Source organism: Siccirubricoccus phaeus (assembly GCF_008360935.1).
Taxonomy (GTDB): domain Bacteria; phylum Pseudomonadota; class Alphaproteobacteria; order Acetobacterales; family Acetobacteraceae; genus Siccirubricoccus; species Siccirubricoccus phaeus.
On the sequence record NZ_SRXO01000003.1, the window covers coordinates 54,686 to 109,281 of the forward strand.

A 54,596-nucleotide genomic window follows, 5' to 3' on the forward strand; every position below is an offset into this window, starting at 1 on the left:
AGCGGAGCACGACCATGGTCCAGACGATTCGGATCGAGGCCGAGGCGCGCGGGCGGGCCGGTAAGGGGGCGGCACGTGCGACCCGGCGGCAGGGACTCGTCCCTGCGGTGATCTACGGCGCGAAGCAGGAGGCGACGCTCATCGCCCTCGACCCGCGCGACGTGATGAAGGAGCTGCAGAAGGGCGGCTGGCAGTCCCACCTCTATGAGGTGGCGGTGAAGGATGGCACGACCGTGCGCACCCTGATGCGCGACGTGCAGTTCCACCCGGTCACGGACCGCCCGATCCATGTGGATTTCCAGCGCCTGGCGGTGGGCCAGCGCATCCGCGTGCGGGTGCCGGTGCATTTCCTGAACGAGGCGACCTGCCCGGGCATCAAGGCCGGCGGCGTGCTGAACGTGGTGCGGCGCGAGCTGGAAGTGCTGGCCGACCCGGATGCGGTGCCGGAGGGCTTCGAGATCGACCTGGCTGAGGCCGGCATCGGCGACAGCCTGCGCTGGTCCGCGGTGAAGGACCATTTCGGCACGAAGTCGGTGATCGACCGCGACTTCGTGGTGGCGACCATCGCCGCGCCGACGGTGCAGGAGGAGGCGCCCGCCCCCGCCGCCGCGCCGGCCGCGCCGGACGCCACCAAGCAGAAGGCCCCTGCCGCCGCGGCCAAGAAGAAGTAAGGCGGCGGGATGGCGCGCCCCGGTCCTGCGACGGGGACCGCCCTCCCTTCCGGCGGCCCGCTGCCCAAGGGGCCCCTGTTGTGGGTCGGGCTCGGCAACCCCGAGCCCTCCCAGGCGCGGCACCGCCACAATATCGGCTTCATGGCACTGGACGAGATCGCCCGGCGCCATGGCTTCTCCCCCTGGCGGCAGCGCTTCAAGGGGCTGGTGGCGGAAGGCGGCATCGGCGGCGTGAAGATCATCGCGCTGAAGCCGCTCACCTACATGAACGGCTCCGGCGAGGCGGTGCAGCCCGCCGCGGCCTTCCACAAGATTCCGCCCGATTGCATCGCCGCCTTCCATGACGAGCTGGACCTGGTGCCGGGCAAGGTGCGGGTGAAGAAGGGCGGCGGCGCGGCCGGGCATAACGGCTTGCGGGACATGCAGCGGGCGCTGGGGTCGCCGGAATTCTGGCGGGTGCGGCTCGGCATCGGCCATCCCGGGCACAAGGACCGGGTGACGGGCCATGTGCTGGGCAATTTCGCCAAGGTGGATGAGGCTTGGCTGGCCCGGCTGCTGGAGGCGGTGGCCGAGGCGGCGCCCCTGCTGGCGACCGGAAAGCCGGAGGAGTTCATGACGCGCGTCGCGCTGCTGACGCAGGAGGCTGGCTGATGGATATGGGCGAGGACGGCGAGTTCGGCCACGGCTTCGGCGGCCCGGGCGCCGAGGATTTCGCCAACGCCGCCGCGGCGCTGGCGGCGGCGCTGGTGCGCGAGGCAGGGGCGCTCGCTGGCGTCGCGGCCTCGCTGCGGCAGGTGGCGGCGGTGCAGGTGGGCGACCATAGCGGCGGGCCGCTGGCGGATGTGCGGCGGCAGCGCGCGGTGCTGGCGACGGTGGGGGATGCGGCGCTGACGGCCTCCCTGCTGGTGGAGGCGGCGGCCATCATCGGCCCGGGCGGCACGCCGACGGAACAGGCGATGCGCATTGCCACGGCGGCGCGGCGCGCCGGCGCGCTGCCGGCGAGCCTGGTGCCGCCGCTGCGGGCCGCGGCGCTGGCGCTGGGGACGGATGACGGGGCGGCGCGGATTGCGGCGGCGTCCATTGCGGAGGCTTTGGCGGCGGCCCTGGCGGTGGCTTGAGGGGAGCTCTGGTTGCGGCAGTGCCGCAACCCCTCAAACTCTCCCTCGCCAAGGGCCGAAGGGCCCTTGGAACCCTTGAGTTTCGCGGTTGGGTCGTCGGGTTTCAAATTCATGGTTTCCAAAGGCCTTTCGGCCTTTGGCGGGGTGAGCCCGAGAGGGGCAGAGCCCCTCTCGGATGCGGGGCGAAGACAATGGGTTTCAACTGCGGCATCGTGGGCCTGCCCAATGTGGGCAAATCCACCCTGTTCAACGCGCTGACCGAGACCGCCGCGGCGCAGGCGGCCAACTATCCCTTCTGCACCATCGAGCCGAATGTCGGCCGCGTCGGCGTGCCCGATCCGCGGCTGCAGGTGCTGGCGAGGATCGGCAAGAGCCAGAAGGTGGTCCCCACCAGCCTGGAATTCGTCGATATCGCCGGCCTGGTCCGCGGCGCCTCCAAGGGCGAGGGGCTGGGCAACCAATTCCTGGCGAACATCCGGGAGGTGGACGCCATCGTCCATGTCCTCCGCTGCTTCGAGGATTCCGACGTCACCCATGTGGAGGGCAGCGTCGATCCGGTGCGGGATGCGGAGACAGTGGAGACCGAGCTGATGCTCGCCGATCTTGAGGGGCTGGAGAAGCGCGCCATCGGCCTGCAGAAGCGCGCCCGCGGCGGCGACAAGGAGAGCCAGGCGCAGCTGGCGTTGATCGAGCCCATCGTCAAGGCGCTGCAGGAGGGCAAGCCGGCGCGCACCGCCGTCCCCAAGGGCGAAGAGGAAGCGGCGAAGCGTCTGCAATTACTGACGACGAAGCCGGTGCTCTACGTCTGCAACGTGGAGGAAGCCAGCGCCGCCTCCGGCAATGCGCACTCGGAAAAGGTCTTCGCCATGGCCGCGGCGCAGGGCGCCCGCGCCGTGGTGGTCTCCGCCGCCATCGAGGCGGAGATCAGCCAGATGCCGCAGGAGGATCGCGGCGAGTTCCTCGGCTCCCTCGGCCTAGAGGACAGTGGCCTGGATCGCGTCATCCGCGCCGGCTACGCGCTGCTCGGCCTGATCACCTACTTCACCGTGGGGCCGAAGGAAACGCGCGCCTGGACCATCACCAAGGGTACTAAGGCGCCGCAGGCGGCCGGCGTGATCCATGGCGATTTCGAAAGGGGCTTCATCGCCGCCGAGACCATTGCCTATGACGACTACGTCGCCCTGGGCGGCGAGGCCGGCGCCAAGGACGCCGGCAAGATGCGCGTGGAAGGCAAGGAATACGTGGTGAAGGACGGCGACGTCCTGCTCTTCCGCTTCAACGTCTGATTCCTCCCTCCCCCGCTCTGCGGGGGAGGGTTGGGGTGGGGGTGCTGCCGCGCCAGGTGTAGGTGCCGCAGCCGCGTCCCGCTTGACCATCGCCGCCCGGGCCCGCACCCTCCCCGCCCGGGAATACGCCAGGCACGCCGCAGCCACGCCGCGGGAGTGCCTCATGATCATCAGAACCTTACGCCGCGTCCTGCTGGGCGCGCTGCTGCTGGCCGCGCCGGCGGGTGCGCTGCTGCCGGCTGCGCCCGCTTCGGCGGAAACCCTGCGCTGGGCCTATCAGAGCGACGCCCTCTCGCTCGACCCGCATGCGAACAACGAGACGATGACATTGCGCTTCCTGAGCAATGTCTACGACCCGCTGGTGACGCGCAGCCGCGACCACAGCATCGAACCGGCGCTGGCGGTGAGCTGGACGACGGAGGCGCCGGACCGCTGGCGCTTCGTGCTGCGCCAGGGCGTGACATTCCAGGGCGGCGAGAGCTTCGACGCCGACGACGTGGTGTTCAGCCTGGCGCGCGCCGCCTCGCCCAGCTCCAACGTGCAATCCCACACCTCCGGCATCCTGCGCGTCGAGAAGGTGGACAGCCACACCGTCGACATCGTCACCAAGGGCCCGCGCGCCACGCTGCTGAACGAGCTGGCCAATATCCTGATCCTGGACGAGGGCTGGTCGCGGGCGAACAATGCGGTGGAGGTGGCGAACAACAACCAGGGCCGCACCGGCTTCACCACGCTGAACGCCAATGGCAGCGGCGCCTATCGCGTGCAGTCCCGCGCGCCGGACCAGCGCACCGTGCTGCTGCGCAATACCGGCTGGTGGGGGAAGAACGAGGGCAATGTCGATACCGTGGTATTCACCCCGGTGCGCTCCGACCCGACGCGCATGGCGGCGCTGATCTCCGGCGAGCTGGATCTGGTGCATCCGGTGCCGACCCAGGACATCGCCCGGCTGCGCGCGGTGCCGGGCGTGCAGGTGCTGGAGGTGCCGGAGATCCGCACCCTGTATTTCGGCGTCAACCACTCCGGCGAGACGCTGCTGAACGGCCAGCCCAACCCGCTGCGCGACCTGCGGGTGCGGGAGGCGATCTATCGCGCCATCGACATCGAGGCGGTGCGCCGCACCGTGATGCGCGGCGCGGCACGGCCGACCGGGCTGCTGGTGGGGCCCGGCGTCGAGGGCTACAGCCAGGCTGAGGACCGGCGCCTGCCCTACGACCCGGATGGCGCCCGGCGGCTGCTGCGGGAGGCGGGCTATCCGGAGGGATTCGCGCTGCAGCTCCGCTGCCCCAACGACCGCTACGTGAATGACGAGGCGATCTGCGTCGCGGTCAGCGCCATGCTGGCGCGCGTGGGCATCCGTGCCACGCTGCTGTCGCAGACCAAGTCGGTCTATTTCCAGCGCCTGCTGGCCGAGCGGCCGGACATGTACCTGCAGGGCTGGACGCCCAATTCCTTCGATGCGCTGGAGGCCTTCTTCTACAACCTCGCCACCCGCCAGGACGACAATCCGACGGTGGCGATCGGCGAGGGCCAGGGCACCTTCAATGCCGGCCGCTACCGCAACCCGGACGTGGACGCGCTGCTGAAGCGCATCGGCCAGAGCATCGACCGCGACGAGCGGCGCAAGCTGATCAATGAGGTCCATACCATCTTCCGCCGGGACATCGCCTATGTCCCGCTGCACCAGCAGGTCATCGTCTGGGCGGCGCGGCGCGGCGTGACGGCGACGCCGCTGGCGGATGACACGGTCAATCTGCGTTGGATCACGGTGACGAAGTAGGGGAGGAGGAGGCGATGCTGGTCATCGACGGACACGAAGTCTTCACCGAGATGCATGAGCTGGTGGATCCGGCGCATACCGCGGTGGTGGTGATCGATCCACAGAATGATTTCTGCTCGGAGGGCGGGGTCTTCGCCCGCGGGGGCAAGGACATGTCCGCCTTCCCCGCCGCCATCGCCGCGGCGGCGAAGCTGGTGGACCGCGCCCGGGCGGCGGGGTGCAAGGTGATCTTCATCCAGAACCAGAAGCTGCCGGATGGGAAATCCACCTCCCCCGGCTGGCTGCGCTTCATGGCGCTGCACAACAAGCTGGACCCGAACGACGCAGAAATGTGCCTGGTGGGAAGCTGGGGCGCGGAATTCGTGCCCGGGCTGCAGCCGGAGCCTCCCGACATCATCGTGCAGAAGTGGCGCAGCAGCGCCTTTGTCGGCACCAACCTGGACATGATCCTGCGCGTCCACCGCATCCGTACCGTGGTATGCTGCGGCTTCGTGACCCAAGGCTGCGTCGAGAGCACCGCGCGCGATGCCGGCTTCTACGACTACTACCCGGTGGTGGTGGAGGATGCGATCGCCACCCATGACCAGAAGCTGCACGAGGCATCATTGACCGTGCAGCGCACCCGCTACGATGTGGTGCCGAGCGAAGTGGTGTTGGCCGAGTGGGAGAAGAAGACGCCGCAACTGGCCTAGCTCCCCACGAAGTCGCTGCGCGCCTTCGCGGGGGCCCCGAGGCGGCTCTCAGGGCTGCCATCCGGCACAGCCTGCCGCGGCAAAGCCGCGGCAGGTCAACGGGCGGGCCGCTTCATCGGCGCGCGGCGGAGGCCCGGCCACGGTGGACGCAAATCTGCGGCGGCGTCAGCGGCTGAATTCGAAGTCCCACCCGATCCACTCGGCGATCCCGCGCCCCATCACCCATTCCAGATCCTCTCCCTTCAGCCAGGGCAGTTCCTCCGTGAACATCGTCACGCATTGCCGGTAGCTGCACGGCATGCGGGTGATGTCGGTGCCCCAGAAGAAGCGCTTCGGCCCGTAGGCGTCGAAGGTCCGGTGCAGCGCGTCATGCACGTTGCGGAAGGGGTAGGGCTGCGTCGAGTAGCCCGGCGCCCCGGTGGCCTTCACCGCCACGTTGGGCAGCTTCGCCAGCGCCACCAGGTCATCCAGCGTCACGAAGGCCGCCTCGTCCATCGCCTCCCGCATCAGCCCGCAATGGTCGATGATGAGGCGCAGCTTCGGATGCGCCTCGGCGATGCGGCGGAAGCTCGGCAGGAAGCGTCCGGCCAGCAGCGCCACCGGCAGCCCCTCCGCTTCGGCGACGGGCCACAGCCATTCCATGGTGCCGTCGCTGTGCCAGTCCCGCTGTTCCTTGCGCACCAGCGGGAAGCGCAGCCCCTTCTGGCCCGGCCGGTTGCGCCAGCCCCGCAGCGTCTTCCGGCTTTCCTCCGGCGTCGTCAGATCGACCTGGCCCAGCACCGCGAAGCGGTCCGGGTACTTCGCCGCCGCCGCCTCGGCGATGTCGTTGGCGCCCGGGTCCCAGGACATCGGCGGGTGGATCACCGCCGCATCCACCCCGGCCTCGTCCATCTCCCGCAGCAGCTCTTCCGCTGTGAAGACCGGCGTCTTGCGATGCAGGCCGGAGGGCTCGCCGCTGCCCCAGATATGCACCTGCGCGTCGATGATCCTAAACGGCCCGCGCGGCCGATTCAGACCTCCGCGCCCTGCGGCGCTCCGGTCATCGGACGCGCTCATGCCGCCGCCCCCAGATTCAGCCTGGCCGCCTCGGCCATCACCTCGATCGCCTCCGGCTGGCGGGAGCGCACGGTCAGCGCATCCGCCCCGCTTTCCTCCCAGGCCCTGAAGCGTTCCTTGATCCGCGCCGGCGGGCCGACCAGGGACTTCATGTCCACCCACTCATCCGGGACGGCGGCGTTCGCCTCCTCCTTGCGCCCGGCCAGGTACAGCTCCTGGATGCGCGCGGCGGCGTCGCCGAAGCCGCGGCGGATCATCATGTCCTTATGGAAATTCTTGTCCTTGTGGCCCATCCCGCCGACGTACAGCGCCACCTCCGGCTTCAGCCGCGCCAGCGCCGCCTTCACGTCCTCATCGACGATGACGTGGCAGGAGGCCTGGATGGTGAAGTCGGCGCGGGTCTTCTTCTTGCCCGTCGCCTTCTCGTAGCGGCGGAAGCCTTCCTCCAGCATCGGCATGTGGTGGGAGAGCGAGCCGGGGACGAAGCCCAGCGCCAGCCAGCCATCGGCGATCTCGCCGGTCAAGCGGACCATCGCATCCGTCTCGGTGCCGAGATAGATCGGGATGTCCGGGTTCATGTGCAGGATGGATTTCAGCGGCTTGCCGACGCCGAGCGCGCCTTCGCCGGTATAGGGCAGGCTGATCTCCGTCCCCGCATGCGTCAGCGGTTCTTCCCGCTTCCAGATCTTGCGCATGATGGCGGCATAGTCCTTGACCCGGTAATAGGGCCGCCCCCAGGGCTCGCCATACCAGCCCTCCACGATCTGCGGCCCGGACACGCCAAGCCCCGCGATGAACCGCCCGCCGCCCGCCAGCGCATCCACCGTGCCGGCGCACATCGCCGCATTGGCGGGCGAGCGCGCGGCGAGCTGCATCACCGCGGTGCCCAGCTTGATGCGCTTCGTGACGGCCGCGAGATAGGCCAGCGGCGTGACGGCATCCGTGCCATAGGCCTCGGCCGTCCACACCGTGTCGTAGCCCAGCTCCTCCGCCCGCTGCACCAGCTTCACCGGCAAATCGAGCTGCGCCTTCGAATAGCCGATCGACAGGCCGAGCTTCATCGGCGTCCCCTCCCATATCCGGGCGCAGCCTGCCGCAAGCGCCGGGGGATGTCACGCCGGCCAATGTCAGGCTGGGGTGAAGAGCGCCTCGATATCCGCCTCGGTCAGCGCCAGGGCGCCGCCCGCCTCCGCCGCCAGCACCGCATCCACCAAGGCGCGCTTGCGCTCCTTCAGCACCGCCATCTTCTCCTCGACGGTGCCGAGGGCGACCAGGCGATGCACGAACACCGCCTTGTCCTGGCCGATGCGGTGCGCCCGGTCCGTCGCCTGCTCCTCCACCGCCGGGTTCCACCAGGGATCGTAATGGATGACGGTGTCCGCCGCCGTCAGCGTCAGCCCCACCCCGCCGGCCTTCAGGCTGATAAGGAAGACCGGCACCTCTCCGGCCTGGAAGCGGCGCACCGGCGTGGCGCGGTCCTGCGTCTCGCCGGTCAGCAGCAGGTGGTGGATGCCGCCCTCGCGCAGCCGCGCCTCGATCAGCGCCAGCATGGAGGTGAATTGCGAGAAGACCAGCACCCGCCGGCCCTCGGCCAGCAGCACCGGCAGCAGCTCCATCAGCCGGTCCAGCTTGGCGGAGCCGGTGCGGCCGGCCCTGGCGGAGGCCATCGGCAGCAGGCGCGGATCGCAGCAGGCCTGGCGCAGCTTCAGCAGCGCATCCAGGATGACGATGCCGGAGCGCGCCAGGCCGCGCTCGGCGATCGCCGCCTGCACCTTGGCATGCATGGAAAGGCGGATGCCCTCATAGATCGCGCGCTGCGCCTCGCCCAGCTCCACCGGCTCGGTGATCTCGGTCTTGGGCGGCAGCTCGGCCGCCACCTCCTCCTTGGTCCGGCGCAGCAGGAAAGGGCGCACCCGGCGGTGCAGCACCGCCTGGCGCCCGGCATCGCCATGCTTCTCGATCGGCGTGCGGTAGCGGCTGCGGAAGGCGCGCGCATCGCCGAGGAAGCCAGGGGCGAGGAAATTGAACAGCGACCACAATTCGCCCAGATGGTTCTGCAAGGGCGTGCCGGACAGGCCGATGCGCTGCCGCGCCCGCAGCGCCCGCGCCCGGCGCGTCGTCTCCGCCTCCGGGTTGCGAATGGCCTGCGCCTCGTCCAGCACCACCACATGCCATTCCTGCGCCGTCAGCACCGCGTGGTCGCGGGCCAGCAGCGGGTAGGTGGTCAGCACCAGGTCATGCGCGCCGATCTCGGCGAAGCGCGCCTTGCGCCCGGCGCCGTGCAGCGGCAGCACGCGCAGCATCGGCGCGAAGCGCGCTGCCTCCATCAGCCAATTGGGGATCAGGCTGGTGGGGCAGACGATCAGCGCCGGCCGGTCCAGCCGCCCCGCCGCCTGCTCCACGGCCAGATGCGCCAGGGTCTGCACCGTCTTGCCCAGGCCCATATCGTCGGCCAGCACGCCGCCGAAGCCGGCCTCCCGCAGGAATTGCAGCCAGGCGACGCCCTGCGCCTGGTAGGGCCGCAGCGCCCCGGCGAAGCCCGGCGGCAGCGCCACCGGCGGGATGGCGCCGCCCGCCACCCGCAACTGCCGGCCGAGGGCGCGGAGCTGCTCCCCGCCCTGCCAGGCAAGGCCGGAGCCCTCCTCCAGCGCCGCCAGCGCCGCGGCATCCTGCCTGCCGAAGCGGAAGCGCCCATCCTCCGCCGCCCCGCCGGCGGCGAAGACCTCCTCCAGCGCCAGGACCAGGGGGCGGAGCTGGCGGAGCGGCAGGGGCAGATAGCGGCCATCCGGCAGGGGCAGGCACAGCCGTCGGTCCGGCCCCTCCGGCCCGTCCGGTTCGGTCGCCGCCGCCTCCCGCAGCGCGGCGCCGCCGCCGCCGGCGATCAGCGCCACCAGCAGCGGCACGAGGTCGAGCCGCTCGCCCGCCACCGTCACGCCGAGATGCAGGTCGAACCAGTCGATGCCGCTGCCTTGCTCCGGGCGCAGCTCGGCCGCCAGCTCCCCCTCCGGCTCGGCGAGGCGGATGGGGAAATCCTCCGCCACCTCCACCTCCCAGCCTGCCTCCCGCAGCGCCGGCACCCCATTCAGCAGGATATCCAGCCAAGCCTCGAGCCCGCCCTCCCCGGACAGGACGAAATCCGGTTGGGATGCGGGAAGGTAGGGCCGCAGGCGGGCAAGGCTGGCGAACCCATGGGTGCCGAGGCGCCGCTCCGCCGCCAACTCCGCCCCGCGGTCCCGCCTGACGCGGTAGAGCCGCCCGGCATGGCCCTGGATCTCGGGCACCGTCTCGCCCCGGAGGATGCGGAACGGGCCGTAGCCGAAGCCCAGCCGGGCGACGGGCAGGACAGGCCGCGCTGGGCCGAAGCCGCCGCCGAAATGGTAGGGCGGCGCGATGCCGGTCAGGCGCAGCACCGGCCGAGGCGGGCCGCAGACCAGTTCCGGCTCCGGCAGGGTGGCGGGCAGCGGCAGGGGGCGGTCGGGCAGCAGGCGCTGGCCCAGCTCCTCCCGCACCCTGGCCGCCCAGTTCGGCGGGATGGGCGGCGCCGCCAGGAGCTGGCGGGCCAGCTCCGGCGGCTCGGCCAATTCCACCGGACCCAGCACGCCGGTCTCCGGCGCCGCATACCAGGGCGCGGGCAGCCTCAGCCCAAGCAGGCCGGGCTCCAGCACCAGCTCCGGCTGCTGGTGGCCGTCCGGCCGCAGCGCCCAGCCCAGCCGGCCGCGGCGGGGCGGGCCTTCCGTCACCGCCGGGCCGTCCACGCTGCCCCAGCGGGCGCGGCCGGTGGCGATCGCCCGGCGCAGCAGCGCCTCCGGCGCCTCGTCCGCCGCGATGTCGCCCAGGCGATGCGCCAGCCGGGCAAGGCGCGGCATCAGCCAGCGGTCGGAGGGACGGAAATGCCGCGGCGGCGTCGCCGGGTTGAAGCTGCCCAGCCGGCGGGGCTCGCCCAGGCTGTCATCCTTGCGGAGGGTGGCGCTCCAGGCCTCGATCCGCAGGCGGGACGGGGCCTCGGGTGGGGCGTGCAGCACGTAGAACAGCCGGTTGCGGAGGTTGGGCGGGTAGTCCTCGCCCTCCACCGCCTGGCTCAGCGCCTGCAGCCAGAGGGCGATGTCCCCGGGCAGCACCGGCGCCGGCGGGGGCGCGGCGGGCTGGGGGGCGCGGGACGGCGGCGGCCGGAGGCCGACGAGCTGCTGCCGCGCTGCCAGCAGGGCGGCCGCCACATGCTTGCAATTATGGCCAACGGGGCAGGTGCAATCGCCGATGATGCGCAAGCTGCCGCCGGGCGGCCGGCTGACAGCGATCTCCTGCCGGTAGGGCACCTGCGCCGAGCCCCTGGTCGTGGCATGGATCGTCTCGCCATCCTCGGCGAATTCCAGGCCGAGGACCCGGCCTTGCCGCAGATAGGCCTGGCCCGCGGCCATGGCGTTGCGGCCGAGCAGCCGCTCCATGGCGTTGGGGTTGAGCCGGGCAAGGCAGGCGGGTGGAGTCGCGGCGGTGGGACGCATGCCGCATCCTGCCGCAGGGGTCCTGCCGGTGTCAGCGGGGCGCTGCTCTCCCGCCCGGTCCGCTCGCGGCCGGCGGCGGACGGCGCGGACAGGCAGGGCACTGGAAGCGAAGGCGGGTGGCCCGGTTCGAAGGGCGCCGCGCCGGCGGCGAACTCCGGCCCCGGGACGCTACAGCCGCCCGGTCAGCGCCATGATCAGCAGCACGATGACAATCACGCCGAGGATGCCGCTCGGGTAATAACCCCAGCCGGCGCTGTAGGGCCAGGTGGGCAGCACCCCCAGCAGCACGATGATGAGGATGATCAGCAGGATGGTCGAACTCATCGGCGCTCCTCCGGTTGCGGGGCGGCAACGTCCCGCGGCCGGCACCGTTCGCGACGCCGGCCTTCACGCTTACCGGAGGAATTCCGGGGAGATCAGCCCGGGCAGGAACAGCACGACCTGCGGAAAGAGAATGATCGCCGCCAGCACCGCCAGCATGGGCAGCAGCATGATGCAGGTATCCTTCAGCGCATCGGCGATGCGCATGCCGGCGACCGAGCAGGCGATCATCAGGCAGAGCCCGTAGGGTGGCGTCACCAGGCCGAAGGCCAGGGAGACGATGCCGATCATGGCGAAATGCACCGGGTCCATCCCCACCCCCTGGGCCAAAGGCTGCAGGATGGCGCCGACGATGATGATGGCCGGGATGGCATCCAGGAAGCAGCCCACCAGCAGGAACACCGCCGAGATGAAGAAGCCGGTGCCGATCGGCCCCATCCCCCAGGCCTGGACATTGGCCAGCAGCGCCTGCGGGATCTGGTAGAAGGCGAGCAGCCAGCCGAAGGCGCTGGCCGTGCCGACGCAGAACAGCGCGACGCCGGCCAGCCGCCCGGTATCCGCCAGCGCCGCGACCAGCCCCTTGAAGTTCATCTCCCGATAGACCGCGAGGGAGAGGAAGCCGGCATAGAGCACGGCGATGCAGGCGGATTCCGTCGCGGTGAACCAGCCGAAGATCTTGCCGCCGATGATGATGAGCGGCGTGGTCAGCGCCGGGATGGAGACGAAGAAGCTGTGGAACACCTGCCCGAGCGTGGCGCGCGGATAGGTGGGATAGCCCCGCGCCTTGGCATAGGCATGGACGGTCGCCATCTGCACCAGCCCGATCAGCAGCCCGGGCACGATGCCCGCCAGGAACAGCGCCCCGATCGAGACCGTCAGCACCCCGCCCCAGACGATCATCAGGATCGAGGGCGGGATGATGACGGCGAGCACCGCGGAGACGGCGGTGATGGCGACGGAGAAGCTGTCGTCATAGCCCTCCTTCCGCTGCGCCTCGATGAAGATCTTTGATTGGCTCGCGGCATCCGCCGTCGAACTTCCGGAGATCCCCGCGAAGAAGATCGACAGCACCACGTTGATCTGCGCCAGCCCGCCGGGGAAATGCCCGACCAGCGCACGGGAGAAGCTCATCAGCCTGTCGGTGATGCCGCCGATATTCATCAGATTGGCGGTCAGCAGGAAGAAGGGCACCGCCAGCAGGATGAAGGAGTTGTAGGCGTTGAAGGTCTCCTGGGCGAGCATCATGGGGGAGAGGTGCGGCTCGATCAGCAGGATCGGCAGGCAGGCGAGGCCGAGCGAGACCGCGACGGGCACCCGCAGCACCAGCAGCAGGAAGAAGATGCCGAAGAGGATGCTCGCGGCTTCCCCGGCCGAGAGGATGTTGCCGCCCATCACATCCGGTCTCCCATGGGATTCCGCAGCACGGCGGCCGCATCCAGCATCCGTTCCGCCTGGAAGAGCAGCCAGACCAGGCCGGCGATCGGCCAGGCCATGTGGATCAGCCAGAGCGGCAGCTCCGCCAGCTCGCTGATGCGATAGATGGCGAATTCGGTGAACTCCCAGCCCCACCAGAGGAAGACGAGGGCGAAGAGCAGGATGAAGACGCCGGAGAGCAGCTCCAGCCTGGCCTCGCCCCGCGTGGTCAGCCTGGGGAAGACATCGACGGTGAAATGCGTGCCCTCCCGCACCGCCAGCATGGCGCCGAGCATGACGGCATAGACCAGGCAGAAGCGCGCCAGCTCCTCCGTCCAGATGTAGTTGGGGATGAGGGTGGTGTAGCGGGAGAAGATCTGCAGGCTGACCGGGATGACGAGGATGCCGACGGCGATGATCAGCAGCAGCAGGATCACGCCGGAAAGCGCACGGTTGAGATGGCGGAGCGCCGCCGGCGCGCCGGGCGAGGGGAGGAGCATGCAGGGGTCCTGAGGAGAGGGCGGGGAATGCCCCCACCCCGGCCCTCCCGCGCGTCGCGGCGGGAGGGAGGGGCCCGCGGCGCGCAGCGCCGTGGAGGGTGGGGGTGCTGCTGGATGCTCGGCCCTAGGCCGTCAGCGCGTTGATGCGGTTCAGGATGTTCTCCGCATCGATCTCCCGCGCATAGGCAGCCATCACCGGGTCCACCAGCCGCTTCATCTCGGCGCGGTCGGTGAACTCCACCCGGTGCAGCTTGCCGGCCTTTTCCAGCGTCTCCAGGATCTGGCTGTCGGCGCCGGATTCCGCCTGGCGGTGGAAGGCGCTCGCCTCCCGCCCTGCCCGGCGGATGGCGGCCTGCAGATCCGTCGGCAGCCGGTTCAGCACCTGCACGGAAAAGCAGAGCGGGCGGATGGTGATGGCGTGCTGCGTCATCGCGAGCTGCGGCGCCACCTCGTAGAAGCGCATCTGCTCCACGCCCGCCGCCTCGTTCTCGCCACCGTCGATGACGTTGTTCTGGATGGCGTTGTAGATCTCGTTATAGGCGATGACGGTCGGCGACATGCCCACGGCGGTGAAGCTGCGGGACCAGATGGGCGCGCCCTGCACCCGCACCTTCAGCCCGCGCAGCTCGCCCAGATTCCGTACCGGCCTGGCGAAGAAGATGTTCCGTACCCCGCCGCCGCCATAGCCGATCATCGCGACGCGGGCGCGCTTCTCCACCTCATCCGCCACCGGCTTGAACAGATCCTGCTCCAGCACCTGGTTCCAATGCGCCAGGTCGCGGAAGATGAAGGGCGCATCGACGAAAGGCGCGGCGCGGGAGAAGGTGGACATATGCGCCGGCGAGACCACGGCGTAGTCCACCGCCCGGCCCTGCGCCATGTATTCGAAGTACTGCTTCTCCAGCCCCAGGCTGCTGTTCTTGTGCAGCACGAAATTGATCGGCTTGCCCCAGTACTGCTTCACCAGCTCCTCGAACCGCACCAGGGCCCTGGTATAGGGATGATCGTCGCCGAATTGGCTGGCCCCGTTCAAGGTGACGGGCGCCTGGGCGTGCACGGGGAAGCTCAGAAGGGCGGGCGCGGCCAGCGCACTGCCCAGCAGGGCCCTGCGGTGCATGGTGTTCTCCTTGGACGGTCCGGCCCCTTCTTGCGGGCTCGGTTGCCGGGAGATTACCTGGGCGGCACGGCTTTGGGAACGGCTCGGTTACTTTGGGTAGCGCAAGCGGCAATTCCCCTGCGGCGGCAATGGCGATATCGTCCTGGGCATGGGCGAGGTCATCAACCTGAACCAGGTGCGCAAGGCCAAGGCGCGCGAGGCAGCAGCAGCGGAGGCCGCGGCGAACCGCGCCAGGCACGGCCGCACCGGCCCGGAGAAGGAAAATGACCGGCGGGCGGAGGCGCGCCGCCAGGCGCTGCTGGACGGTGCCCGCAAGGAAGAGGCCTCGCCCGGAGACCCTCCGGAGAGCTGACATCCCGCCATGCGTGCCGCCCTGCCGTTCCTCGCGCTCGCCCTCGCCGCCTGCGCCAATGAGACCTCGATCCCGGAAGCCAGTAGCCTCGGCAGCCAGGGCGCGGCCCGGGCAGCCACGCCCGTCGCCGGCCCCGTCACCCGCTATGACGGGCAATATGTCGGGGAGGTGACGCTGACCATCGACCGCACCCGCACCTGTCCCCAGGGCATGGCCGGGCCGCGCGAGATCCAGGTGCAGCAGGGCCGCGCCTCCCTCGTCATCAACCCGCAGACCGGCATGACGCTGATCGGCACGGTGGGGGCGGATGGTTCGGTGCGCATGGCGGAGACGCTGGACCGCACCATCGCCACCAGCGGCGCCTTCAACCCGGAAGGCTTCATCGGCGAATACCGCTACGGGCTCTGCAACTATTCCGTGCAGATGAAGAAGGTGTAGCGGGGGTGGCACTGCCCACCCGCCACATCCTGCCCGGCTTCCCGCCCACTGTCTCGCCCGCCAGCCATGCGGTGGAGGTGGATGGGTGGGTGCATTTCACCGGCCAGCTCGGGCGGGACCTGGCGGCGCCGGAGGCGCCGCTGCCGCCGGATATCGGCGCCCAGACCAGGCGGGCCCTGGCCAATCTGACGGCCAGCCTCGGCGCGCTGGGGCTGGGGCTGGAACATGTCGTCTCCTGCCGGGTCTACCTGACGTGCTTCGAGCGCGACTACGCGGCAATGAACGCCGCCTATGCGGAGGCCTTCCCGGAAGGCGCGCGGCCCAGCCGGGTGTGCATCGGCGTCACCGCCCTGGCGCTGGGCGCGCTGGTGGAGGTGGAGGCGGTGGCGAAGCGGCCCTGACGGCGGGGCGAATCACGCGGCTGTGACGCCGTCCCCCGGCCGCGCCGGCTGAATGTCATCCCGGTGCCGGCCTTCGGCCCCGCATCATCCCGGCTGCCGACCATTCTGGCGGGGGAGATGCTGCGATGGACCGTTCGAAAGCCCGTCTCTCCGGGCAAGGGATGTGCCCGGCGGCCGGCCGGGCCGGGGCGGCCGCGCCGTCCGCCATGCCGCGGCGGGTTCTCGGTCGGCTGCTGCGTCGCCTCCTGCTGGCTGCGCCCCTCGCTGCGCCCCTCGCCACGCCGGCCGCCGCCGCCTGGCCGGAACGGCCGGTGACGCTGATCCTGCCCTTCGCGGCGGGCGCTTCCCCGGACATCACTGGCCGGCTGGTCGCGGAGCGCCTCTCCGCCGCCTGGGGCCAGCCCGTGGTGGTGCAGAACGTCCCGGGCGCTTCCGCCACCATCGGCGTCGATCGCGTGGCGAAGGCGGCGCCGGATGGCTATACCATCGGTTATACCGGGGATGGGGCCATGGTGGTGCGGGTCAGCATGGACCCGCCCATTCCCTATGACCCGGTGCGGGATCTGGCGCCCATCTCCCTGCTGTTCCGTACCCGCAACTTGCTGGTGGTGCACCCTGCCGTGCCGGCCCGCAGCCTCGCGGAGTTCATCGCCCATGCGAAGGCGCAGCCCGGCGCGATGAGCTACGGCCATAGCGGCATCGGCTTTTCCACCCATCTCGGCATGGAGATGCTGAAGCAGGCGGCGGGCATCGAGCTGGTGACGACGCCCTATACCAATGAAGGACAGATGGTGGCGGACCTGATCTCCGGCCGCCTCCAGGCCTCGCTCGGCAGCATCGTCCTGCTGCGCCGGGTACAGGCCGGCGAGCTACGGCCACTCGCCGTCAGCTCCCGGGACCGGCTGCCGGCGCTGCCGGAGGTGCCGACTATCGCCGAGAGTGGCTTTCCGGGCTTCGAGGCAGTGGCCTGGTTCGGGCTGGTTGCGCCGGCCCGCACACCGCCCGAGATCCTGGCCCGCATCCAGCGCGATACCGCGGCGGCGCTGGCGGAACCGGCGCTGCGGCAGCGGGTGGAGGAGCTGGGGCTGGTGGTGGTGGCGAATACCCCGGACGAGTTCCGCGCGATGGTGCCGCAGGAGATCGCGCGGATGCAGGCGGTGCTGCAGCCGCTGGGGCTGCGGGCCAGGTAGCCGGCAGGGAAGGCTCCGCCCCGCGCTTGCGCCGCAGGCCGGGTCCCTGGGGCCGCGCCGCGGGTCGGGGGACGGGTCCTTATCCCTGCAGCGCCTTCCGGACCTCGGACCGGAATTCCCTGCGGTACAGCTCCCACACCACCAGCAGGCAGGCCATGATCAAGGCCAGCGGGTGAAGGATCCAGGCCAGCGCCGCCAGCCCGAAGTAATAGGCGCGCAGCCCCGTGTTGAAGTGCCGCGCCGCCCGGTTCGCCACCTCCGCCGCCATGTTCGCCTGGAATTCCGCCGCCGCATCCGGCGGCCCGTGCGGCACCCCGCCCATGACGATGGAGCAGTAATTGAATTGCCGCAGCGCCCAGGTCAGCTCGAAGAAGGCGCGGACGAAGATGAAGAGCAGCAGCGAGATCTTCAGCTCCCAGGCCGCCGGGTCGGGCACGGTGGCGAAGGGCAGCATGGCGAAGACCCGCGCCCCCAGCTCCGGCGCCGCCATCATCGCCACCAGCCCGCCCAGGATGAAGATGGCGGTATTGGCGAGGAAGGAGGTGCTGTTCATCAGATTGCCGATGATCTGGGTGTCCATGATGCGGTTCTCCCGCCGCATCATGGTGCGCATCCAGCGGTGGCGGTGCTCGTTCATCGCCGCGATCACGCTGCGCCGCCGCAGCACCGGCACCTTGTCCACCGCCCAGGCATAGCCCAGCCAGGAGAGGGCGAAGAGTCCGAGCGCCAGCCAGTCCAACGCGCCGAGCGAACGCATGCCGCCTTCCTTCCCTCCGCGGGTCCGGGATGCCGCGCATCCTCCGCGGCGCGCGGCGGAAGGCAAGCCCGGCCGCCCATCCGAAGGGGCCGCTTCCCAAGCTGGCCGGCCGGGGCGCCTGCCCCCTGGCCTCCCTCCCCGGTGCAGGGTGCCTCCGTCCTGGCGCGGGACGAACGCCCTCGGCCCCGTCTTCGTCCGCGTGCTGCACGCCTTCCGGCGAACCCGCCTCAGCCCATCGCGCCCCCGCCGCCCCTCAGGGCAGGGGCAGGCCCTCCCGCATCAGCCCGCGCAGCCGTTCGAGCTGCGCCTCCGCCACGCCGAGGGCGGCGGCGCTGAAGATCCGGGCATCGGGGGTGAAGAGGAGATAGGCCATGGCCTCATTGGCCATCAGCTCGGCATTGCCGGTGTCGTAGCCCTCGCGGCCGAGGAAGCTGGTCAGCGCCTGGCGGTCCGCCTCGGTGAAGCGGTCCCGCCACACCATGTGGACATGCTCGGCGAAGCCCGGCCAGGTGAAGTAATGGCCATGCGACAATTCATGCTTCAGGATGGCGGCGCGCATGGCCGCGTCCATCCGCGGCCCGGCATTGGCGGCGGAGACCAGCGCCAGGCTCTCGCCCGGCGCCACCTGGGCCACGGCCTCCCGCAGCCGGTCGCGGACCCATAGCTCGGCCTCGTTCAGCGCCACCCGGTCGCGCTCCGCCAGGGCGAAGAAGCGGGTGAGGTCGGCGAGGCGGTAGTCATGGCCGTAGAACCAGGTGGCCGGGGTGTCGCCGCTGGCGGCGATGGCGGCGGCCAGCTCAGCCTCGTTCAGCAGCCGGTCGCGCGGCAGGCCGCGCTTTTCCACCAGCGCGGCGATGCGGTTCAGCGCCGCCCCCTGCTGCTCCAGCCCGGTGAACAGCAGGACGAAGACACGAGGATTGGATTTCACCCGCACCATGCGCGGCTGCTCCGCCTGCAGCAGCAGGATGGCCGCTTCCTCCAGCAGCGGGGAGGCCGGCGGGACGGGGCGGGGTGGGGCGGTGGCGATCTCCGGCGCCGGCCCGGGCGGCGCCCCCGGGAGCAGGACCCAGAGCAGGCCGCCGAGCAGCGCGGCGACCGCCAGCCCACCGCCGATCAGCAGCCCGGCAGGGCGGCGCGTGGCGGCGGGCGGGACTTCGGGCGCCGGCTCCGGCAGGCTGCCCGGCGCCAGGCGCACCGTCGGGTCCAGCTCATTGGCCACGGGCCGGGCCTCTCGGCAAGGACGTCAGTTGCCGAGATTCACCACCTGGACGCGGCGATTGCGCGGGTCCGGCACCTGCGGCCCGGTCTGCACCAGAAGCTGGGTGGAGCCGAAGCCGACCGCGACCAGCCGGTTGGGGTCCACGTGATAGACGCGGGAGAGATATTCCCGCACCGCGGCGGCGCGGCGCTCGGAGAGGGCCTGGTTCACCGCGGCATCGCCGACCGTGTCGGTATGGCCCTCGATGCGGAAGCGGTAGGGCGCCAGCTCCGGCGAGGCCAGGGCGCGGCCGAGCGGGGCCAGGGCGCGCTCCGCTTCCGGCGTCAGCGCGGCGGAGCCGCTGGCGAAGGTGACGGTGATGGAGACGGAGGGGGCGTCCGCCGTGGTCTCCCGCACCGGGGCGGGTCGGGCGGCCACCTGCGGCGCCGGCGCCGCATGCGGCACGGCAGCGGAAGGGGCCGGGCGCCATACCGGGGCCGGGGCGGTCGGCGCGGCGGCGGCCGGCTGGTCCGTCGGCACGCGGATGCCGCGGCTGCCGGAGCCGGTGCTCGGCCGCAGCCGGTCGATCAGCGATTGGGCGGCGGAGTCGCTCTGGGCCGCGGCCGGGCCCGGCAGGGCCAGCGCCAAAGCCAGGGCGCTCGCGCCGAGGAACAGGGACAGGCGCACCATCTGGACGAACTCCTGAAGGTCTGAATCAACCTAGCATTGCGAAACCGGACACGGAACGGGTTCGTTCAGCCGCCGAGATTGACGATCTGGACCCGCCGGTTGCGGGCGTCCGGCGTTTCGTCGGCGGTCGGCACCGCCGGCTGGCTCTCGCCCAGGCCCACGGAATCCAGCCGGCCGGGGCCGACGCCGAAGCGCTGCATCAGATAATCCCGCACCGCGGCGGCGCGGCGCTCGGACAGCGCCTGGTTGCTCTCGGCGCTGCCCACCGTATCGGTATGGCCCTCGATGCGGAAGCGGTAGCCCCCCAGATCGGAGGAGGTGAGGGCGCGGCCGAGCGTGTCCAGCGTCCGCTCCGCCGCCGGGGTCAGGCTGGCGGAGCCGGTGGCGAATTGCACCTGCAGGGAGGCGGTGCCGGCGGGCGGCGTCGGCGCCGCCGGGCGCGGCGCGGCGGCCGGGGTGGCGGCGGGGGCGGGTGCAGCGGGCGCCGGCTCGCTGGGTACCCGGATGCCGCGGGTGCCGGTGCCCGGGCGAAGCTGGTCGATGAGCTGGTTGACCGTGGGCTCGCTGCCGCGCTGCGCTGCGGCCGGCATGGCGGCCAGCAGCGGCGCGGCGGCCATGGCGACCGCGCAGAGGCGCAGCAGGGTAGGGGTCGGGGAAGACATGACGGAACCTCCGAACTCCCGCGCAATCTAGCGAAACTTTCTCATTTCAGCTATGATAGCGCAACGGATTCCACTTACGGTTGCAACGACAAGCTGAGGGATTCCGAGGTCTTAGCCCCGGACATTGTAACTTCACAGGGTTTTGAGCCGCTATCAGAACGCCGCATGCAGCCGCAGGCCGATGATCGGCACCGGGCCGCGGTCGCGGTTATAGGCGGGATTGACCACGAGCTGGGCATTCACCGCAAGGTTGATGCCGGCTGCCAGGCGCCAGTCGTAATAGGTTTCCAGCGTGGTTTCTGGCCCGTAATTCAGCCGCCCGTCGCCGGTGATGAAGCCGATGCCGCCGGCTTCCAGGTAGCGCCGGCGGCCGTGGCTGATCCAGCCGATGTTGAAGCCGAGCCCCGCCGTGTCTCCCGGCCGGTCCCAGCGCTTGCCGTCGAAGGAGAGACCGCCGGAGACGGCGCGGTCCATTTCCGTGAACATCCAGTTCTGGGTGCGGCCGTCATTCCAGGAGAGGCGGGCAAAGAACCCGATGCCCTCGGCCACCTCCTGCTCCAGATTGCCGGCGACCATATGCTTCAGGCGGTAGCCCTGCGGGTTGATGGCGAAGGGGGCGGTGCCATCCGGCGGCAGCTCCCCCCAACGGGATTGTCGGGTGCGGGAAAGGCCGTAGAGGAGGCGTATGGCCCCCGGCCGGCCGCCGATCTCCCAGAACCGGTCCACCTGGCCGATCACCTGCCAGGCGCGGGTAGTGGCGGGGTCGAGGAAAAGGCCGTTGGCCTGCCGCGCCACCCGGAAGGCGCCGACCCGCACGCCCCAGCGTCCATCCTCCCATTCCACCGCCAGGCCTTCGGTCCAGCCGCGGGCATCGGCGGCGAAGTCGAAGGCGCCCGCCCCGACCAGCCCCCAGCCGAGGAATTGGGTGCGGGCGTCATGGGCGTAGAGATTGTCGTCGAAGATGTCCCAGACGGAGAATTTGCCGAGGGTGATCGTCACCCTCTCCCGCGGCCGTGTCTCGCCGAAGCGCAAGGGGTCGGCATCCGCGACGCTGTCGGCGGAAAGCCCGATGGTCTGGCGGAAGAAGGCGCGGGGAACGAAGAAGGTCGGCTCCGTGCTGCCCAGGCGGAAGGCCTCATTGTTCGGGAAGCTGGCGACGCCGACCGAGTTGGAGAGGCCGAAGCCGCGGGTGACCGAGGCATCCAGGATGAATTCCGCGCCGTGCCAGAGCCGGCGGCCGAGGATCAGGTCGGTGGAGAGGGTGTTGCGGGCATTGGCCACCGCCTTCAGGCTGCCCTCGTCGCTATAGGGGGAGCGGAAGCGGCCGTTGCCCTGCCAGATGAAGGTGGCCTGGCCGCGCAGCATCCAGCCCTGCTCCTCCAGCCGGTCCTGCAGGGCGGCGAGGTCGGGGAACAGCGCATCCTCGGGCGGGCCGACATTGGCGACGGCGGCGCTGCCATAGCCCTGGGCGGCCGCCGGCGCCGCGGCGAGGACCGGGGCCAGCGCCACCCATCCCAGCAGCAGCCAGTGCCCTGCCCGCATCCCGATCCCTCTGCACCTGGCCGGTACGGTGTAGGTGCCGGGCATCGGGGCTGGCAAGGAAGCGGCGGGGGCCGGTAGTGCCGGGTGCACATGAAAGCCGCGCGCGGGCGGCTCCGAGAGGGCGCCGCCCCTTCTTGGCTCTCCCTGCCAAAGGCCCAGAGGCCTTTGGCAGGCATGGGTTCGAGACCCGACGGTCCAACCTCCTCTACCCCGTGCCCCCGCCCTGGGTCTGCCGCTTCGACCGTCGGGTCCGAGACCCACACCGGGGTCCGGGGACTGGTCCAGTCCCCGGTGGGGGTTCGGGGGCAAAGCCCCCGATCCTTCCCTTCGCCTTATTCCGCTAGAGCGTGATCGGTTGAGGTCGAATCGACCGAAACCGTGAATCACGCGGCCGAACTATGAGCTAGAGCGGGGTGGGTGAGCGCAGCTCAACCGATCCCGCTCTAGAACGCCGCTCGCAGCCGCAGCGTGCCGACCTGCACCGGGCCGCGCGCCGCATTGTAGCCCGGGTTGAAGATGAGCTGGAGATCGACCGCCGCGCTCAGCCCGGGAGCCAGGGCGGCGTCGTAATAGGTTTCCAGGATAACCTCCGGCGCATAGCTCAGCCTGCCATCGCCGAGGATGAAGCCGATGCCGCCGGCCTTCAGGAAGCGTCGCTGCGGCGCATGCAGCCCGCCGACGTTCATGGCGATCCCGATGGTGTCGTCGTCGCGCTGCCACCGCCAGCCATTGATCGAGGCACCGCCCGCCACCGACCAGTCCATCTCGGTGAACATCATGTTCTGGCTGCGACCGTCATTCCAGCCGAGCCGGCCGAACAGGCCCAGCGTGTCGCTGACCTGCTGGTCCCAGCTCAACGCCAGCATCGCCTTGGTGCGGTAGGCGCGATAGCGCTCGAGATCCGCCTCGCCGGCCCGGAGGGCACGGGCGAGGTCGTCATAGCGGGCGGAGCGGGTGCGGGAGGCGCCGAGCAGCACCCTGAGCGCGCCCGGGCGCCGCCCGAGCCACCAGAACCGGTCCACCTGGCCGAGGATCTGCCAGGCGCGCGTCACCTTGTCGTCCAGGAAATCGCCGCCCTGGCTGCGGTTGACCTGGAAGGCGCCGAGCCGCGTCGCCCAGCGCCCATTCTCCCACTCCACCGCGATGCCATGGGTGTAGCCGGCGGGATCGGTGGCGATGTCGAAGGCGCCGGTGCCGACCAGGGCGTAGTTCAGGAACTGGGTCCGTGGGTCGTGCGAGTAGCGGTTGTTGTCGAAGATGTCCCAGGTGGCGATCTTGCCGGCGGTGATGGTGATGCGCTCCATCGCCAGCGGTCCGGCGAAGCGCATCGGGTCGTCATCCTGGCCGAGGGCGTCGTTGGAAAGGTCGATGGTCTGGCGCAGGAAGAGCCGGGTGATGTTGTAGTCCCAATTGCGCGTGCCGCCGTGGAAGCTCTCGGTATTGGTCGGCCCGCCCAGGCCGTGATTGTCGGCGAAGCCGAAGCCGCGGGTGGGGGAAGGGACGAAGATGATTTCCGCATTGTCCCAGAGCCGGCGGCCGAGCACGATGTCGATGGTCTGCATCGCCGTGCTGTCATGCTTGCCGGAAAGGCTGTTCTCGCCGCGATAGGGGGCGCGGAAGCCGGGCATGGCCTGGATGGTGTTGGTCATCTGGCCGCGCACTAGCCAACCGCGCGCTTCCAGCGTCGCCAGCCATTCCTCGGCGCCCTCGATCAGCGCGTCGATGTTCCGGTCGTAGATCGGGCCGGCGACGCCGCGCTGCGCCCGGGCCGGGGCCGGGAGAAGCAGCAGCAGCCCGGTGAGGATCAGGAGGAGCCGGGCCCAGGCGGCCCGGCGGCGGCGATGGCGGCGATGGAGGCGATGGGGCGGCATGGGAAAGATGCGCTACCGGACCCGCCCCCGGCGCGTCCATCGCGGCCCCGGGAGTGACACGAAAGCTTCAAAACACGAAGGGGGTTTGACCGCAGCCGCCGGCTTCGTGATCCTTGGCGTCATAGCCGGAAGGATAAGCACCATGACCGAACGCGGCTTCACCCGGGCCGATCTGGACCTGCTGCGGCGCTGGGACACGCCCACCATCTGCAACGCGCTGGAGCTGGTGGCGCCCGCCCGGCGCGGCCGCGGCTTCACCCTGCAGCCCTTCGTCTGCGCCGACCCCTCCCTGCCGCCGATCTGCGGCCTGGCCCGCACCGGCCAGATCCGCGCCGCCGCCCCTTCCGGCCGGACCAGGGAGCAGGACCGGGCCGCCCGCATCGGCTGGTACGAATATGTGGCGGATGCCGATCTGCCGACCATCGTCGTCATCGAGGATCTGGACGAGACGCCCGGCTTCGGCGCCTTCTGGGGCGAGGTGAACAGCAATGTCCATAAGGGCCTCGGCTGCCTCGGCTGCGTCACCTCCGGCTCCTTCCGCGACCTCGACATGCTGGCGCCGGGCTTCCAGATCATCGGGGCGATGGTGAATCCGAGCCATGCGCATGTGCATATCGTCGATTTCGGCCGGGACGTGATCGTCCATGGCATGCCGGTGATGCATGACGATGTGGTGCATGCGGACCGCCACGGCGCGGTGGTGATCCCGGCGGAGGTGGTGAAGCAGGTTCCGGCCGCGATCGACCTCCTGACGCGGAAGGAGGCGGTGATCCTGGAGATGGCGAAGCGCGACGACTTCGACATCCACAAGCTGAAGGACGCGCTGGCGCGGTCCGACGAGATCCACTGAGGGCATGGAAGGCAGCAACCTGGCCCCGCTGCCGGACGGGCCGCCGCTCGCGGTGGTCCGCCCGGACTGGGTGGACAACAATGGCCACATGAACATGGCCTTCTACCTGGCCGTGTTCGACATGGCGACGGACCAGCTCTGGCCGAAGCTCGGCCTGGGCCCTGCCTTCCGGGCCAAGGGGCTCGGCACCTTCGCGGCCGAGACCTGGGTGAGCTACGTGCGGGAGGTGCATGAGGGCATGCCGCTCGCCTGCACCAATGAGGTGCTGGCCCATGACGGCAAGCGGCTGCTGGCGGTGCACCGGATGTATCATGCCACGGAGGGCTGGCTGGCGGCGGAGAATGAGGTGCTCTACCTCTGCGTCGATCTCTCCGTGCGGCGGGTGACGAGCTGGCCGGAGGAGGTGGTGGCGCGCTTCGCCGCGCTGGCAACGGGACGGCCGGCGCGGCGGCTGGCGCTGAAGCGCAAGGAGTGACGGGGAGCTCCGCCCCTTGGCGGCAGGGTCGCCAACCCCCAGCGGAGGCTCTGCCTCCTCCGCTCCCGCCGGGGGAGAAGGCCTTGCCCGGGAAGCGACCAGGCTGACCACAGCTTCCCGGCCAGGGTCCGCCTCGTCGCCGCCATCATCCACTCACGGCGAACCGCAACAGGGCCTAATCGGCTCCAGGCTTCCGCAGGAGCAGGCTCAGAAGCTCTTCCAGGAAAGGGCCCGGGACGGCGGGAGCGATCTCCGCCAGAAGCGCCGCGTAGCGCTTGCCCGGCGATGCTTCCCAGGCCTGGCGATAATGCGGATGCCTGGCGCAGAGGAATTCGTGCTGGCTCTGCCTGACCTCGACAGCGTCGAGCCCGATGGCCAGGTCGATTTCATGGAAGCTCGCGCCGCGGCCCCATCGGGCAAGCGTGACCGGATCGCGCCCCGCCAAGGCTTCGGCGAAGTCGCTCCGGCTGGACTTCACCGCATAATCCATGGCGAGATCGTCCGGCAGCCAGTGGAAGAAGGGCATCAGCGACGTATGATCGTCGCGGTACCAGAGCCGGTTGGGTGTCTCGTAGATGCAGAGATGCCCGCCCGCCGGCAGGTTGTCCCACGCCGCTCGCAGCGTGGCGATTCGCTCCTGATAGGTCATGTGCTCCAGCGTGGCCGAGAACACGATCAGGTCGTAGGGCTCGGCATACAGATCCTCGAGGTCCAGCGCATTCCGAACCAGGAGGCGGACATTGTGGAGACCGTGCAGCGCCACCCGGTCCGCTGCGACGCGCAGATGGCTCTCCTCGATGTCGATCCCATCGACCTGACGGCTGACCTCGGCGAGGGCGACGATGGAGGCCCCGGTCCCGGCGCCGATCTCCAGGACCCGCGCGCCGGAGAGGCTCATATGCTCTGCGAGCCAGGGGATGACGTTGTTCCTGTGCTCTGTCAGCCGGTGGATCGTGTGGATGAAAAGTTCCCGCTTGAGCGTTTCGGGATCCTGTGCCGCGTAGCCTGGCATGAAGTGCTCCAGCAGCGATCGCTCGAGCTGCGCCAATTTCTCGCCCGCCAGATCCCCGGCCATGAGAACCCCCTTCTCCGGCCGTGACGGCCGATCGCCCATCTGCGTGCGATTACCGCCTCGGCGCGTGCGGCAGCAAGGCAGCCCGGGCGCCGCCCCCTGAGGCAATGACTCCGCCGTGCGGATCTGCCGATCCTGACGGAGGCAATTGCCGGACATCCTGCGGCCAGGTCAGCGGCGTGGCAGGGGCGGCCCTTCAGCAATCCCCGGCATCATCCGTCAGCAATTCCAGCTGCCAGGTCATCTCCGATTCCGAAAGCGGCCACCCGCCATCCGCCTTGGGCGGCAGCGCGGCGGAGGGGGTGAGCTGCCCCAGCACCGTCTGCGCCAGCGTGGCGGTGCGCGGCGAAAACCCCGCCTTCCAGCAGAGGCTCACCAGCCCTTTGGCGCTGCGCAGCCGGACCGCGCGCTGCACCGCCCCCTCGCCCAGCCCGGCGCCCCTGGCCAGGGCGGCGCCCATGGCGAAGCGGTTGCCCTGCATGCCGGCCGTCTCGAAGGCCGCCTCGGGCGATTGCTCCTCCGCCCGCGGCCCGGCCCCTTCCAGCCGGCGTTCCAGCCGCTCGCGCAGCTCCCGGGTCAGGCCGGCATCCAGGTCCCAGCGCGCTGCCATGGCGTCCAGCAGATGGTCGGCCAGGCAGGCGGCCAGGCGCTGTGCCACGCCGGGCGGCAGCACCGGCCGCCGCACCAGGCTCTCCTGCCAGGGGATGTGCCGGGCGGCGCCCAGCACCACCCGGTCCAGCGCCGCTTCCCGGATATTGGCGGAGGGGTTGTCCAGCAGCGCCGCTACCGGCTGCACCGCGTCGGTTTCGATGATGGCGTCGGACAGCGTCTCGCTCAGCGCCGGGCGGCGGGCGATGGCGGTCAGCGTCCCCGGCGCCGGCGGCGCCTCCACCAGCGCCAGCAGATCCGCGTCGGTGAGCAGGGGGGAGGAGCGGATGACCGGCTCCGCCACCTCCATCGCCATGTCCCGCGCCAGGCGCAGGATGATGTCCCGCGGCGCGTCCGGCAGCGCCTTCAGCTCCTCCGCCAGCACCGCGCGGACGGTGACGGCGGCATCCGCCAGCAGCCCCTGCAGGGTCTGCCAGCTCTGCCGGCCACGCCGGTCCGCGGCGGTGGAGAGGTGTGGCGCCCGCGGCGCCAGCTTGCGCCCCAGCGCTTCCCGCACCTCCGGCGCCGCATCCTGGGCCAGCAGCCGGTCCGCCTGCACCGGCGTCGCGCCATTGGCCGCGACGGCGGCGCGCACCGCGACGGCCGCGTCCGCGGCGAGGAAATAGAGGATCTCCGGCGCCGCGTCGCGCTGCGCCGCCAGCGCCACCCTTTCCGCCTCCTGCCCGGAGGCGGCGATGCGCTTGGCCTGCTCGCTGACCGCCGAGGGGGTCTTCACGCCGCTCATCCGGCGGCCTCCGGGGCGGATGGCGGCGCCAGCCGCCAATGCCCGCGCCCGCCGCGCTTCACCGCATACATCGCCGCATCGGCGGCGGCGACCAGCGCATCCGGCCGAAGCTGCGCCCCCGGGCCGCGCACCGCGCCACCGATGCTGAAGGTGAGCTTCGGCCCCTGCCGCCCGGGCGGCCAGGGGGAGAGCCGCAGCGCCGCGGCGCAGAGCGCCGCCGCCCGCCGCCCGGTGGCTGCTGCGTCCGCATCCTCCAGCCACAGGGCGAATTCATCGCCGCCCAGCCGGGCGGCGAGATCGACCGGCCGTGCCATCTCCCGCAGCACGGCGGCGACGGCGACCAGCGCGGCATCCCCCGCCTCATGCCCCAGCGTGTCGTTGATCGGCTTGAAATTGTCGAGGTCGATGAAGAGCAGCGCGCCGCGCTCTCCCGGCCGGTCCAGCCGCCGGCGGAGGTCGTCCATGAAGGCGCGGCGGTTCAGCAGCCCGGTCAGCGCGTCGGTGCGGGCCTGCAGCTCCAGCTCCCGCTGCAGCATGTGGTTGCCGAGGGTGACGAAGAGCAGGTCGGCGATCGCGTGCAGCAAATGCCGGTCATCGGCGTCGAAATCCCGCTCCCCCGCCGCGCGCCAGACCAGCAGGGCGTGGAAGGGCGGCACGCGGTGCGGCGTCGGCAGCAGGACCAGATGCTCCCCGCCCGGGCCGGTGAGGAAGCGCGGCTCCGCCGCCGCCATCAGCGGCGCGACCAGGGGTAGTAACGGGCCGGTCTCCACCCCGTGCTGCCGGGTGATGGCGGCCGCCCCGCCCGGCGCGAGTTCCAGCAGCGCCGCGCCGCTGCAGCCGATGGCGGGGGGCAGGGATTCCAGCGTGGCGGCCAGCATGCGCGGCGCCAGCACCTGGCGGCGCACCCGGCGCGCCAGGGTCTCCAGCGCTGCGGCGCGGCGCAGCGCGGCGGCCTGGGCCTCGGCCTCCTGCACCTCCGCCGTCACGTCCCGGCCGCAGCCGCGCAGGCCCGCATAGCTGCCGCCGGCATCCGCCAGCGGCACCAGCGCCAGGCTGAAGCAGGCGGGCGAGCCCGAGGCGTGGCGCAGCCAGGTGCGCAGCCCTCGCACCGGGTGCAGCAGGGCGAAGGGGTCCGGTTCCGGGTGCAGCAGCAGGATCTGCGCCGGTTTGCCCAGCAGCCATTCCGCCGGCCAGCCGCGGAAGGGGTCGGGCGAGAGGAAGGCGAGGCGCCCGGCCGGGTCCGTCTCGAAGGCCAGGTCGATGGCTAGGCTCGCGATGTCCCGCCAGCGATGCCGCGATTCCAACAGCGCCACCCGGAATCCGGGCTCGGCGTCCGGCGGCGGGACGGCCGGGTCCCGGGGTGCGGCACCCGGCGCGCCAATCATTTCGGGACTCGGCATGGCCACAGGGTGCACGGCCGTGGTGAACGTGGCGTTATCGCCGCCGGGCGGGGCGGCGGCCGGCCCGGGCGGTTGACACCCCTTGCCCCGCCTATGCATGGTCCGCGGCCTTCCGCTCGGGACCTCGCGCCATGGACCTCGCCGCCCTCGCCAGCCGCATCGAAGCCCTCTGGGCGCGGCGGGACACCGTCACCTCCTCGACCGGCGGGGAGGACCGCGCCGCCGTCGAGACCGCGCTCGAAGCCCTGGATGCCGGTCAGGCGCGGGTGGCGGAGCCGGATGCGGCGGCGCCGGGCGGCTGGAAGGTGAACCAGTGGCTGAAGCAGGCCGTGCTGCTCTCCTTCCGCCTGACCGATTCCGCGCCGATGGACACGGCGGCGGGCGCCTATGACAAGGTGCCGCTGAAATTCGCCGATTGGGGCGCCAACCGCTTCAAGGATGCCGGCTTCCGCGCCGTACCCGGCGCCGTCGTCCGCAAATCCGCCTATATCGCCCCGGGCGCGGTGCTGATGCCGAGCTTCGTCAATGTCGGCGCCTGGGTCGGCAGGAACACGATGGTGGATACCTGGGCCACCGTCGGCTCCTGCGCCCAGATCGGCGCCAATGTCCATCTCTCGGGCGGCGTCGGCATCGGCGGGGTGCTGGAGCCGCTGCAGGCCAACCCGGTCATCATCGAGGATGACTGCTTCGTCGGCGCCCGCTCCGAGGTGGCCGAGGGCGTCGTTGTGGAACGCGGCGCCGTGCTCTCCATGGGGGTCTTCCTCGGCGCCTCGACGAAGATCATCGACCGCGCCACCGGCCAGGTGCATGTCGGCCGCGTGCCGGCCTATTCCGTGGTGGTGCCGGGCACGCTGCCGGGCAGGCCCCTGCCGGACGGCACGCCGGGCCCCGGCCTCTACTGCGCCGTCATCGTCAAGACGGTGGATGCGCAGACGCGGTCCAAGACCAGCATCAACGAGCTGCTGCGGGACTAGGCACTTGTCCCGCAACGCCCCTGCCGACCCGCTGCCCCTGGCCCAGGCGCTGATCCGCTGCCCGAGCGTCACCCCGGCCGATGCCGGGGCGCTGGCGGTGCTGGAGGCGGCGCTGCAGCCGCTCGGCTTCACCTGCCACCGGCTGCGCTTCGGCGAGATCGAGAATCTCTACGCCCGCCACGGCACCGGCGGGCCGCATTTCTGCTATGCCGGCCACACCGACGTCGTCCCGCCCGGCGAGCAGGGCTGGGCGGAGAGCCCCTTCTCCGGTGCGGTGAAGGATGGCGTGCTCTATGGGCGCGGCGCCTGCGACATGAAGGGCGGCATCGCCGCCTTCGTCGCCGGCCTTACCGACTACCTGGCGGCAAACGGCGACAGGCCGGGCAGCATCAGCCTGCTCATCACCGGCGATGAGGAAGGTCCGGCCAAGGACGGCACCATCAAGGTGCTGGAATGGATGGCCGAGCGCGGCGAGATCCCGGACATGGCCCTGGTCGGCGAGCCGACCTCCAAGGTTGCGCTCGGCGACATCGTCAAGGTCGGCCGCCGCGGCAGCATGACGGCCTACATCACCCTCTACGGCACCCAGGGACACAGCGCCTATCCGCAGCGCGCCGACAACCCGATCCACCGCCTGGTCCGCGTGCTGCACCGCCTCACCGCCCAGCCGATCGACCAGGGCAGCGAATTCTTCGAGGCGACCACCCTGCAGGTCACCGGCTTCGACGTCGGCAACACCGCGAACAACGTCATCCCCGCCGAGGCGCGGGCGATGCTGAACATCCGCTTCAACGATTTGCACAGCAGCGCCAGCCTGACCGAGCACCTGCACGCCGCGCTGCAGGCCGAGGAGGCGCGCTACGACATGCGCGTCGAGGTCTCCGGCGAGAGTTTTCTCACCTCGCCCGGCCCCTTCGTCGAGGCGCTGAAGCGTGCCGTCGAGCGCAGCGCCGGCCGTACCCCCTCGCTCGATACCGGCGGCGGCACCTCGGATGCCCGGTTCATCGCCCGCTACTGCCCGGTGGCGGAGCTCGGCGCCGTCGGCGCCACCATGCACAAGGTGAATGAAAGCGTGCCGGTCGCCGAGCTGCGCGACCTCGCCGCGCTCTACCGGACCGTGCTGGAGGAGGTCTTCGCCTGAGCGGCGCGGCCCCGCCCCCTCCGCCGCCGCTGGGTCCGCCGCCGCTTCGCATGGTGATCGAGGCCGGGCTGCGCGGCGCCTTCCTGCTGGCGCGCGGCCGGCCCGAGGGGCTGATGCTCATCGAGGACACGCCGGAGGGGGCGCTGCGCAGCTTCTGGGCCGCGGCGGTCTGCCTGCCCGCCTTCCTCGCCCTCCGCCTCTTCGACTGGGGCCAGGGCACCGCGCCCGGCGGCTCGTTCAGCCTGGCGCTGGCGGCGGAATTCCTCGGCTACGTCGCCTCCTGGGCGGGGTTCGGCCTCGCCTCCCGGCGACTCGCCGCCGTCATGGGGCGGCAGGCGGAATGGCCGCATTTCCTGGCGGCCTTCAACTGGGCGAATGTGGTCCAGTACCTGGTGCTGATCCTGCTGACCGTGCCCGGCGCGGCGCTGCCAGATACGCTCTCCTCCGGCCTCACCTTGGCGGCGGCGGGGTACGCGCTGTGGCTGGAATGGTTCATCGCGCGGGTGGCGCTGCTGCTGCCGGGCGGGCAGGCCATCGGCTTCGTCGCGCTGGACCTGCTGGTGGCGCTGACGGTGCAGCTTGTGGTGAACGGGCTCTCGCCTTAGAGCAAACTCCGATCAGGTGGGAGCACCTGATCGGAGTAATTTGCCCGCCTGAACAAAGACCTAGAGCATTCTCCATGCACCAAGGCGCAGGGAGAATGCTCTAGCCAGGGGCGCTGCCCCGGACCCCGGTGTGAGCTTGCCGCCAGCAGGTTCGGCCAGCCGACGTCCTGCCCGGAGGCGTGGGAGGTCAGCCTTGCCGGGCCAGCTTCTCGCCCTCGTCGAAGCCGCGCTTCAGCAGGAAGAAGCCGAAGGCCAAGCCGAAGCCCAGCAGGCCCCAGCCGAAGACGCCGATGCCCAGATCCCGCGCCTTCGCCGCGGCCACCAGCCCCAGCAGCGCCAGCAGCCCGGACACCACCAGCAGCACCACCCGAAGGACCGGGAATTGCGGTTGGACGGCCATGAGACCTCACTCCTTCTCGTCGAATAGGATGCGTGCGGCCGCCCCGTCCGGGTCGTCATACTGCCCGGTGCGCAGCGTCCACACGTAGAAGATCAGGGCCAGCAGCCCCAGCAGCAGGGCCAGCGGCACCAGCACGGTCAGCACATTCATCGCGTGGCCTCCCTCCCCAGCTTCAAGGCGTTCAGGATGACGATCAGCGAGGAGGAGGCCATGACCAGCGCCGCGATCAGCGGCGTCACCAGCCCCAGCACCGCCGCCGGTACCGCCACCAGGTTGTAGATCAGGCTGAAGCCGATATTCTGCCGCGCCGCCGCTTGCGCCCGCCGCGCCGTGGCGATGGCGGCCGGCAGCGCCGCCAGCCCCTCCGCCCGCAGCACCAGGTCGGCGGCGGTCTGCGCCAGATCCGTGGCGCCGGCCGGGCTGGCGGAGGCATGGGCGAGCGCCAGCGCCGCCGCATCGTTCAGCCCGTCGCCCAGCATCAGCGGCTTGCGGCCCTCGGCCAGCAGCGCGGTCAGCCGCGCCGCCTTGCCCGCCGGCGTCACCCCGGCGCGCCAGTCCGGGATGCCGAGCAGCGTGGCCGCCTCCGCCACCGCCGGTGCGGCATCGCCGGAGAGCAGCTCCGTGGTCAGGCCGAGCTGGTGCAGCGCGGCGACGGCCGCCGCGGCATCCGGCCGCAGCCGTTCGGCGAAGCGGAAGGCGATCGGCGCTGCCGTCTCATCCTTGCGCCAGTAGAGAGTCAGCCCGTCGGCCCGGCCGGGCAGGCCGCAGAACGCCGCGCTGCCCAGCCTCTCCCGGCCGCGCCGCAGGCCGGCGCCCGGCACTTCCTCCACGCCCATGGCCGGCACCGCCTCCGGGCAGGCGCGCAGCAGGGCGCGGGCCAGCGGATGGCGGCTGCTGGCCGCCAGCGCGGCCGCCGCCGCCAGCGCCCCGGCCGGCCGCCGTGGATCCGGCAGCAGGGCAGGGGCGCCCAGGGTGAGGGTGCCGGTCTTGTCCAGCACCGCATGGTCGCATTCTGCCAGCCGCTCCAGCGCTGTGGCGGAGGTGACCAGCACCCCGCGCCGGAACAGCGCTCCGACCGCCACCACCTGCACCGCCGGCACGGCGATGGCGAGGCCGCAGGGGCAGGTGACGATCAGCGCGGCGACCGCCGGCACCAGCGCCGCCTGCCAGGAGACGCCCACCCAGAGCCACCAGCCGAGGAACGTGGCCAGCGCCACCGCATGCACCGCCGGCACGTACCAGGCGGCGGCGCGGTCGGCGATCGCCACGTAGCGGCCGCGCGCCTGCTCCGCCTGGGAGAGCAGCCGGGCGAGCTGGGCCAGCGAGCCTTCCGAGGCCGCCGCGGTAACAAGCTGGGTAAAGGCGGCGCCGAGATTGACTGCTCCGGCCGGCAGCGCTTCGCCCGCGGCGAAGCGGCGCGGCAGGCTCTCGCCGGTGGAGGAGGCGGTGTCCAACAGGGCCTCGCCGGCTTCCAGCACGCCGTCCAGCGCCAGCCTTTCGCCCGGCGCCACCAGCAGGCGGTCGCCGGGCCGTACCGCCTCGGCGCCGAGCCGCTCGGCGCGGCCATCGGCGGCCAGCCGCGTCACCTCGGCGGATTGCAGGGCCAGCAGCTCCGCCCCGGCCTGGCGGGCCCGCTGCCGCGCCGCCCGGTCCAGCACCCGGCCGCCCAGCAGCAGGAAGAGCAGGGCGGTGGCGCCGTCGAACCAGGTATAGGGGCCGTTCCGCAGCGCCTCGGACAGCGACATGGCGGTGGTTGCCAGCACGCCGAGCGAGACGGCGAAATCCATGTTCACCCGGCCGGCGCGCAGCCCGGCCCAGGCGGAGCGGTAGAAGGGCAGCCCGGCCACCAGCACCACCGGCAGCGCCACCAGCGCGGCCAGCCAGTGCAGCAGGGCGCGCGTCGCCTCCCCCATGTCGCTGCCGGCCCAGACGGCGACGGAGAGCATCATCACATTGGTCGCGCCGAAGGCGGCGATGCCGAGCGCCCGGAGTAGGGCGCGGCCCTCGCCATCCTCCGCCGCCTTCAGGCAGGCGGCCGACCAGGGCGCCACCTGGAAGCCGAGCCGCGCGACCAGCAGCGCCAGCGCCTCGGCCCGCGCGGCCGGGCCTTGCCAGGTGATGGAGAGCCGCCGCGCCGTCAGGCTGGCGCGGGCGCGGGTGACGTCGGGCTCGGCGGCCAGGGCCTGCTCCACCAGCCAGACGCAGGCGCCGCAGGTCAGCCCGTGCAGCATCAGGTCCAGGCTATGGGTCCCCTCCCGCCCGGGCACGGCGCGCGCCGCCCAGTCCACCGGCGGCAGCTCCGTGGGCTTCTGCGCCCCTGCCGCGGCTTCCCGCCGCCGGTAGAACGCGTCCAGCCCCAGCCCGGAGATGAGCGCCGCCGCACCCTCGCAGCCGGCGCAGCAGAAGCGGCCCGCACCCGGCGGCACCGGCGCGCCGCAATGGGCGCAGGCGGCGGCGGAAAGGCCGGGATCGGCCGGGGTGAGGGTAGCGGGCTGCATGGTCATGACGGCCAGCGATCCAGATAAGGAGAAAGATCGGGGGCGCTGCCCCCGAACCCCCGCCGGGGCCAGGACCTGGCCCCGGACCCCGGTCCAAGTTTCAGATCCGACGGTTCAACCTGCCGACTCGGACCGGGGTCCGGGGGGTGGTCCACCCCCCGGCGGGGGTATGGGGGCAGAGCCCCCATTCTGCCTGCCCGGGCGGGGCTGCTCACGGCAGCACCAGCCGCTGGCGATACTCCCAGCGGTCCGCGCCGGTGAAGAGGGTCAGGATCGCCTCCCACTGGCCGGGATCGGCGGCGAGCGGCGCGCGCCACAGCCCGGGACCAGCCGGCGCGAAATCCAGTACCAGGCTCTCCCGCGCCAGCGGCCGCTGCAGCCGCGCCGCCACGGTGACATTGGCCGGGAGAAGCACGCCTGCCCGGTCCCGCGCCCGCAGCAGCAGCGCGCCTTCTTCCACCGTCAGCCGGGCCTGCCAGCCGAGCGCCTGCTGCCGTGCCGCCTCTTCCAGCACCTGGCTGTAATGCCGGCCGCGGTCATAGGCGCCGCCCGTGGTGGTGCCGGTGTAGGTGCCGAGCGCGGCCCAGACCAGCGCCAGGTTCACCGCCACCACTACGCCCATGCCACCGACGAAGACCCAGGGAATCCAGCGTCCCTTCCGCGGGTCGGGAGCTGCGCCGCCGGCTTCGCGCGGCGCCGCGGGCCCGGGCGAGAGGATCGCGCTCATGGCTTCGGCCGCAGGAAGACGGTGGCGCGGCTGGCCAGCGCGTTGCCGCCGCCGGGCGGCAGCAGGCGGATGGTCAGCGGGGTGCTTTCCCCCTCCGGCAGGGCGGCGGCGGGGGTGGTGACCAGCAGCCGCCATTCCGCCACGCCATCCGCCCGGGTAGCCACCAGCGGCCGCCCGGCGGCATCCGTCCCCGGCCCATCCAGCACCTGCCAGGTGGCGCCGCGCGGCAGGCCTTCCACCTGCACTGCGAGCTGCGTGCTGGCGTGTCGCCGGTCGGAGAGCTTCAGTGCATAGCCGTTGCGGATGCCGCCATCGGAAAGGCGGACATAGACCGGCTGGCGGTCCCGCAGCACGTCCAGCGCCACATCCTGTCGCGTTGCCAGCCCATAGAGCATCAGCGCGCCAACCACCGCCACGACGCCGGCATACATCACCGTGCGCGGTCGGATCAGCTTCGGGATGCGCCGCGCCGCCATGCCGGGGCCCAGCCGCGCCTCGCCGGCCGGCAGCGCCCTGGTGGCGGCGGCGGAGGCGGCGAGGTTGGCATCCGTCTCGAAGGCGATCAGCCCCGGCGCGCGGTGCAGCTTGCGCATGATGTCGTCGCAGGCATCGATGCAGAGGCCGCAGCCGATGCAGCCCATCTGGTAGCCGTCGCGGATATCGACGCCGGTGGGGCAGGCATGCACGCAGGCGCCGCAATCGACGCAGTCGCCGATGGTCTGCGGCATCGCCGCTTCCGCCAGCGCCGCCACCGTGGCGCTGCGGCCGGCCGGCGCGATCTCCGTCAGCGCCTTGCCGCGGTCCCGCGCCTTGCCGCGCTTCTCCCCGCGCCAGGCGCGGTAGGCGACGACGAAGCTGTCGGCATCCAGCATGGCGGACTGGAAGCGCGGCCAGGGGCACATATAGGTGCAGACCTGCTCCCGCGCCCAACCGGCCAGCAAATAGGTGGTGAAGGTGAAAAGCAGCATGAAGCCCAGCACGCCCATCGGCACCTGGAAGGTCAGGAACTGCATGAAGAGGGTCGGCGCGTCGTTGAAGTAATTGACCCAGGCGCCGCCGGTGGCCTGGGCGATGAACAGCCAGGCCGCATGCTTCGCCACCTTCCGCCCGCGATCCTGCCAGCTCCAGCGCGGCTTGCGGTCGCGCCGCATCCGGGCGTTGCGGTCGCCCTCGATCCAGCGTTCCACCAGCATGAAGAGGTCGGTCCAGACCGTCTGCGGGCAGGCGAAGCCGCACCAGACGCGCCCTGCCACCGAAGTCGCGGCAAAGATGGCGATGGCGCCCAGCACCAGCAGGCCGGTGAGGTAGTAGACCTCCTGCGGCCAGATCTCGAGCCAGAAGAAGAACAGGCGCCCATGCGCCATGTCCACCAGCACCGCCTGGTTCGGCAGGCCCGGGCCGCGGTCCCAGCGCAGCCAGGGCACCAGGTAGTAGACGCTGAGGCAGAGGATCAGCACCGCCCATTTCACCTGCCGCACCGTCCCGTGCACCGCCTGCGGATAGACCCGCTGGCGCGCCGCATAGAGCGGAACGTGCTGCTCGTCCGGGGCGAGCTGGTCGGGCGACGGGATGGTGGTCATTGCCCTTCGGTCCCGCCCAGGCTGTGCAGGTAGACGACCAGCATGCGGATCACCGCCGGGTCCAGCCGCGCGCCCCAGGCCGGCATCACGCCGGCGCGGGCGAAGGAGATGCTGCGCACCACGCTCGCCTTGTCGCCGCCATAGAGCCAGACGGCGTCGGCGAGGCTCGGTGCGCCGAGCTCGCGGTTGCCCTCGCCGCGCTCGCCATGGCAGGCGACGCAATTCTCGGCGAAGAGGGGTGCGCCGCGCGCCGCCGCGGTGGCGTCGGTGCCGCGGCCGGAAAGGCCCAGCACGTATTCCGCCACGTCGTTCACCTGCATCGCGGTCAGCATGCCGTCCGCCAGGAAGCGCGGCATCTGGCTGAGCCGGGTCTCGGCATCGTCCGGGGCGCGGATGCCGTGGCGGATGGTCTGCTCGATCTCCGCCAGATGCCCGCCCCAAAGCCAGTCGTCATCGGCCAGGCTGGGGAAGCCGCCCGGCGCGCCCTGGCCGCCGGCGCCATGGCAGCCGGCGCAGGTGTTGCCGAAGGCGGTGCGGCCACCCGCGATGGCATAGGCGCGCAGCTCGGGATCGGCCAGGATTTCCGGCTGGCTCGCCTGGCGCAGCCGCGCCAGCATTGGTTCAGCGGCCGTGATGCGGGCGGCGTGGTCGGCATCCGCCTCCTGCCGCGCAATGCTGCCGAGCAGCCCGGTGCCGGTGAAGGGCAGCGCCGGGTAGAGCACCAGCCACACCACCGAGAACAGGATGGTGGCGTAGAAGGTCCAGAGCCACCAGGTGGGCAGCGGGGTGTTCAGCTCCTTCAGCCCGTCCCATTCATGGCCCGTGGTGGTGGTGCCGCTATGGGCATCGCGTTCGGGTGCATTCGCCATGGCGGCGATCTCCTATTCGGCATCCCGCAGCGGGATCTGCCGCGCGGCATCGAAGGATTGCCGGCGCGCCGGGCGCAGGGCCCAGACGGCGATGCCGGTGAAGAGCACGAAGAACCAGACGATCCAGAGCGTCGCCAGCGTGCCGTGCAGCTCGATGAGGTCCATGGTCCGCGCCTCCTATTGCTGCCGGAGCTGCTCTGGCGTGACTTCGGAGAAGTCGACCAGGGTGCCGAGCATCTGAAGGTAGGCGACCAGCGCATCCATCTCCGTGATGTGCGCGGAATCGGCATCGGCATCCATCTGCCGGGCGCGGGCGTAGCGGCCGCCGAAGCCGGTGCCGTCGCTTTCCGGCCGCGCCTGGGCTTCCAGGTCGGCGCGGGCATTGGCGATCTGCGCCTCGGTATAGGGCACGCCGACGGCGCGCAGCGTCGCCATGCGCTCGCCGATATCGCGGTAGTCCAGCGGCCGGTCGAGGAAGCCGTAGCCCGGCATGATGGAGGCCGGCACCACGCTGCGCGGGTCGCGCAGATGCAGCACATGCCACTCATCCGAATAGCGGCCGCCGACGCGCGCGAGATCCGGCCCGGTGCGCTTGCTGCCCCATTGGAAGGGGTGGTCGTACATGCTCTCGGCAGCCAGCGAGTAATGGCCGTAGCGCTCCCGCTCGTCGCGGAAGGGGCGGACCATCTGGCTGTGGCAGACATAGCAGCCCTCGCGGACATAGATGTCGCGCCCCGCGAGCTCGAGCGGCGTGTAGGGGCGGATGCCGCCGACGCGCTCGATGGTCTGCTCGACGGCGAAGAGCGGGATGACCTGCACCAGGCCGCCGATCGAGATGGTGATGAGGGTGAGGATGCCGAGCAGGATCAGGTTCCGCTCGATCTTCGCCTGGTTGAGGCCGAACATCGCGGGCTTCTCCTTACGCCGCGGCCGGGGCGGCAGCCGCCTGGGCGGCGGCACTCGCCTCCGCCGGGCTGCTGCTGACCGAGCGCCAGAGGTTGTAGGCCATGAGCAGGGCGCCGCTGAGGTAGAGCAGGCCGCCGAGCGCGCGGATGACGTAGTAGGGATGCATCGCGGCCACCGTCTCCACGAAGGAGTACTGCAGGAAGCCGAGATGGTCGTAGGCGCGCCACATCAGCCCTTGCATGATGCCGCTGACCCACATCGCGGTGATGTAGAGCAGGATGCCGAGGCTCGCGACCCAGAAGTGCCAATTGGCGAGCTTCGCCGACCAGAGCTGCTGGCGGCCCCAGAGCCGCGGCACCAGCCAGTAGAGCATGCCGAAGAGGATGAAGCCGTTCCAGCCGAGCGCGCCGGAATGCACATGGCCGATGGTCCAGTCGGTGTAGTGGGAGAGCGCATTGACCGCGCGGATGGACATCATCGGCCCCTCGAAGGTCGCCATGCCGTAGAAGCCGACGGCGGCGACGGCGAAGCGGAGCGCGGGGTCCGTGCGCAGCTTGTCCCAGGCGCCGGAAAGAGTCATCAGCCCGTTGATCATGCCGCCCCAGGAGGGCATCCAGAGCATGATGCTGAACACCATGCCGAGGGTCTGCGCCCAGTCCGGCAGCGCAGTGTAGTGCAGGTGGTGCGGGCCAGCCCAGATGTAGAGGAAGGTCAGCGCCCAGAAATGGATGACCGAGAGCCGGTAGGAATAGACCGGCCGCTCCGCCATTTTCGGGATGAAGTAGTACATGATGCCGAGGAAGCCGGCGGTGAGGAAGAAGCCCACCGCGTTGTGGCCGTACCACCACTGGATCATCGCATCCTGCACGCCGGCGGCGGCGACGTAGCTCTTCGTGCCGAACAGGCTGACCGGCAGGGCGGCGTTGTTGCCCAGATGCAGCACGGCGATGGTGATGATGAAGGCGAGGAAGAACCAGTTCGCCACGTAGATATGGGGCTCTTCCCGCTTCAGGATGGTACCGCCGAACACGACCAGATAGGCCACCCAGACGATGGTCAGCCAGAGATCGGCGTACCATTCGGGCTCGGCGTATTCCTTGCTCTGGGTGATGCCGAGCAGGTAGCCGGTGCCGGCGATCAGGATGAAGAAATTATAGCCCCAGAAGAGGAACCAGGCAGCGTCCTCGCCGCCGAACAGCCGTGCCCGGCAGGTGCGTTGCACGACATAGAGCGAGGCGAGGAACAGCCCGTTGCCCCCGAAGGCGAAGATCACCGCCGAGGTGTGCAGCGGCCGCAGCCGCCCGAAGCTGGTGTATTCCAGCCCGAGATTCAGCGCGGGCCAGGCGAGCTGCGCGGCGATGAAGAGGCCGACGGCGAAGCCGGCAATGCCCCAGAAGACGGTGGCGATGGCGAAGGCGCGCAAAGGCGCCTCCACATAGTCCGGCTGGCGCCGCGCGACGAGGGGGGGCGAATCCGCGACGGCGGAGACATCAGGCATGGAACATGCTCCTTTCGGCGATGCCGCAATGGCATGCGGCCGCGACGGGGGCCTTGACGAAGATCAAGCGAGCCTCCGGAAGGCGAGCGCCGCGAGCAGGCCGCCATTCAGCAGCAGCAGCAGCGCGGCAGGAGTGGCGAGGCGGGCGCCGAGGCGGCGGCCGAAGAAGCGGCCGAGCAGCGCGACGGCAGCGAGGGCGGGCATGGTGCCGAGGGCAAAGCCGGCCATGCCGAGTGCCCCCGCCGCGGCGCTGCCGCTGCCCGCGGCGCCGGCCAGAGCGGCGTAGAGCAGGCCGCAGGGCAGCAGGGAGAGCATCAGGCCGAGCGTGAAGCCGCGCCCCGGCCCGGGTGGCCCGGCGAGCAGCCGCCCGGCGGCGCCGAGCGGCAAGGCGGGCAGGGCGAAATGCGGCACCCGCCCGGCCAGCACCGGCAGCCGCGCCGCGCCCTGGGTCAGCATCAGCGCGGCGGCCAGGCCGAGCGGCAGGGCCAGCAGCCCGCGTGGGGCGATTTCCGCCACCGCCTGGCCCGCCCCGCCAGCCACGGCGCCGAGCGCCATATAGCCGGCCATCCGCCCGGCCTGGTAGGACAGCAGCAGCACGCCGGACAGCCGCCGCAGCGCCCCGCCTTCCAGCCCGCCACCGGTCGCGACCTGCGCCATGACGAACGGGCCGCACATGCCGGCGCAATGCCCCACCCCCCCGGCAAGCCCGGCCAGCAGCATGGCGGCGAACAGGGAGGGGAAGGCCTCGCCGCCCAGGGCGGTCAGGGCGTGCAGGCAGTTGGCAAGCATGCGGCAGCATGGCGCTGCCTGGCCTCGCCTTTCCTTGATCCAGGGCAATGACCGCGGCGGCCCGGCGCGGAAGATGCGGCCCATGATGCAGCACGACGCCCACCTCGCCGCCGACCTGCTCCTCGCTGAGGCGAGGGTCCCGCGCTACACCAGCTATCCCACCGCCGCCGGCTTCGCCCCGCTGGAGGAGGCGCAATACCGGGACTGGCTGGCCATGGACATCGCGCCGGGCGATGCGCTCTCCCTCTACGTCCATGTGCCCTTCTGCCGGGCGCTCTGCTGGTATTGCGGCTGCAACACCCAGGCGACGCGCTCCGAAGCCCGGATCGCGGCTTATGCGGAGGCGCTGCAGGAGGAATTGGCGCTGCTCGCCGCCGCCCTGCCGGCGCATGGCGGGCTGGGCCATCTGCATCTCGGCGGCGGCACGCCCTCCATGCTCGGCGCCGAGGGCATCGCCCGGCTGGTAGCGGCGCTGCGGTCACGGCTCGGCCTCCGCCCGGGGGCGGAGCTGGCGATCGAGCTCGACCCCCGGCATGTGGAAACCGAGCTGGCGGAGGGGCTGGCGGCCGCCGGCTTCAACCGCGTCAGCCTCGGGGTGCAGGACATCGCGCCGGAGGTGCAGGCGCGGATCGGCCGGGTGCAGCCGGAAGCGGTGGTGGAAGCGGCGGTGACGCGGCTGCGCGCCGCCGGCATCGGGGCGATCAATCTGGACCTGATGTACGGCCTGCCCGGGCAGGAAGCGGCGCAGGCGGCGCGCACGGCGGAATTCGCCGCGGCGCTGCGCCCTTCCCGGCTGGCGGTGTTCGGCTATGCCCATGTGCCCTGGATGAAGCCGCATCAGCGGGCGATCGATACTGCCGCCCTGCCCGATGCCGCGGCGCGGCTAGACCAGGCAGAGGCGGCGGAGGCGGTGCTGCTGGCGGCGGGCTATGCGGCGATCGGCCTGGACCACTACGCCCTGCCCTGGGATTCCCTGGCGGTGGCGGCGCGGCAGGGGCGGCTGCGGCGGAATTTCCAGGGCTACACCACGGATGCCGCGCCCGCTTTGCTCGGCCTTGGCGCTTCCGCCATCGGCCAGCTCCGCAGCGGCCAGGCGCAGAATGTGGCGGCGGCGCAGGAATGGCAGGCGGCGGTGGCCGCCGGCCGGCTGCCCATCCGCCGTGGCGTGCCGAGCAGCGCCGAGGACCGGCTGCGCTGGCGGATGATCGAGCGGGTGATGTGCGATTTCAGCCTCGACCTCCGCCCTGGCACCTGGGGGCAGGGGGCGGCGGCGGTGCTGGCCCAGGCGGCGCCGCGGCTGGCGGCGCTGGAGGCGGCGGGGATGCTGGTCCTGGACGCGGAGCACCTGTCCCTCACCTGGCGCGGCCGGCGCTATCTGCGGCTGGCGGCTGCCTGCTTCGACGCCAATCCGCAGCCCTGGGAAGGGCTGCTGCATGGCCCGGCGGCGGCGGGCATGGCGCGGCATTCCGCGGCGGTGTGACCCTTTGCCCCCGCGACGTCGCCGCGTACCGTCGCGGGGCGCCGGCCTTCAGAGCTTCATCCTGTCCGAGATGGCACCGGCACCTGGCCGCTACTCGCCTTCCGCCCCGCCCACCGGCTTGGCCAGCAGCGTGGCCGCCGGCTTATGGCCGCCCAGCCGCAGCCGGTCCGCCAGCATGGTTGCATCCGGGTAAAGCACGGACCGCACGCTGCGGCATTGCAGCCGGGCCGCGATCCGCTCCAGCTCCGCCGTCAGCGCGTCGATCACCGGGGCGGCGTCCAGCAGGTCCATGGCGATGATGTGCTCCGCCGTCAGCACCCGCCCCTCCTCCAGGTCATGGTCCTGCCGCCAGCAGCAAAGGCCGGAGGGGAAGGGTCGGCCGATGTGGCGTACGGTCGTCACCCCCTCCCGGTTCGCCCGGCCGCGGCCGGCGGCCCGCCGGGCGAAGCGTAGCCAATCGGCCAGCGAGACCCGGGGCGCCACCGCCCGCACCAGCGGATAGGCGGGGCGGAATTCCGCCGGCTGCAGCGGCGCCACGATCAGGCTCGGCGGTTCGGGCAAAGGGGCCATGCGCCCTTCTAGGCGTCTGCGGCCCGCTGCGACCTTGTTTTGGATCAATCGCTTGGCCGCTTCCCCTTGCCATGGCGGGTCCCGGCCTCTAGCTTGACGACGCCGCAGCCTGTGCCGGGTGCATGACACGCTAGGCACCCCGGGATCACCGCCGGACGGCCACCACCCGAATCAGGGATGCCGCGATGAGGCCCATCAGCCCCGCCCCGAGGCCGCAGCTCGGCACGCCGGCCACCGGCATGGCCGCCCTCGCCGTGCCCGATCCCTGCGCGCATTGCGACGCGCGGCCGGTCTCCGTCTGCTCCGCCCTGGAGGAGAAGGATCTCCACCGCCTGGCCGCCCTGGCCGAGGTGCTGGAGGTGGCGCCGGGCAAGACCTTCATCGCGGAAGGCGAGAAGCCCGAGCATTTCTTCAACGTCACCGGCGGCACTGCCAGGCTGTACAAGCTGCTGCCGGATGGCCGCCGGCAGATCACCGGTTTCGCCCGGCAGGGGCATTTCCTCGGCCTGGCGGTGGGAGAGGCGAATGCCTTCTCCGCCGAGGCGCTGGAGAAGGTGTGGGTCTGCCGCTTCTCCCGCACCCGGCTGCGCCAGGTGCTGGACGACTTCCCCGCCTTCGAGCGCCGCCTGCTGGGCACCGCGGCGAACGAGCTGGTGGCGGCGCAGGAGCAGATGCTGCTGCTCGGCCGCAAGACGGCGCGGGAGCGCGTGGCCTCCTTCCTACTCGCCCAGGCGCGGCCGCTGCGCCCCTGCGACGCGCCGCCCGGCCGCTTCCATTTGCCGATGACCCGGACCGATATCGCCGACTACCTCGGCCTGACCATCGAGACGGTGAGCCGCACCATGACCCGGCTGAAGACCGAGAAGCTGATCGCCCTGCCGAGCCCGGCCGAGGTGGTGCTGCTGGACCGCGCGCGGCTGGAATCGCTCGCCGGCGGCTTCGAGGAAGAGCGGTTCTGATCCGGCGCCCGATGCCGGCATCCGGCGGCTGAGGGTCGGATGCAGCGTTTCTCGCTGGTCCATTGGGTGGCCGTCCTGGCCCTCATCGCCTTCTATGCCGTACCGATCGGGCTGGCGATCGCTGGGGCACGGCGGGAGAAGCGGCAGGGCCGCGGCCTCGGCCCGGGCTTCAAGGGCTGGCTGTTCCTCTTCGTGTGGGGCCTGTGGGTCGGCTTCATCGCCTATGCCTTCTCGATGCTGGGCTATTACTGGGGCCCGGATGTCGGGGTGGCCTTCGGCGTCATCCCTGGGGTGATGATCGTCGAATCGGCGCAAAACCTCCTGCTTGGGGTGGCGCTGGTCGTGCTGCTCTGGCTGGCGATGGGGAAATCCCGGCATTTCCGCTGGGGCTGGGTCGCGCTGGTGCTGGTGGCGGTGGTGAATTATCCGCTGAACCTGCTGATGGTGGTCGCCGCGCTGAACCGCCAGGACATCGCCTTCGACCCCTTCGCCGAGCAGGGGCTGGGCGATCTTGCCCGCTGGCTGGGCACGGTCCTCTTCATGGCGGTCTGGACGGTCTATGTCTTCCGCTCACGCCGCGTGGCGCTGACCTTCACGCGCTGAGGGGGCACGCGCTGAGCGGGCACGGCGCTGACGCCGCCGGTTCAGGAGTAGGTGGAGACTTCGATGAGGTTGCCCTCCGGGTCGCGACAATAGACCGAGCCCATGGGGCCGAGCGCGCCGGTGCGGGTGACCGGCCCCAACTCGATGGTCAGGCCGCAGCCCTGCAGATGGGCGAGGATGTCCTCCACCGGCACGGCGGTGACGAAGCAGAGATCCTGGCTGCCCGGCACGCAATGCTCTGCCGCCAGCCAATCGGCCTGGGAGGCCTCGAAGGGTCGGAGGTTCAGCTTCTGCCCGCCGAATTTCAGGGCGATGCGCGCCGGATGGCCGAAATCCTCCCGCTCCATGCCGAGCACCCGCTGGTACCAGGAGGCCATGGTCTCGAGGTCACGGCAATTGATGACCAGATGGTCCAGCCGATCGATGGAAAAGCGCATGGGGTTAGCCCTTCTTCGGCAGGCGGGCGGTGACCTCGATCTCGATCAGCATCTCCTCGCCCTGCAGCCCGGCGACGATCATGGTGGAGACCGGCCGCGCCTGGCCCAGATAGCGCTTCACCACCGGCCAGCAGGGCGGCCAGTCTGCCCGGTTGGGCAGGATGTAGAAGGCCCGCACCACGTCATCGAGGCTGGCCCCGGCCTGGGCCAGCGCGCGGGCGATGTTCTCGAAGCACTGCTCCGCCTGGGCCACCACGCCCTGGCGCAGCGTCATGGTGCTGTAGTCGAAGCCGGTGGTGCCGGAGACCCAGACGTAATCGCCATCGATGACGGCACGGGAATAGCCGATCTGCTCCTCGAAGGCGGAGCCGGAGGAGATGCGTCGGCGGTCAGGCATGCGGAGTCTCCCGGGCGGCGGCGGATTTCCGCATAGGGGGGCGGCGGGCGGGAGGCAAGCTTTGCCTTGGAAGCGGCCTCTTCCGGCCGGGCGGAGGCGCTTTCAGGCGTCTTCGACGGCCGCCATGGGCACCCTCCGCCATCGCCATGGGGCGGCTTTCATATCGGGGTCGAAGCGGCGCAGAACGCGGTGCCGCTTCGCGGCGTCGCCATGGCTGAGCCTGAGCTGCGTTCGGCGGCATCGAGCGTGCGGCTTGCCCGCCCGGCCGCGATGCCGGTCACCGGGAGCGCGGCCCGATCGGGTGCCCGGCCTGTTGCAGCGCGCGCCGGCCGGGCCGGGCTGTCGCGCCTGTCAGGTCAGCATGCGCTAAGCCCGGCAGGGCGAGGGGCTATTCCAGCCCCTCGTAGAAATCGTGGCCCTTGTCGTCCACCACGATGAAGGCGGGGAAATCCACCACCTCGATCCGCCAGACCGCCTCCATGCCGAGCTCCGGATATTCCAGCACCTCGACCTTCCTGATGCAGTCCTGTGCCAGCCGCGCGGCCGGCCCGCCCACCGAGCCGAGATAGAAGCCGCCATAGGTCTTGCAGGCGTTCAGCACCGCCTTGCTGCGGTTGCCCTTGGCCAGCATCACCAGGGAGCCGCCGGCCTTCTGGAAGGCCTCCACATAGCTGTCCATCCGGCCGGCCGTGGTCGGGCCGAAGCTGCCGGTGGCGAAGCCCTGCGGCGTCTTCGCCGGCCCGGCGTAATAGACCGGGTGGTTCTTGATGTAGTCCGGCAGCCCCTCGCCGCGGTCCAGCCTTTCCTGCAGCTTGGCATGGGCGATATCGCGCGCCACCACCATGGTGCCGGTGAGGGAGACGCGGGTCTTCACCGGATACTTCGACAGCGTCGCTCGGATCTCGTCCATCGGCTGGTCGAGGTCGATCTTCACCACCTCCCCGCCGAGGATCGAATCCGTCGCTTCCGGCAGGTAATGCGCCGGGTCGCGCTCCAGCGCCTCCAGGAACACGCCCTCCGGCGTGATCTTCGCCTTCACCTGCCGGTCGGCAGAGCAGGAGACGCCGATGCCGATGGGCAGGGAGGCCCCATGCCGCGGCAGCCGCACCACCCGCACGTCATGGCAGAAATACTTGCCGCCGAATTGCGCACCGATGCCCAGATTCTGCGTCAGCTTGTGCACCTCCGCCTCCAGTGCCGTGTCGCGGAAGGCGTGACCGGATTTGTCGCCGCTGGTCGGCAGGGCATCGAGCCACTTCGTGCTGGCCAGCTTCACCGTTTTCAGCGTGGTCTCCGCGCTGGTGCCACCGATGACGATGGCCAGGTGGTAGGGCGGGCAGGCACTGGTCCCCAGCGTCTTGATCTTCTCCTCCAGGAAGGACAGCAGCTTCGGCTTGTTCAACACCGCGCGGGTCTGCTGGAAGAGGAAGGTCTTGTTGGCGCTGCCGCCGCCCTTCAACACGAACATCAGGTGGAATTCGTCGGCATGATGCTCGCCGGGCGCCGCCATGATGGAGAAATCCACCGGCAGGTTGTTGCCGGTGTTCACCTCCTCGAACATCGAGAGCGGCGCCATCTGCGAGTAGCGCAGGTTGGTCTCGGTATAGGTGCGGTGGACGCCGTAGGAGAGCGCCTCCTCCTCGTCACTCTCCACCCAGACGCGCTGGCCCTTCTTGCCGAAGACGATGGCCGTGCCGGTGTCCTGGCACATCGGCAGCACGCCGCCGGCGGCGATATTGGCGTTCTTCAGCAGGTCGAGCGCGACGAAGCGGTCATTCGCGCTCGCCTCCGGATCCTTCAGGATGTTGGCGAGCTGCTGCAGATGCGCCGGGCGCAGCAGGTGGGAGACATCCTTGCAGGCGGCGAAGGCCAGCGCCTCGAGCGCTGCGGGCTTCACCTTGAGGATTGTCCGCCCCTCGACCTCGATGGTGCTGACGCCCGGGATGTCCAGCTTGCGCCAGGCCGTGTCGTCGGCGCCCAGCGGGAACATCGGGCTGTAGCGGAAGTTCTCCGGCCTGGCAGGGGCTGGGTCGGAAGCAGCGTCGAGGGGAGGGGTCACTTGCGATCTCCGGGCCTGGCCCCGGTTTACCGCCAGGGGCCGGACCAGCCAAGCTTATCGCCGGCAACTTCCTCCCCTGCGCGCAGGGGAGGGCTGGAGGGGCGGCGCCACTTGGCGAGGCGCCTTGCCCCCCCCCGCCCTGACCTCCCCTGCAGCGCGGGAAGGGGGCGGCTAGTCCCGCTTGCGGCGGAAGGCGTCCAGGCTGACCACCTGCGGCTTGGCCGCGGCCGGGGCGGCCTGGTCCACATCAGCAACGGCCTCTGGCACCGGCGCCTCAGCCGGTTCCGGCGGCTGGAAGCGCAGGCCGAAGCGCACATGCGGGTCCGCAAAGGCGGTCAGCGCCGCGAAGGGGATGGTCAGCATCGCCGGCACCCCACCGAAGGACAGCCCGACCGAAAAGCCGGTCCCCGCGCTATCCACACTGAGATCCCAGAATTTGTGTTGCAGCACGATGGTCATCTCTTCCGGGTAGCGGGCCTTCAGATGCCCGGGCAGGGAGACGCCGGGAGCATCGGTCCGGAAGGTCAGGTAGAAATGGTGCTCGCCGGGCAGGCCATGCTTGGCCGCATGCTGCAGGGCGGCACGCGGTACGGCCCGCAGCGCTTCCTCCGTCCAGCGGGAATAGGGCAGTTGGCTGTCCGGTGGCGAGGCGGTCTCGGTCATCAGGCGGGTCCTCTCACCCTCTTCTGGGCGCGGGCATGGCAATCCCCATGCCTGGCATAGCGCATGCTGTGCATAGGCCATGCCGTGGAAGCACGGAAGTGTGAGTGGAAAATGAAGGTGGGGGGCTTCTGTTGCCCGGCGCCCCCCGAGCCGCGCTTAACGCTGCTGTTTAGGCAGCGACAGCGAGTGCGTCGTTGTCGTTCGCACTTGGATTTGGCCCGATAACGGCGGAACCATGCCGGGCAAAAACGATCCCTTTACCACGCGCGTCGAGCCTGTTTCGCCCCCATGGCCCCGCTGAGCGGGTGGTGGAGGCGCCGGGCACTGCCCCCGGGTCCGCAACGCTTATTCCAGACCGCGTTTATCGCCATAGTCACCGAGGTGACGGCAGGCATATAGCGACTCCCAAGGCGGAATTCGAGTCCCCAGGCGTTACAAATCGCCTCGCAGCCCCCGCTCGACCACCCGGGCGAAGAGGGCGGCGCCATAGGGAATGGCGGCGTCATTGAACTGGTAGCGCGGGTTGTGCGGCATGGCGCCATCCCCGTTGCCGAGATGGATATAGGCTCCCGGCACCTTTTCCATCATGAACGAGAAATCTTCGGACCCCATACCCGGAGGCTTGTCCCGCGCCACCCGCGCCTCCCCCACCAGCTCCGCCGCCGCAGCGGCAATCGCCTCGGTTGCTTCCGCGTCGTTCACCGTCGGCGCGAAGATCAGCCGCCAGTCGAGCGTCGCCACCGCCCCGAATCCCGCTGCCACGCCGGCGGCCACGCGCTGCAGCCCCTCCTCGATCTGCTGCGCCACCTCGCGGGAGAAGAAGCGGGCAGTGCCGGAGATCGTCGCGGTTTCCGGAATGACGTTGTAAGCCTTGCCACCCACCACCTTGGTCACGCTGATCACCGCCGCCTCCCGCGGGTTGATGTTACGGGAGACGATGGATTGCAGCGCCGCGGTGATGTGGCAGGAGGCGAGGACGGGGTCGATGCTCGCCTCCGGCCGGGCGCCATGGGCGCCCTTGCCGGCGACATGGATGTCGAAGAAGGCGCCGCCCGCGGCGGTCGGGCCCTGGCGGACGGCATATTCGCCCACCGCCATGCCGGGCCGGTTGTGCATGCCGAAGATCTGGTCGCAGGGGAAGCGCTCGAAGAGGCCATCCTCCAGCATCGCCAGGGCGCCGCCGCAGCCCTCCTCGCCGGGCTGGAAGATGAAATGGACGATGCCGTCGAAGTTCCGCGTCTCCGCCAGGTAGCGCGCCGCCCCGAGCAGCATGGTGGTATGCCCGTCATGCCCGCAGGCATGCATCTTCCCCGGCACGGTGGAGCGGTAGGGGACGTCGTTCAGCTCCTCCAGCGGCAGCGCGTCCATGTCGGCGCGCAAGCCGATGGCGCGGTTGCCACGGCCGTTGCGCAGGACGCCGACCACGCCGGTGCCGCCGACGCCGCGATGCACCTCGATGCCCCAGCTCTCCAGCTTCTCCGCTACGATCGCCGCCGTCCGGTGCTCCGCCATGCCGAGTTCCGGATGGGCGTGCAGGTCCCGGCGGATGGCGGTCAGCTCGGTGTGGTGGCGGCGGATGGCGTCGAGTGCGGACATGGCAGGGCCCCTGGCGCGAAGGCGGACATTGTGCCGCAGGCAGCTAGGAGTGGCTACGGGGGAGCCGGCGCCTCGACATCCGTCACCCGCCCTTCAGCATCCACCAGGGCGATATCGATTCCTGCCTTGCGGCAGCGCGGGGCCATCTTCCCGGCTTGCGCCCGCGTCGCCGGCGTATCGGGTACCACAGCCACCTGCCGTGTCCCATCCGGGAGGGGACTTCCAAGCAACTGGCCCACAGCTTCGCACAAGCCCTTCCGCAGGGGGGAAAGCTGGCCGGCATGCCTGCTGTTCACCACGCCGCCCTTGGCCTCGGCGATGGTCCTGCCTGCACCAATGGCGCAGACGACATCGCCGAGGCCGGATTGTAAGGCGATCTCCACCTCTTCGCCCCTGACATTGCGGTACAGCCCGCCATAGGTCGTGCTGCCGATGCCGGAGACGAAGACAAAGCCCTGGCGCTCCAGCCACGGCCGGAACTCGAAGCGCTTTCCGTGCTCCCATCCGGGTGGATGTCGACGCGCCGTGCCCTCGACGTGCGGAGGAGGTGCAGCGCATAGGCGAGCATCACCGCGGCTTCGATCAGGTGATGCTCAATGTCGTCCGGACAGAAGCCCGTGCGATTTGGCGGCGCGGGCTTGGTGGTGATGAGGTCGTCGAACATTCGCTGCTCAGGCCAGGGCTACCTCCCGATACCCCTCCTTCGCAATCCCCTCGCACCATTCCCGGTAAGCTGGGGCGCTGCCGGTATAACGGGCGATGACACGCTGCTGCTTACCGGCGACGTTGCGGTTCACGCCCGTCATCCAGCTATCGACTTCCATGGAGAGCAATCCGACGGCGCAGTCCATCACATGCGCCATCCAGGCGGTGGTGCCCTCCTCCCCGGCTTCCGCTCTCTGCTTCGCCGCGGCCTGCATATGGCCAAGCAGGCGGGAAACCCAGTCCACATTGTACTCGATGCTCCGCGGGATGTTCCCCAGCGCGGTATGCGGCCCGAGCAGCATGAACATGTTCGGGAAGCCCGGCACCATCATGCCGACAAAGCTCCGCGCCCCGCCCGCCCAGGCTTCCTTCAGCGTGCGGCCTTCGGTGCCCCGGAAGTCGATCCGGTCGAAGGCCCCGGTCAGCGCATCGAAGCCGGTGGCGTAGATGATGATGTCGAAGGCGAATTCCCGCTCGGTCGTCTTCAGACCGGTCGGCGTCACCTCGGTGATCGGCGTCGCCCTGGTGTCCACCAGCTCCACATTCGGCTGGTTGTAGACCTCGTAATACCGCGTCTCCAGCGGCACCCGCCTGGTGCCGAAGCCGTGATTCTTGGGGATCAGCATCTCCGCCACCTTCGGGTCCTTCACCCGCTGGCGGATCTTGTTGGCGACGAAGGCGGACATCTCGGCATTCGCTGCGCGGTCCGTCAGCATGTCGCGGAAATTCCCCACCCAGATGCCGAAGCCGGGCGAGTTGTACAACTTCTCCCAGAAGGCCTCGCGCTCCGCCTGGCTCACCTCGAAGGTCGCGCGTGGATCCGGGGTGTGGAGGAAGCAGGAGAAGGTCTCGTCGCAGCGGCGGAAGATCTCGTCATAGCTGGCCTTGATCTCCGCCTGCTCCTCCGGCGTGATCTTGCGGTTGTGCAGCGGCGCGCACCAATTCGGCGTGCGCTGGAAGACAGTGAGATGGCCGGCGGTCTTCGCCACCTCCTGAATGGTCTGCACGCCGGTGGCGCCGGTGCCGATGACGGCGACGCGCTTGCCCTCGAAGCTGATTGGTTCCTTCGGCCAATGCGCGGTGTGGAAGGCACGGCCCTGGAAGCTCTCCATGCCCGGATAGTTCGGCAGGGTTGGGGCGGAGAGCGCGCCGATGGCGGTAATGAGGAAGCGCGCGCTGTGCTGCGCACCGCCTTCCAGCGTCACGGTCCAGGTGAGGCTGGCCTCGTCCCACGCGGCGGCGGTGACGCGGCTGTGGAACTGGATGTCGCGGCGCAGGTCGTACTTGTCGGCGACGAAATTCAGGTAGCGCTCGGTTTCCGGCTGCGGCGCGAAATGTTCCGACCAGCTCCATTCCTGCAGCAGCTCCTTGTCGAAGGAGAAGCCGTAGGAATAGCTCTCGGAATCGAAGCGGGCGCCAGGGTAGCGGTTCCAGTACCAGGTGCCGCCGACGCCGCTGCCGGTCTCGAACACTCTGGCCTTCAGGCCGAGCTGCCGCAGGCGGATGAGCTGGTACAGGCCGGACATGCCGGCGCCGATGATGATGGCGTCGAAATCGGGGGCGGGCATGGCTTGGGTTCCTCCAATTGCTTCAGGCTAGGCCGAGGAGAATGGGGCGAAAAGGGGGAGGGGGCTTTGCGATGGCGCAAGGATGGCGCGGCTCCGCCCCGCCTCTGGGAAAGGGCTCCGTCCTTCGAGGCAGGATCGGCCGGATCGGGGCAGGCGCCTTGGCTGCGTTGCCGTTGGCCGCCAGCACCACCCGGTGCCTCCGCCTCGCCTGGGCCTGAGCGCCGCCCGGCCGGATTGCACCTTCCCGCCCATAGCGGCAGACTGGTCCGGTCGCGGCGACCACCGCGCTATAACCGGCGATTTATATCCGCCCGCGAGGAGAGCCCCATGGCCTATCCCAAGGTCCAGCTTCATATCGACGGCACCTGGCGTGCCGCCCGTTCGGGCAAGACCATCCCCGTGCTGAACCCGGCGACCGAGGAGGTGATCGGCGAGGTCGCCCATGCCGGCAAGGACGACCTGGACGAGGCGCTGGAGGCCGCCGAGCGCGGCTTTGCCGCCTGGAAGAAGGTCTCCGCCTTCGAGCGCGCCAAGCTGATGCGCAAGGCCGCTGACCTGCTCCGCAGCCGCGCCGACGAGATCGCGAAGCTGATGACCATGGAGCAGGGCAAGCCGCTCCCCGAGGCGAAGATGGAGACCCTCGCCGGCGCTGACATCATCGACTGGTTCGCCGAGGAAGCCCGCCGCGCCTATGGCCGCGTCATCCCGGCCCGGGCCGAGGGCGTCTACCAGCTTGTCGTCAAGGAGCCGGTCGGGCCTGTGGCCGCCTTCACCCCCTGGAACTTCCCGATCAACCAGGTGGTTCGCAAGCTCTCGGCCGCCGTCGCCACCGGCTGCTCCATCATCGTCAAGGCGCCGGAGGAGACCCCGGCCTCCCCGGCCGAGCTGGTCCGCTGCTTCATCGATGCCGGCCTGCCGAAGGGCGTCGCCCAGCTCGTCTACGGCATCCCGGCCGAGATCAGCGAATACCTCATCCCGCACCCCGTCATCCGCAAGGTGACCTTCACCGGCTCCACCCCCGTGGGCAAGCAGCTTGCCGCGCTGGCCGGCAAGCACATGAAGCGGGTGACGATGGAGCTCGGCGGCCATGCCCCGGCCATCGTCTTCGACGATGCGGATCTGGATCTGGCGGCAAAGACCCTGGCAGCGGCGAAATTCCGCAATGCTGGCCAGGTCTGCGTCTCGCCCACGCGCTTCCTGGTGCAAGAGAAGCTGTACGCGCCCTTCGTCGAGAAATTCGTCGCGCATGCCAAGGCTGTGAAGGTGGGTGATGGTCTCGAGGCGGGCACGCAGATGGGCCCGCTGGTGCATGACCGCCGCATTCCCTGGGTAGAAGGGCTGATGGCCGACGCCCGCCAGAAGGGCGCCGAGGTCCACACCGGCGGCGAGCGGCTTGGCAATAAGGGCTATTTCTATGCGCCGACCGTGCTGACCGGCGTCGGCAAGGAGGCCCGCATGATGAATGAGGAGCCCTTCGCGCCGGTCGCGATGATTGCTCCCTTCAAGGAATTCGACGAGGTGGTGGAGGAGGCGAATCGTCTGCCCTACGGCCTCGCCAGCTACGCCTTCACCAGCAGCGCCAAGACGGCGAACGCCATCGCCTCGAAGGTGGAGAGCGGGATGATGACGATCAACCATCTCGGCCTGGCGCTGCCGGAAGTGCCCTTCGGTGGCATCAAGGACAGCGGCTATGGCTCCGAGGGCGGGTCGGAGGCGATCGAGGCCTACCTGAACACGAAATTCGTGTCCCAGGCCGGGCTCTGACGCATGCTGGCCGGGGCCATGGCGGGGGGCAGCAAGGCCCCAACCCTGCCAGCGGCTCCGGCCTCCCTGTCTCGCCCTGGCCGGGAGGCTGGCACGACGCGCAATCGGGTCCGCGCTGGCGGCATTGGCCGACCGGACAGGAAGCGTCGCACGGTGTTCCAGGCGAACCACGCCGCCTGCTCGAATAGATCCGCGACTTTACCCCTCAGCGACAATGCTTGGTCCGAGCGGATGATCGTCTTGCTGCTCGGCGTCGCGCCGGCAGGGCCGAGTGCCCGAAGGGAGCCTCAGTCGATCTTCTGCATGTCCATGCGTAAGTGTCAGACAGCGGTAAGCCGCAACAGCACGATGCCTGGGCGGAAAGCGTGCCAAGCCTCTCGCACCGTCTGAGCAGTGCAATGTGGAGGTTCCAGTCTAAACCCCGACGGCCTCCGCCACATCCGGCTCGAAATGCGGGATCGCCTCCAGCAGCTCGCGCGTATAGGCAGCCTGCGGGGCGGCAAAGATGCGGCCACTCGGCCCTTCCTCCACCACCTGGCCAGTCTGCAGCACGATGGTGCGTTCACACATCATGCGTATCACGTTCAGGTCGTGGCTGACGAAAAGGAAACTCAGCCCCTCCTCCCGCCGCAGCCGGTCGAGCAGGGCCAGGATCACCGCCTGGACCGAGACGTCGAGCGCCGCCGTCGGCTCATCCAGCACCAGCAGGCGCGGGCGGCAGGCGATGGCGCGGGCGATGCCGACCCGAGCCTTCTGACCGCCGGAGAGCTGGTGGGGAAAGCGGTGCAGCAACTCCCGCGGCAGGCCGACGCGATCGGCACATTCCTCCACCCGGGCGCGTAGTGCGGGCGTGCGGCCGAAGCCGGCAAGGCGCTGCAGCGGATCGGCGATGGAATCGAAGGCGGAGAAGCGCGGGTTCAGGCTCTCGCCATGGTCCTGGAAGACGAGCTGGATGGCGCGTCGATGCAGGCTTTGGTGGAAATTGCGCGCCGGCAGGGCGCCGATCTCAGCGCCATCGAACAGGATGCTGCCGCTGCTCTGGTCGATCAGTCGGCAGATCAGGC

General features: G+C 70.6%; 54 protein-coding genes and 1 other RNA gene (1 of these 55 cut by a window edge). 19 read left to right on the plus strand and 36 right to left on the minus strand.

Annotated elements, in window-relative coordinates:
- Window positions 1–14: 14 nt before the first annotated feature.
- From E5N76_RS04950 to E5N76_RS04975, 6 genes are all read left to right on the plus strand, one after another.
- The gene (locus E5N76_RS04950) at window positions 15–671 is read left to right on the plus strand and encodes a 50S ribosomal protein L25/general stress protein Ctc (RefSeq protein ID WP_149536198.1); all 657 of its coding nucleotides are present in this window, start codon (window positions 15–17) and stop codon (window positions 669–671) included.
- A gap of 75 nt (window positions 672–746) precedes the next feature.
- Window positions 747–1,322 (plus strand): aminoacyl-tRNA hydrolase, encoded by a 576-nt coding sequence (pth, locus tag E5N76_RS04955; protein WP_235907596.1) that lies wholly within the window; start codon window positions 747–749, stop codon window positions 1,320–1,322.
- The gene (locus E5N76_RS04960; RefSeq protein WP_149536200.1) at window positions 1,322–1,789 is read left to right on the plus strand and encodes a hypothetical protein; all 468 of its coding nucleotides are present in this window, start codon (window positions 1,322–1,324) and stop codon (window positions 1,787–1,789) included. The genes pth and E5N76_RS04960 overlap by 1 nt, the downstream gene beginning before the upstream one ends.
- 191 nt (window positions 1,790–1,980) lie before the next feature.
- Window positions 1,981–3,075: a redox-regulated ATPase YchF gene (ychF, locus tag E5N76_RS04965; RefSeq protein ID WP_149536201.1), complete on the plus strand. Its 1,095-nt coding sequence runs from the start codon at window positions 1,981–1,983 to the stop codon at window positions 3,073–3,075.
- Between the two features lie 163 nt (window positions 3,076–3,238).
- Window positions 3,239–4,855 (plus strand): ABC transporter substrate-binding protein, encoded by a 1,617-nt coding sequence (locus E5N76_RS04970; RefSeq protein WP_149536202.1) that lies wholly within the window; start codon window positions 3,239–3,241, stop codon window positions 4,853–4,855.
- Window positions 4,856–4,869: 14 nt separating this feature from the next.
- Window positions 4,870–5,547: a cysteine hydrolase family protein gene (locus E5N76_RS04975; protein ID WP_149536203.1), complete on the plus strand. Its 678-nt coding sequence runs from the start codon at window positions 4,870–4,872 to the stop codon at window positions 5,545–5,547.
- A 165-nt stretch (window positions 5,548–5,712) separates the two neighbouring features.
- Here the strand turns inward: E5N76_RS04975 and E5N76_RS04980 are convergent, their stop codons facing one another.
- The 7 genes from E5N76_RS04980 to E5N76_RS05010 form a co-directional block, all read right to left on the minus strand.
- Complete coding sequence (locus E5N76_RS04980; RefSeq protein WP_187829984.1) at window positions 5,713–6,519, minus strand: amidohydrolase family protein; 807 nt, start codon at window positions 6,517–6,519, stop codon at window positions 5,713–5,715.
- A gap of 80 nt (window positions 6,520–6,599) precedes the next feature.
- Window positions 6,600–7,664 (minus strand): LLM class F420-dependent oxidoreductase, encoded by a 1,065-nt coding sequence (locus tag E5N76_RS04985; RefSeq protein ID WP_149536205.1) that lies wholly within the window; start codon window positions 7,662–7,664, stop codon window positions 6,600–6,602.
- Window positions 7,665–7,730: 66 nt separating this feature from the next.
- Window positions 7,731–11,102 carry a DEAD/DEAH box helicase gene (locus tag E5N76_RS04990; protein ID WP_149536206.1) on the minus strand — a complete coding sequence of 1,124 codons (3,372 nt, stop codon included), beginning with the start codon at window positions 11,100–11,102 and terminating at the stop codon, window positions 7,731–7,733.
- A gap of 168 nt (window positions 11,103–11,270) precedes the next feature.
- Window positions 11,271–11,426, minus strand: a complete 156-nt coding sequence (locus tag E5N76_RS04995) for a DUF3309 domain-containing protein (protein WP_149536207.1) — start codon at window positions 11,424–11,426, stop codon at window positions 11,271–11,273.
- A 69-nt stretch (window positions 11,427–11,495) separates the two neighbouring features.
- Window positions 11,496–12,815 (minus strand): TRAP transporter large permease, encoded by a 1,320-nt coding sequence (locus E5N76_RS05000; RefSeq protein WP_149536208.1) that lies wholly within the window; start codon window positions 12,813–12,815, stop codon window positions 11,496–11,498.
- On the minus strand, window positions 12,815–13,336 hold the full coding sequence (locus E5N76_RS05005) for a TRAP transporter small permease (RefSeq protein WP_149536209.1): 522 nt from the start codon (window positions 13,334–13,336) through the stop codon (window positions 12,815–12,817). Before E5N76_RS05005 ends, E5N76_RS05000 begins: the two co-directional genes overlap by 1 nt.
- A gap of 124 nt (window positions 13,337–13,460) precedes the next feature.
- A complete protein-coding gene (locus tag E5N76_RS05010) occupies window positions 13,461–14,453 on the minus strand; it encodes a TRAP transporter substrate-binding protein (RefSeq protein WP_149536210.1) in 993 nt (330 codons plus the stop codon).
- A 148-nt stretch (window positions 14,454–14,601) separates the two neighbouring features.
- On the opposite strand from E5N76_RS05010, the gene E5N76_RS05015 reads away from it, so the two are divergent.
- The 4 genes from E5N76_RS05015 (at window position 14,602) to E5N76_RS05030 (ending at window position 16,834) form a co-directional block, all read left to right on the plus strand.
- Complete coding sequence (locus tag E5N76_RS05015; RefSeq protein WP_149536211.1) at window positions 14,602–14,805, plus strand: DUF4169 family protein; 204 nt, start codon at window positions 14,602–14,604, stop codon at window positions 14,803–14,805.
- 9 nt (window positions 14,806–14,814) lie between these two features.
- Window positions 14,815–15,243 (plus strand): hypothetical protein, encoded by a 429-nt coding sequence (locus tag E5N76_RS05020; protein WP_149536212.1) that lies wholly within the window; start codon window positions 14,815–14,817, stop codon window positions 15,241–15,243.
- A 5-nt stretch (window positions 15,244–15,248) separates the two neighbouring features.
- Entirely contained in the window at window positions 15,249–15,644 is a 396-nt protein-coding gene (locus E5N76_RS05025) for a RidA family protein (protein WP_149536213.1), read from the plus strand.
- A gap of 125 nt (window positions 15,645–15,769) precedes the next feature.
- Entirely contained in the window at window positions 15,770–16,834 is a 1,065-nt protein-coding gene (locus tag E5N76_RS05030; RefSeq protein ID WP_149536214.1) for a Bug family tripartite tricarboxylate transporter substrate binding protein, read from the plus strand.
- A gap of 79 nt (window positions 16,835–16,913) precedes the next feature.
- Here E5N76_RS05030 and E5N76_RS05035 read toward each other — a convergent pair whose 3' ends face one another.
- The 6 genes from E5N76_RS05035 to E5N76_RS05060 form a co-directional block, all read right to left on the minus strand.
- Window positions 16,914–17,591: a DUF599 domain-containing protein gene (locus E5N76_RS05035; protein WP_149536215.1), complete on the minus strand. Its 678-nt coding sequence runs from the start codon at window positions 17,589–17,591 to the stop codon at window positions 16,914–16,916.
- A 253-nt stretch (window positions 17,592–17,844) separates the two neighbouring features.
- Window positions 17,845–18,810, minus strand: a complete 966-nt coding sequence (locus E5N76_RS05040) for a hypothetical protein (protein ID WP_149536216.1) — start codon at window positions 18,808–18,810, stop codon at window positions 17,845–17,847.
- 24 nt (window positions 18,811–18,834) lie between these two features.
- Window positions 18,835–19,479, minus strand: a complete 645-nt coding sequence (locus E5N76_RS05045) for an OmpA family protein (RefSeq protein ID WP_149536217.1) — start codon at window positions 19,477–19,479, stop codon at window positions 18,835–18,837.
- Window positions 19,480–19,544: 65 nt separating this feature from the next.
- A complete protein-coding gene (locus tag E5N76_RS05050; RefSeq protein WP_207791862.1) occupies window positions 19,545–20,141 on the minus strand; it encodes an OmpA family protein in 597 nt (198 codons plus the stop codon).
- Between the two features lie 153 nt (window positions 20,142–20,294).
- Window positions 20,295–21,683, minus strand: a complete 1,389-nt coding sequence (locus tag E5N76_RS05055; RefSeq protein WP_149536218.1) for a carbohydrate porin — start codon at window positions 21,681–21,683, stop codon at window positions 20,295–20,297.
- Window positions 21,684–22,126: 443 nt separating this feature from the next.
- On the minus strand, window positions 22,127–23,554 hold the full coding sequence (locus tag E5N76_RS05060) for a carbohydrate porin (RefSeq protein WP_149536219.1): 1,428 nt from the start codon (window positions 23,552–23,554) through the stop codon (window positions 22,127–22,129).
- A 142-nt stretch (window positions 23,555–23,696) separates the two neighbouring features.
- Between E5N76_RS05060 and E5N76_RS05065 the strand changes: the two genes are divergently transcribed.
- Both E5N76_RS05065 and E5N76_RS05070 read left to right on the plus strand, forming a co-directional pair.
- Window positions 23,697–24,404 carry an RraA family protein gene (locus E5N76_RS05065; RefSeq protein WP_149536220.1) on the plus strand — a complete coding sequence of 236 codons (708 nt, stop codon included), beginning with the start codon at window positions 23,697–23,699 and terminating at the stop codon, window positions 24,402–24,404.
- A gap of 4 nt (window positions 24,405–24,408) precedes the next feature.
- The gene (locus E5N76_RS05070) at window positions 24,409–24,879 is read left to right on the plus strand and encodes a thioesterase family protein (RefSeq protein ID WP_149536221.1); all 471 of its coding nucleotides are present in this window, start codon (window positions 24,409–24,411) and stop codon (window positions 24,877–24,879) included.
- Window positions 24,880–25,054: 175 nt separating this feature from the next.
- On the opposite strand, the gene E5N76_RS05075 is transcribed toward E5N76_RS05070, so the two are convergent.
- From E5N76_RS05075 to E5N76_RS29345, 3 genes are all read right to left on the minus strand, one after another.
- Entirely contained in the window at window positions 25,055–25,954 is a 900-nt protein-coding gene (locus E5N76_RS05075) for an SAM-dependent methyltransferase (protein WP_187829985.1), read from the minus strand.
- 193 nt (window positions 25,955–26,147) lie between these two features.
- Window positions 26,148–27,344: a DUF2336 domain-containing protein gene (locus E5N76_RS05080; protein ID WP_149536223.1), complete on the minus strand. Its 1,197-nt coding sequence runs from the start codon at window positions 27,342–27,344 to the stop codon at window positions 26,148–26,150.
- On the minus strand, window positions 27,341–28,744 hold the full coding sequence (locus tag E5N76_RS29345; RefSeq protein ID WP_187829986.1) for a diguanylate cyclase domain-containing protein: 1,404 nt from the start codon (window positions 28,742–28,744) through the stop codon (window positions 27,341–27,343). The genes E5N76_RS05080 and E5N76_RS29345 overlap by 4 nt, the downstream gene beginning before the upstream one ends.
- Before the next feature lie 131 nt (window positions 28,745–28,875).
- Between E5N76_RS29345 and dapD the strand changes: the two genes are divergently transcribed.
- Genes dapD through E5N76_RS05105 form a run of 3 tightly spaced genes read left to right on the plus strand, consistent with a single transcriptional unit; the run spans window position 28,876 to window position 31,464 of the window.
- Complete coding sequence (dapD, locus tag E5N76_RS05095) at window positions 28,876–29,718, plus strand: 2,3,4,5-tetrahydropyridine-2,6-dicarboxylate N-succinyltransferase (RefSeq protein WP_149536224.1); 843 nt, start codon at window positions 28,876–28,878, stop codon at window positions 29,716–29,718.
- 4 nt (window positions 29,719–29,722) lie between these two features.
- Window positions 29,723–30,859, plus strand: a complete 1,137-nt coding sequence (gene dapE, locus E5N76_RS05100) for a succinyl-diaminopimelate desuccinylase (RefSeq protein WP_235907575.1) — start codon at window positions 29,723–29,725, stop codon at window positions 30,857–30,859.
- A 50-nt stretch (window positions 30,860–30,909) separates the two neighbouring features.
- On the plus strand, window positions 30,910–31,464 hold the full coding sequence (locus tag E5N76_RS05105) for a hypothetical protein (protein WP_149536226.1): 555 nt from the start codon (window positions 30,910–30,912) through the stop codon (window positions 31,462–31,464).
- A gap of 187 nt (window positions 31,465–31,651) precedes the next feature.
- Here the strand turns inward: E5N76_RS05105 and E5N76_RS05110 are convergent, their stop codons facing one another.
- The 10 genes from E5N76_RS05110 to E5N76_RS05155 form a co-directional block, all read right to left on the minus strand.
- A complete protein-coding gene (locus E5N76_RS05110; RefSeq protein WP_149536227.1) occupies window positions 31,652–31,864 on the minus strand; it encodes a hypothetical protein in 213 nt (70 codons plus the stop codon).
- Between the two features lie 6 nt (window positions 31,865–31,870).
- The gene (ccoS, locus tag E5N76_RS05115; RefSeq protein WP_149536228.1) at window positions 31,871–32,014 is read right to left on the minus strand and encodes a cbb3-type cytochrome oxidase assembly protein CcoS; all 144 of its coding nucleotides are present in this window, start codon (window positions 32,012–32,014) and stop codon (window positions 31,871–31,873) included.
- Window positions 32,011–34,368 (minus strand): heavy metal translocating P-type ATPase metal-binding domain-containing protein, encoded by a 2,358-nt coding sequence (locus E5N76_RS05120; protein WP_235907576.1) that lies wholly within the window; start codon window positions 34,366–34,368, stop codon window positions 32,011–32,013. The genes ccoS and E5N76_RS05120 overlap by 4 nt, the downstream gene beginning before the upstream one ends.
- A gap of 205 nt (window positions 34,369–34,573) precedes the next feature.
- A complete protein-coding gene (locus E5N76_RS05125) occupies window positions 34,574–35,089 on the minus strand; it encodes a FixH family protein (RefSeq protein ID WP_149536229.1) in 516 nt (171 codons plus the stop codon).
- Window positions 35,086–36,669 carry a cytochrome c oxidase accessory protein CcoG gene (gene ccoG / locus E5N76_RS05130; protein WP_149536230.1) on the minus strand — a complete coding sequence of 528 codons (1,584 nt, stop codon included), beginning with the start codon at window positions 36,667–36,669 and terminating at the stop codon, window positions 35,086–35,088. The genes E5N76_RS05125 and ccoG overlap by 4 nt, the downstream gene beginning before the upstream one ends.
- Window positions 36,666–37,538 carry a cytochrome-c oxidase, cbb3-type subunit III gene (ccoP, locus tag E5N76_RS05135; RefSeq protein WP_149536231.1) on the minus strand — a complete coding sequence of 291 codons (873 nt, stop codon included), beginning with the start codon at window positions 37,536–37,538 and terminating at the stop codon, window positions 36,666–36,668. The genes ccoG and ccoP overlap by 4 nt, the downstream gene beginning before the upstream one ends.
- Before the next feature lie 12 nt (window positions 37,539–37,550).
- Window positions 37,551–37,703, minus strand: coding sequence for a cbb3-type cytochrome oxidase subunit 3 (locus tag E5N76_RS05140; protein ID WP_149536232.1), 153 nt, complete (start codon window positions 37,701–37,703; stop codon window positions 37,551–37,553).
- A gap of 12 nt (window positions 37,704–37,715) precedes the next feature.
- A complete protein-coding gene (gene ccoO / locus E5N76_RS05145) occupies window positions 37,716–38,444 on the minus strand; it encodes a cytochrome-c oxidase, cbb3-type subunit II (RefSeq protein ID WP_149536233.1) in 729 nt (242 codons plus the stop codon).
- Window positions 38,445–38,457: 13 nt separating this feature from the next.
- Window positions 38,458–39,942, minus strand: coding sequence for a cytochrome-c oxidase, cbb3-type subunit I (ccoN, locus tag E5N76_RS05150; RefSeq protein ID WP_149536234.1), 1,485 nt, complete (start codon window positions 39,940–39,942; stop codon window positions 38,458–38,460).
- 63 nt (window positions 39,943–40,005) lie between these two features.
- Complete coding sequence (locus E5N76_RS05155; RefSeq protein ID WP_187829987.1) at window positions 40,006–40,731, minus strand: urease accessory protein UreH domain-containing protein; 726 nt, start codon at window positions 40,729–40,731, stop codon at window positions 40,006–40,008.
- 82 nt (window positions 40,732–40,813) lie between these two features.
- Here E5N76_RS05155 and hemN point away from each other — a divergent pair, with 82 nt between their 5' ends.
- Complete coding sequence (gene hemN / locus E5N76_RS05160) at window positions 40,814–42,211, plus strand: oxygen-independent coproporphyrinogen III oxidase (RefSeq protein WP_207791863.1); 1,398 nt, start codon at window positions 40,814–40,816, stop codon at window positions 42,209–42,211.
- A 90-nt stretch (window positions 42,212–42,301) separates the two neighbouring features.
- Here the strand turns inward: hemN and E5N76_RS05165 are convergent, their stop codons facing one another.
- Entirely contained in the window at window positions 42,302–42,781 is a 480-nt protein-coding gene (locus tag E5N76_RS05165) for a hypothetical protein (RefSeq protein ID WP_149536236.1), read from the minus strand.
- Window positions 42,782–42,966: 185 nt separating this feature from the next.
- Here E5N76_RS05165 and E5N76_RS05170 point away from each other — a divergent pair, with 185 nt between their 5' ends.
- Both E5N76_RS05170 and E5N76_RS05175 read left to right on the plus strand, forming a co-directional pair.
- Window positions 42,967–43,740 carry a Crp/Fnr family transcriptional regulator gene (locus E5N76_RS05170; protein WP_149536237.1) on the plus strand — a complete coding sequence of 258 codons (774 nt, stop codon included), beginning with the start codon at window positions 42,967–42,969 and terminating at the stop codon, window positions 43,738–43,740.
- 39 nt (window positions 43,741–43,779) lie between these two features.
- Window positions 43,780–44,343 (plus strand): DUF2569 family protein, encoded by a 564-nt coding sequence (locus E5N76_RS05175; RefSeq protein ID WP_149536238.1) that lies wholly within the window; start codon window positions 43,780–43,782, stop codon window positions 44,341–44,343.
- Window positions 44,344–44,384: 41 nt separating this feature from the next.
- Here the strand turns inward: E5N76_RS05175 and E5N76_RS05180 are convergent, their stop codons facing one another.
- The 8 genes from E5N76_RS05180 to E5N76_RS05215 all read right to left on the minus strand — a co-directional run bounded on the left by E5N76_RS05180 (window position 44,385) and on the right by E5N76_RS05215 (window position 51,768).
- On the minus strand, window positions 44,385–44,780 hold the full coding sequence (locus E5N76_RS05180) for a VOC family protein (RefSeq protein ID WP_149536239.1): 396 nt from the start codon (window positions 44,778–44,780) through the stop codon (window positions 44,385–44,387).
- Window positions 44,781–44,784: 4 nt separating this feature from the next.
- The gene (locus E5N76_RS05185; protein ID WP_149536240.1) at window positions 44,785–45,177 is read right to left on the minus strand and encodes a RidA family protein; all 393 of its coding nucleotides are present in this window, start codon (window positions 45,175–45,177) and stop codon (window positions 44,785–44,787) included.
- Window positions 45,178–45,565: 388 nt separating this feature from the next.
- Complete coding sequence (locus E5N76_RS05190) at window positions 45,566–47,167, minus strand: fumarate hydratase (RefSeq protein ID WP_149536510.1); 1,602 nt, start codon at window positions 47,165–47,167, stop codon at window positions 45,566–45,568.
- A 240-nt stretch (window positions 47,168–47,407) separates the two neighbouring features.
- Window positions 47,408–47,899: an SspB family protein gene (locus E5N76_RS05195; RefSeq protein ID WP_149536241.1), complete on the minus strand. Its 492-nt coding sequence runs from the start codon at window positions 47,897–47,899 to the stop codon at window positions 47,408–47,410.
- 116 nt (window positions 47,900–48,015) lie between these two features.
- Window positions 48,016–48,324, minus strand: a transfer-messenger RNA (tmRNA) gene (gene ssrA, locus E5N76_RS05200).
- A gap of 7 nt (window positions 48,325–48,331) precedes the next feature.
- A complete protein-coding gene (locus E5N76_RS05205) occupies window positions 48,332–49,495 on the minus strand; it encodes a M20 aminoacylase family protein (protein ID WP_149536242.1) in 1,164 nt (387 codons plus the stop codon).
- A gap of 53 nt (window positions 49,496–49,548) precedes the next feature.
- A complete protein-coding gene (locus E5N76_RS30030) occupies window positions 49,549–49,689 on the minus strand; it encodes a hypothetical protein (RefSeq protein WP_207791864.1) in 141 nt (46 codons plus the stop codon).
- 477 nt (window positions 49,690–50,166) lie between these two features.
- Entirely contained in the window at window positions 50,167–51,768 is a 1,602-nt protein-coding gene (locus E5N76_RS05215) for a flavin-containing monooxygenase (RefSeq protein ID WP_149536243.1), read from the minus strand.
- 327 nt (window positions 51,769–52,095) lie between these two features.
- On the opposite strand from E5N76_RS05215, the gene E5N76_RS05220 reads away from it, so the two are divergent.
- Entirely contained in the window at window positions 52,096–53,532 is a 1,437-nt protein-coding gene (locus tag E5N76_RS05220; protein WP_149536244.1) for an NAD-dependent succinate-semialdehyde dehydrogenase, read from the plus strand.
- Window positions 53,533–53,946: 414 nt separating this feature from the next.
- Here the strand turns inward: E5N76_RS05220 and nikE are convergent, their stop codons facing one another.
- A protein-coding gene (gene nikE / locus E5N76_RS31235) for a nickel ABC transporter ATP-binding protein NikE (RefSeq protein ID WP_149536245.1) crosses the window boundary here: on the minus strand, window positions 53,947–54,596 show its final stretch. It continues 1,012 nt past the right edge of the window; 650 of the gene's 1,662 nt are visible here — the last part of the coding sequence; its start codon lies beyond the right edge, outside the window — the gene reads right to left on this strand; it ends in the stop codon at window positions 53,947–53,949.

What these genes read in the sequence shown, in the direction of transcription:
- E5N76_RS04960 (WP_149536200.1), top strand. Translation starts at nt 1,322, where the DNA reads ATGGATATGGGCGAGGACGGCGAGTTCGGCCACGGCTTCGGCGGCCCG.
- E5N76_RS04995 (WP_149536207.1), bottom strand. Translation starts at nt 11,426, where the DNA reads ATGAGTTCGACCATCCTGCTGATCATCCTCATCATCGTGCTGCTGGGG.
- E5N76_RS29345 (WP_187829986.1), bottom strand. Translation starts at nt 28,744, where the DNA reads ATGCCGAGTCCCGAAATGATTGGCGCGCCGGGTGCCGCACCCCGGGAC.
- E5N76_RS05185 (WP_149536240.1), bottom strand. Translation starts at nt 45,177, where the DNA reads ATGCCTGACCGCCGACGCATCTCCTCCGGCTCCGCCTTCGAGGAGCAG.
- E5N76_RS05220 (WP_149536244.1), top strand. Translation starts at nt 52,096, where the DNA reads ATGGCCTATCCCAAGGTCCAGCTTCATATCGACGGCACCTGGCGTGCC.
- E5N76_RS05035 (WP_149536215.1), bottom strand. Translation starts at nt 17,591, where the DNA reads ATGCGTTCGCTCGGCGCGTTGGACTGGCTGGCGCTCGGACTCTTCGCC.
- E5N76_RS05155 (WP_187829987.1), bottom strand. Translation starts at nt 40,731, where the DNA reads ATGCTTGCCAACTGCCTGCACGCCCTGACCGCCCTGGGCGGCGAGGCC.
- E5N76_RS05105 (WP_149536226.1), top strand. Translation starts at nt 30,910, where the DNA reads ATGGTGATCGAGGCCGGGCTGCGCGGCGCCTTCCTGCTGGCGCGCGGC.
- ccoG (WP_149536230.1), bottom strand. Translation starts at nt 36,669, where the DNA reads ATGACCACCATCCCGTCGCCCGACCAGCTCGCCCCGGACGAGCAGCAC.
- E5N76_RS05140 (WP_149536232.1), bottom strand. Translation starts at nt 37,703, where the DNA reads ATGGACCTCATCGAGCTGCACGGCACGCTGGCGACGCTCTGGATCGTC.
- E5N76_RS05005 (WP_149536209.1), bottom strand. Translation starts at nt 13,336, where the DNA reads ATGCTCCTCCCCTCGCCCGGCGCGCCGGCGGCGCTCCGCCATCTCAAC.
- E5N76_RS04975 (WP_149536203.1), top strand. Translation starts at nt 4,870, where the DNA reads ATGCTGGTCATCGACGGACACGAAGTCTTCACCGAGATGCATGAGCTG.
- ychF (WP_149536201.1), top strand. Translation starts at nt 1,981, where the DNA reads ATGGGTTTCAACTGCGGCATCGTGGGCCTGCCCAATGTGGGCAAATCC.
- E5N76_RS05015 (WP_149536211.1), top strand. Translation starts at nt 14,602, where the DNA reads ATGGGCGAGGTCATCAACCTGAACCAGGTGCGCAAGGCCAAGGCGCGC.
- E5N76_RS04985 (WP_149536205.1), bottom strand. Translation starts at nt 7,664, where the DNA reads ATGAAGCTCGGCCTGTCGATCGGCTATTCGAAGGCGCAGCTCGATTTG.
- E5N76_RS04950 (WP_149536198.1), top strand. Translation starts at nt 15, where the DNA reads ATGGTCCAGACGATTCGGATCGAGGCCGAGGCGCGCGGGCGGGCCGGT.
- E5N76_RS05080 (WP_149536223.1), bottom strand. Translation starts at nt 27,344, where the DNA reads ATGAGCGGCGTGAAGACCCCCTCGGCGGTCAGCGAGCAGGCCAAGCGC.
- E5N76_RS05170 (WP_149536237.1), top strand. Translation starts at nt 42,967, where the DNA reads ATGAGGCCCATCAGCCCCGCCCCGAGGCCGCAGCTCGGCACGCCGGCC.
- E5N76_RS05070 (WP_149536221.1), top strand. Translation starts at nt 24,409, where the DNA reads ATGGAAGGCAGCAACCTGGCCCCGCTGCCGGACGGGCCGCCGCTCGCG.
- E5N76_RS05165 (WP_149536236.1), bottom strand. Translation starts at nt 42,781, where the DNA reads ATGGCCCCTTTGCCCGAACCGCCGAGCCTGATCGTGGCGCCGCTGCAG.
- E5N76_RS05050 (WP_207791862.1), bottom strand. Translation starts at nt 20,141, where the DNA reads ATGTCTTCCCCGACCCCTACCCTGCTGCGCCTCTGCGCGGTCGCCATG.
- ccoS (WP_149536228.1), bottom strand. Translation starts at nt 32,014, where the DNA reads ATGAATGTGCTGACCGTGCTGGTGCCGCTGGCCCTGCTGCTGGGGCTG.
- E5N76_RS05215 (WP_149536243.1), bottom strand. Translation starts at nt 51,768, where the DNA reads ATGCCCGCCCCCGATTTCGACGCCATCATCATCGGCGCCGGCATGTCC.
- E5N76_RS04970 (WP_149536202.1), top strand. Translation starts at nt 3,239, where the DNA reads ATGATCATCAGAACCTTACGCCGCGTCCTGCTGGGCGCGCTGCTGCTG.
- E5N76_RS05060 (WP_149536219.1), bottom strand. Translation starts at nt 23,554, where the DNA reads ATGCCGCCCCATCGCCTCCATCGCCGCCATCGCCGCCGCCGGGCCGCC.
- E5N76_RS05175 (WP_149536238.1), top strand. Translation starts at nt 43,780, where the DNA reads ATGCAGCGTTTCTCGCTGGTCCATTGGGTGGCCGTCCTGGCCCTCATC.
- E5N76_RS05030 (WP_149536214.1), top strand. Translation starts at nt 15,770, where the DNA reads ATGGACCGTTCGAAAGCCCGTCTCTCCGGGCAAGGGATGTGCCCGGCG.
- dapD (WP_149536224.1), top strand. Translation starts at nt 28,876, where the DNA reads ATGGACCTCGCCGCCCTCGCCAGCCGCATCGAAGCCCTCTGGGCGCGG.
- E5N76_RS05125 (WP_149536229.1), bottom strand. Translation starts at nt 35,089, where the DNA reads ATGAGCGCGATCCTCTCGCCCGGGCCCGCGGCGCCGCGCGAAGCCGGC.
- E5N76_RS05180 (WP_149536239.1), bottom strand. Translation starts at nt 44,780, where the DNA reads ATGCGCTTTTCCATCGATCGGCTGGACCATCTGGTCATCAATTGCCGT.
- E5N76_RS05010 (WP_149536210.1), bottom strand. Translation starts at nt 14,453, where the DNA reads ATGCACCGCAGGGCCCTGCTGGGCAGTGCGCTGGCCGCGCCCGCCCTT.
- E5N76_RS05055 (WP_149536218.1), bottom strand. Translation starts at nt 21,683, where the DNA reads ATGCGGGCAGGGCACTGGCTGCTGCTGGGATGGGTGGCGCTGGCCCCG.
- E5N76_RS05205 (WP_149536242.1), bottom strand. Translation starts at nt 49,495, where the DNA reads ATGTCCGCACTCGACGCCATCCGCCGCCACCACACCGAGCTGACCGCC.
- E5N76_RS04990 (WP_149536206.1), bottom strand. Translation starts at nt 11,102, where the DNA reads ATGCGTCCCACCGCCGCGACTCCACCCGCCTGCCTTGCCCGGCTCAAC.
- E5N76_RS05195 (WP_149536241.1), bottom strand. Translation starts at nt 47,899, where the DNA reads ATGACCGAGACCGCCTCGCCACCGGACAGCCAACTGCCCTATTCCCGC.
- hemN (WP_207791863.1), top strand. Translation starts at nt 40,814, where the DNA reads ATGATGCAGCACGACGCCCACCTCGCCGCCGACCTGCTCCTCGCTGAG.
- E5N76_RS05020 (WP_149536212.1), top strand. Translation starts at nt 14,815, where the DNA reads ATGCGTGCCGCCCTGCCGTTCCTCGCGCTCGCCCTCGCCGCCTGCGCC.
- ccoP (WP_149536231.1), bottom strand. Translation starts at nt 37,538, where the DNA reads ATGGCGAATGCACCCGAACGCGATGCCCATAGCGGCACCACCACCACG.
- E5N76_RS05190 (WP_149536510.1), bottom strand. Translation starts at nt 47,167, where the DNA reads ATGTTCCCGCTGGGCGCCGACGACACGGCCTGGCGCAAGCTGGACATC.
- E5N76_RS05000 (WP_149536208.1), bottom strand. Translation starts at nt 12,815, where the DNA reads ATGGGCGGCAACATCCTCTCGGCCGGGGAAGCCGCGAGCATCCTCTTC.
- ccoN (WP_149536234.1), bottom strand. Translation starts at nt 39,942, where the DNA reads ATGCCTGATGTCTCCGCCGTCGCGGATTCGCCCCCCCTCGTCGCGCGG.
- E5N76_RS05045 (WP_149536217.1), bottom strand. Translation starts at nt 19,479, where the DNA reads ATGGTGCGCCTGTCCCTGTTCCTCGGCGCGAGCGCCCTGGCTTTGGCG.
- E5N76_RS05075 (WP_187829985.1), bottom strand. Translation starts at nt 25,954, where the DNA reads ATGGCCGGGGATCTGGCGGGCGAGAAATTGGCGCAGCTCGAGCGATCG.
- E5N76_RS05110 (WP_149536227.1), bottom strand. Translation starts at nt 31,864, where the DNA reads ATGGCCGTCCAACCGCAATTCCCGGTCCTTCGGGTGGTGCTGCTGGTG.
- E5N76_RS05120 (WP_235907576.1), bottom strand. Translation starts at nt 34,368, where the DNA reads ATGACCATGCAGCCCGCTACCCTCACCCCGGCCGATCCCGGCCTTTCC.
- E5N76_RS05065 (WP_149536220.1), top strand. Translation starts at nt 23,697, where the DNA reads ATGACCGAACGCGGCTTCACCCGGGCCGATCTGGACCTGCTGCGGCGC.
- ccoO (WP_149536233.1), bottom strand. Translation starts at nt 38,444, where the DNA reads ATGTTCGGCCTCAACCAGGCGAAGATCGAGCGGAACCTGATCCTGCTC.